At 54.7% G+C, this 57,494-nt stretch carries 52 protein-coding genes and 1 other RNA gene (2 of these 53 only partly in view); 37 read left to right on the top strand and 16 right to left on the bottom strand.

The window, feature by feature from the left end; genetic code table 11:
• The 4 genes in view from BJF95_RS10180 to BJF95_RS10165 are tightly spaced (at most 34 nt apart) and all read right to left on the bottom strand, a layout consistent with a single transcriptional unit that may run on beyond the window.
• A protein-coding gene (locus tag BJF95_RS10180; protein ID WP_075639313.1) for a glycosyltransferase family 2 protein crosses the window boundary here: on the bottom strand, positions 1-685 show its 5' portion. 341 nt of this gene lie to the left of the window's left edge; the window shows 685 of its 1,026 coding nt (coding positions 1-685); it begins with the start codon at positions 683-685; its stop codon lies off the left edge, out of view.
• Positions 675-1,931, bottom strand: coding sequence for a glycosyltransferase family protein (locus BJF95_RS10175; protein WP_075639312.1), 1,257 nt, complete (start codon positions 1,929-1,931; stop codon positions 675-677). Before BJF95_RS10175 ends, BJF95_RS10180 begins: the two co-directional genes overlap by 11 nt.
• Before the next feature lie 34 nt (positions 1,932-1,965).
• Positions 1,966-2,760 carry an endo-1,3-1,4-beta-glycanase ExoK gene (exoK, locus tag BJF95_RS10170; RefSeq protein ID WP_075639311.1) on the bottom strand — a complete coding sequence of 265 codons (795 nt, stop codon included), beginning with the start codon at positions 2,758-2,760 and terminating at the stop codon, positions 1,966-1,968.
• A 1-nt stretch (position 2,761) separates the two neighbouring features.
• Positions 2,762-3,889 carry an acyltransferase family protein gene (locus BJF95_RS10165; protein WP_245297281.1) on the bottom strand — a complete coding sequence of 376 codons (1,128 nt, stop codon included), beginning with the start codon at positions 3,887-3,889 and terminating at the stop codon, positions 2,762-2,764.
• Positions 3,890-4,545: 656 nt separating this feature from the next.
• Between BJF95_RS10165 and BJF95_RS10155 the strand changes: the two genes are divergently transcribed.
• The 4 genes from BJF95_RS10155 to BJF95_RS10140 all read left to right on the top strand — a co-directional run bounded on the left by BJF95_RS10155 (position 4,546) and on the right by BJF95_RS10140 (position 9,000).
• On the top strand, positions 4,546-6,024 hold the full coding sequence (locus tag BJF95_RS10155) for a lipopolysaccharide biosynthesis protein (protein ID WP_075639309.1): 1,479 nt from the start codon (positions 4,546-4,548) through the stop codon (positions 6,022-6,024).
• A 130-nt stretch (positions 6,025-6,154) separates the two neighbouring features.
• A complete protein-coding gene (locus BJF95_RS10150; RefSeq protein ID WP_075639388.1) occupies positions 6,155-6,988 on the top strand; it encodes a glycosyltransferase family 2 protein in 834 nt (277 codons plus the stop codon).
• A 35-nt stretch (positions 6,989-7,023) separates the two neighbouring features.
• Positions 7,024-7,983, top strand: a complete 960-nt coding sequence (locus tag BJF95_RS10145) for a glycosyltransferase family 2 protein (protein WP_075639308.1) — start codon at positions 7,024-7,026, stop codon at positions 7,981-7,983.
• Positions 7,984-8,040: 57 nt separating this feature from the next.
• On the top strand, positions 8,041-9,000 hold the full coding sequence (locus BJF95_RS10140; RefSeq protein ID WP_075639307.1) for a polysaccharide pyruvyl transferase family protein: 960 nt from the start codon (positions 8,041-8,043) through the stop codon (positions 8,998-9,000).
• Positions 9,001-9,069: 69 nt separating this feature from the next.
• Here BJF95_RS10140 and BJF95_RS10135 read toward each other — a convergent pair whose 3' ends face one another.
• On the bottom strand, positions 9,070-10,083 hold the full coding sequence (locus tag BJF95_RS10135) for a glycosyltransferase family 2 protein (protein ID WP_075639306.1): 1,014 nt from the start codon (positions 10,081-10,083) through the stop codon (positions 9,070-9,072).
• Between the two features lie 389 nt (positions 10,084-10,472).
• Positions 10,473-10,760 (bottom strand): exopolysaccharide production repressor protein, encoded by a 288-nt coding sequence (locus tag BJF95_RS10130; RefSeq protein ID WP_075639305.1) that lies wholly within the window; start codon positions 10,758-10,760, stop codon positions 10,473-10,475.
• A gap of 880 nt (positions 10,761-11,640) precedes the next feature.
• Between BJF95_RS10130 and BJF95_RS10125 the strand changes: the two genes are divergently transcribed.
• From BJF95_RS10125 to BJF95_RS10115, 3 genes are all read left to right on the top strand, one after another.
• Positions 11,641-12,318 (top strand): sugar transferase, encoded by a 678-nt coding sequence (locus BJF95_RS10125; protein WP_075639304.1) that lies wholly within the window; start codon positions 11,641-11,643, stop codon positions 12,316-12,318.
• 64 nt (positions 12,319-12,382) lie between these two features.
• Entirely contained in the window at positions 12,383-13,660 is a 1,278-nt protein-coding gene (locus tag BJF95_RS10120) for a polysaccharide biosynthesis/export family protein (protein WP_075639303.1), read from the top strand.
• Between the two features lie 7 nt (positions 13,661-13,667).
• Entirely contained in the window at positions 13,668-14,954 is a 1,287-nt protein-coding gene (locus BJF95_RS10115) for an O-antigen ligase family protein (RefSeq protein ID WP_075639302.1), read from the top strand.
• A gap of 79 nt (positions 14,955-15,033) precedes the next feature.
• Here BJF95_RS10115 and iolG read toward each other — a convergent pair whose 3' ends face one another.
• Positions 15,034-16,023, bottom strand: a complete 990-nt coding sequence (iolG, locus tag BJF95_RS10110; protein ID WP_075639301.1) for an inositol 2-dehydrogenase — start codon at positions 16,021-16,023, stop codon at positions 15,034-15,036.
• Between the two features lie 234 nt (positions 16,024-16,257).
• Here iolG and BJF95_RS10105 point away from each other — a divergent pair, with 234 nt between their 5' ends.
• The 6 genes from BJF95_RS10105 (at position 16,258) to iolB (ending at position 23,016) form a co-directional block, all read left to right on the top strand.
• Complete coding sequence (locus BJF95_RS10105; RefSeq protein WP_139317462.1) at positions 16,258-17,082, top strand: MurR/RpiR family transcriptional regulator; 825 nt, start codon at positions 16,258-16,260, stop codon at positions 17,080-17,082.
• 130 nt (positions 17,083-17,212) lie between these two features.
• Entirely contained in the window at positions 17,213-19,117 is a 1,905-nt protein-coding gene (locus tag BJF95_RS10100; protein WP_075639299.1) for a bifunctional 5-dehydro-2-deoxygluconokinase/5-dehydro-2-deoxyphosphogluconate aldolase, read from the top strand.
• Between the two features lie 27 nt (positions 19,118-19,144).
• Entirely contained in the window at positions 19,145-20,980 is a 1,836-nt protein-coding gene (iolD, locus tag BJF95_RS10095) for a 3D-(3,5/4)-trihydroxycyclohexane-1,2-dione acylhydrolase (decyclizing) (protein WP_075639298.1), read from the top strand.
• 1 nt (position 20,981) lies between these two features.
• Positions 20,982-21,884, top strand: coding sequence for a myo-inosose-2 dehydratase (iolE, locus tag BJF95_RS10090; protein ID WP_075639297.1), 903 nt, complete (start codon positions 20,982-20,984; stop codon positions 21,882-21,884).
• Between the two features lie 107 nt (positions 21,885-21,991).
• Entirely contained in the window at positions 21,992-22,210 is a 219-nt protein-coding gene (locus BJF95_RS10085; RefSeq protein ID WP_075639296.1) for a hypothetical protein, read from the top strand.
• Positions 22,207-23,016, top strand: coding sequence for a 5-deoxy-glucuronate isomerase (gene iolB, locus BJF95_RS10080; protein ID WP_075639295.1), 810 nt, complete (start codon positions 22,207-22,209; stop codon positions 23,014-23,016). The genes BJF95_RS10085 and iolB overlap by 4 nt, the downstream gene beginning before the upstream one ends.
• A gap of 5 nt (positions 23,017-23,021) precedes the next feature.
• Here iolB and BJF95_RS10075 read toward each other — a convergent pair whose 3' ends face one another.
• Positions 23,022-23,423: a hypothetical protein gene (locus tag BJF95_RS10075; RefSeq protein WP_075639294.1), complete on the bottom strand. Its 402-nt coding sequence runs from the start codon at positions 23,421-23,423 to the stop codon at positions 23,022-23,024.
• Between the two features lie 114 nt (positions 23,424-23,537).
• On the opposite strand from BJF95_RS10075, the gene BJF95_RS10070 reads away from it, so the two are divergent.
• The 3 genes from BJF95_RS10070 to BJF95_RS10060 all read left to right on the top strand — a co-directional run bounded on the left by BJF95_RS10070 (position 23,538) and on the right by BJF95_RS10060 (position 25,626).
• Entirely contained in the window at positions 23,538-24,245 is a 708-nt protein-coding gene (locus BJF95_RS10070; protein WP_139317455.1) for an SDR family oxidoreductase, read from the top strand.
• A 65-nt stretch (positions 24,246-24,310) separates the two neighbouring features.
• Complete coding sequence (locus BJF95_RS10065) at positions 24,311-24,859, top strand: DUF3833 family protein (protein WP_075639293.1); 549 nt, start codon at positions 24,311-24,313, stop codon at positions 24,857-24,859.
• Between the two features lie 5 nt (positions 24,860-24,864).
• A complete protein-coding gene (locus tag BJF95_RS10060) occupies positions 24,865-25,626 on the top strand; it encodes an SDR family NAD(P)-dependent oxidoreductase (RefSeq protein ID WP_342587944.1) in 762 nt (253 codons plus the stop codon).
• 44 nt (positions 25,627-25,670) lie between these two features.
• Here the strand turns inward: BJF95_RS10060 and BJF95_RS10055 are convergent, their stop codons facing one another.
• The 3 genes from BJF95_RS10055 to BJF95_RS10045 are packed head-to-tail and all read right to left on the bottom strand — an operon-like array spanning position 25,671 to position 29,028.
• On the bottom strand, positions 25,671-26,885 hold the full coding sequence (locus BJF95_RS10055) for an SAM-dependent methyltransferase (protein WP_075639291.1): 1,215 nt from the start codon (positions 26,883-26,885) through the stop codon (positions 25,671-25,673).
• A complete protein-coding gene (locus BJF95_RS10050) occupies positions 26,882-27,685 on the bottom strand; it encodes a DUF1365 domain-containing protein (RefSeq protein ID WP_075639290.1) in 804 nt (267 codons plus the stop codon). The genes BJF95_RS10055 and BJF95_RS10050 overlap by 4 nt, the downstream gene beginning before the upstream one ends.
• Positions 27,682-29,028 (bottom strand): NAD(P)/FAD-dependent oxidoreductase, encoded by a 1,347-nt coding sequence (locus BJF95_RS10045; protein ID WP_075639386.1) that lies wholly within the window; start codon positions 29,026-29,028, stop codon positions 27,682-27,684. Before BJF95_RS10045 ends, BJF95_RS10050 begins: the two co-directional genes overlap by 4 nt.
• Positions 29,029-29,298: 270 nt before the next feature.
• Between BJF95_RS10045 and BJF95_RS10040 the strand changes: the two genes are divergently transcribed.
• From BJF95_RS10040 to BJF95_RS09965, 16 genes are all read left to right on the top strand, one after another.
• A complete protein-coding gene (locus BJF95_RS10040) occupies positions 29,299-29,883 on the top strand; it encodes a sigma-70 family RNA polymerase sigma factor (protein ID WP_245297280.1) in 585 nt (194 codons plus the stop codon).
• Positions 29,880-30,566: a ChrR family anti-sigma-E factor gene (locus BJF95_RS10035; protein ID WP_075639289.1), complete on the top strand. Its 687-nt coding sequence runs from the start codon at positions 29,880-29,882 to the stop codon at positions 30,564-30,566. Before BJF95_RS10040 ends, BJF95_RS10035 begins: the two co-directional genes overlap by 4 nt.
• A 12-nt stretch (positions 30,567-30,578) precedes the next feature.
• Positions 30,579-30,983 (top strand): DUF2177 family protein, encoded by a 405-nt coding sequence (locus tag BJF95_RS10030; protein ID WP_083638766.1) that lies wholly within the window; start codon positions 30,579-30,581, stop codon positions 30,981-30,983.
• Positions 30,984-31,174: 191 nt separating this feature from the next.
• Entirely contained in the window at positions 31,175-32,707 is a 1,533-nt protein-coding gene (locus BJF95_RS10025; RefSeq protein ID WP_075639288.1) for an acyl-CoA carboxylase subunit beta, read from the top strand.
• A gap of 86 nt (positions 32,708-32,793) precedes the next feature.
• The gene (yghU, locus tag BJF95_RS10020) at positions 32,794-33,687 is read left to right on the top strand and encodes a glutathione-dependent disulfide-bond oxidoreductase (protein WP_075639287.1); all 894 of its coding nucleotides are present in this window, start codon (positions 32,794-32,796) and stop codon (positions 33,685-33,687) included.
• Between the two features lie 135 nt (positions 33,688-33,822).
• The gene (locus BJF95_RS10015; RefSeq protein WP_075639286.1) at positions 33,823-34,200 is read left to right on the top strand and encodes a hypothetical protein; all 378 of its coding nucleotides are present in this window, start codon (positions 33,823-33,825) and stop codon (positions 34,198-34,200) included.
• Positions 34,201-34,204: 4 nt separating this feature from the next.
• Entirely contained in the window at positions 34,205-36,202 is a 1,998-nt protein-coding gene (locus BJF95_RS10010) for an acetyl-CoA carboxylase biotin carboxylase subunit (RefSeq protein ID WP_075639285.1), read from the top strand.
• A 24-nt stretch (positions 36,203-36,226) separates the two neighbouring features.
• Positions 36,227-38,365 (top strand): methylmalonyl-CoA mutase, encoded by a 2,139-nt coding sequence (scpA, locus tag BJF95_RS10005; RefSeq protein WP_075639284.1) that lies wholly within the window; start codon positions 36,227-36,229, stop codon positions 38,363-38,365.
• Between the two features lie 90 nt (positions 38,366-38,455).
• Complete coding sequence (locus tag BJF95_RS10000) at positions 38,456-39,220, top strand: DeoR/GlpR family DNA-binding transcription regulator (protein WP_075639283.1); 765 nt, start codon at positions 38,456-38,458, stop codon at positions 39,218-39,220.
• 123 nt (positions 39,221-39,343) lie between these two features.
• Positions 39,344-40,855 carry a glycerol-3-phosphate dehydrogenase gene (locus BJF95_RS09995; RefSeq protein WP_075639282.1) on the top strand — a complete coding sequence of 504 codons (1,512 nt, stop codon included), beginning with the start codon at positions 39,344-39,346 and terminating at the stop codon, positions 40,853-40,855.
• 205 nt (positions 40,856-41,060) lie between these two features.
• On the top strand, positions 41,061-42,146 hold the full coding sequence (locus BJF95_RS09990) for an ABC transporter ATP-binding protein (protein WP_075639281.1): 1,086 nt from the start codon (positions 41,061-41,063) through the stop codon (positions 42,144-42,146).
• A 2-nt stretch (positions 42,147-42,148) separates the two neighbouring features.
• Positions 42,149-43,234 carry an ABC transporter ATP-binding protein gene (locus tag BJF95_RS09985; protein WP_075639280.1) on the top strand — a complete coding sequence of 362 codons (1,086 nt, stop codon included), beginning with the start codon at positions 42,149-42,151 and terminating at the stop codon, positions 43,232-43,234.
• A 4-nt stretch (positions 43,235-43,238) separates the two neighbouring features.
• A complete protein-coding gene (locus tag BJF95_RS09980; RefSeq protein WP_075639279.1) occupies positions 43,239-44,126 on the top strand; it encodes a carbohydrate ABC transporter permease in 888 nt (295 codons plus the stop codon).
• A complete protein-coding gene (locus BJF95_RS09975) occupies positions 44,123-44,941 on the top strand; it encodes a carbohydrate ABC transporter permease (protein WP_139317453.1) in 819 nt (272 codons plus the stop codon). Before BJF95_RS09980 ends, BJF95_RS09975 begins: the two co-directional genes overlap by 4 nt.
• Before the next feature lie 17 nt (positions 44,942-44,958).
• The gene (locus BJF95_RS09970; protein WP_075639383.1) at positions 44,959-45,240 is read left to right on the top strand and encodes a DUF2160 domain-containing protein; all 282 of its coding nucleotides are present in this window, start codon (positions 44,959-44,961) and stop codon (positions 45,238-45,240) included.
• Between the two features lie 51 nt (positions 45,241-45,291).
• Positions 45,292-47,016 carry an ABC transporter substrate-binding protein gene (locus tag BJF95_RS09965; protein ID WP_075639277.1) on the top strand — a complete coding sequence of 575 codons (1,725 nt, stop codon included), beginning with the start codon at positions 45,292-45,294 and terminating at the stop codon, positions 47,014-47,016.
• Positions 47,017-47,159: 143 nt separating this feature from the next.
• Here BJF95_RS09965 and BJF95_RS09960 read toward each other — a convergent pair whose 3' ends face one another.
• Positions 47,160-48,965: a GSCFA domain-containing protein gene (locus BJF95_RS09960; protein WP_075639276.1), complete on the bottom strand. Its 1,806-nt coding sequence runs from the start codon at positions 48,963-48,965 to the stop codon at positions 47,160-47,162.
• Between the two features lie 182 nt (positions 48,966-49,147).
• Entirely contained in the window at positions 49,148-49,699 is a 552-nt protein-coding gene (locus tag BJF95_RS09955; protein ID WP_075639275.1) for a c-type cytochrome, read from the bottom strand.
• Between the two features lie 157 nt (positions 49,700-49,856).
• On the opposite strand from BJF95_RS09955, the gene BJF95_RS09950 reads away from it, so the two are divergent.
• Both BJF95_RS09950 and BJF95_RS09945 read left to right on the top strand, forming a co-directional pair.
• The gene (locus BJF95_RS09950; protein ID WP_075639274.1) at positions 49,857-50,612 is read left to right on the top strand and encodes a 3-deoxy-manno-octulosonate cytidylyltransferase; all 756 of its coding nucleotides are present in this window, start codon (positions 49,857-49,859) and stop codon (positions 50,610-50,612) included.
• Positions 50,612-51,472, top strand: coding sequence for a prephenate dehydratase (locus BJF95_RS09945; protein ID WP_075639273.1), 861 nt, complete (start codon positions 50,612-50,614; stop codon positions 51,470-51,472). Before BJF95_RS09950 ends, BJF95_RS09945 begins: the two co-directional genes overlap by 1 nt.
• Positions 51,473-51,520: 48 nt before the next feature.
• On the opposite strand, the gene BJF95_RS09940 is transcribed toward BJF95_RS09945, so the two are convergent.
• The 3 genes from BJF95_RS09940 to BJF95_RS09930 all read right to left on the bottom strand — a co-directional run bounded on the left by BJF95_RS09940 (position 51,521) and on the right by BJF95_RS09930 (position 55,096).
• A complete protein-coding gene (locus BJF95_RS09940) occupies positions 51,521-53,491 on the bottom strand; it encodes a glycoside hydrolase family 3 protein (RefSeq protein WP_075639272.1) in 1,971 nt (656 codons plus the stop codon).
• Between the two features lie 235 nt (positions 53,492-53,726).
• Positions 53,727-54,692, bottom strand: coding sequence for an NAD(+) diphosphatase (gene nudC, locus BJF95_RS09935; RefSeq protein ID WP_075639271.1), 966 nt, complete (start codon positions 54,690-54,692; stop codon positions 53,727-53,729).
• A complete protein-coding gene (locus tag BJF95_RS09930) occupies positions 54,689-55,096 on the bottom strand; it encodes an HIT domain-containing protein (RefSeq protein ID WP_139317451.1) in 408 nt (135 codons plus the stop codon). Before BJF95_RS09930 ends, nudC begins: the two co-directional genes overlap by 4 nt.
• 96 nt (positions 55,097-55,192) lie before the next feature.
• Between BJF95_RS09930 and ffs the strand changes: the two genes are divergently transcribed.
• From ffs to BJF95_RS09915, 3 genes are all read left to right on the top strand, one after another.
• Positions 55,193-55,289: signal recognition particle sRNA small type (gene ffs / locus BJF95_RS09925), an RNA gene on the top strand.
• Positions 55,290-55,366: 77 nt separating this feature from the next.
• The gene (locus tag BJF95_RS09920; protein WP_075639381.1) at positions 55,367-57,235 is read left to right on the top strand and encodes a DNA polymerase III subunit gamma/tau; all 1,869 of its coding nucleotides are present in this window, start codon (positions 55,367-55,369) and stop codon (positions 57,233-57,235) included.
• A gap of 25 nt (positions 57,236-57,260) precedes the next feature.
• Positions 57,261-57,494: the 5' portion of a YbaB/EbfC family nucleoid-associated protein gene (locus BJF95_RS09915; protein WP_075639270.1), read on the top strand. Its footprint extends 90 nt past the window's final position; the window shows 234 of its 324 coding nt (coding positions 1-234); it begins with the start codon at positions 57,261-57,263; its stop codon lies off the right edge, out of view.

The raw sequence follows: 57,494 nt of genomic DNA, 5'->3' as shown, positions 1-57,494 counted from the left end.
ATTGCCGAAACAGCGGCAGGGGGCTGGAGCGCGGATAATAGGTCATCGAGGTTTCTGCCGTCATCCAGACGCGAAAGCCAGCCTTGTTCAACCGATAGTCAAACTCGGCGTCTTCATTGTGCCGAAAGGTTTCATCATAGCCATTGATGGCTTTGAAGGCCGAAATGCGCACCAGCGCATGGTGCCCATGGTCAGTCCAATGGCTTTTTGCACCAACGCGATGGCGTGAACCGCCATTGCCAAGCTTGGAGTTTTGCGCAAGGGCTGTGGCCTTCTGGAACGTGCCAAAGCCCACCGTCAACATGCCAACCACCACGGAGTCCGCATTGGTTTCCAGCGCTTCCATCACCAGTGTCTGGCAATAGTCTTGCGGGTAGGTGCCATGGGCATCAATGCGGATCATGTAATCATAGCCGTCACCAAATTGTGCAACAGCCAGATTGACGGCGGCGCTCTGGATTTTAGCCGGATTGTCGATCAGATGAACCTTGGGGTTTCGCGCCACGATATTTGAAACAATCGCTTGCGTGCCATCCTTGCTGCCGCCATCCGCCACAATGATGTCGGCGTCCAGATCAACAAGCGCTTTCTCAAGATTGGCAATCACGCCTTCTATATGCTTGGCTTCATTGAGGCATGGGATCACAATAAGGCATCGTACGGATTTAAGCTTGTCAGCCATCATGAACGTCCACCTTTGTTGCCGAGGTTTTCGGGGTTGGAACTGTTGCTGGTCCTGAAGAAGAGTGGGCGGGCTTTTGGCGCGCCATTGTCGCGCGTGAATGCGGAGCAGGGAGGGCCGAAAGCCGGGCGACGAAAGTCTCGCAATCGCCTTTGTTTAACGTGAAATTTCGCGGATCCTGCCCGTTAAGATGCTCGACTGCCTGGAGGCAGCGTTCTGTCGTCATGGTCTCAAACAAGGAGGTCAGGGCGGCAACGCTTGCATCGCCAATCTCGAAGCCAATGGCTTTTCGATTGAGATAATGTGCGGTTTCGGTGCCCTTCAGCGCGATGGGAATGCCGCCATGGCGGCAGCCTTCGTACAATCGGTTGGGCAACAGCCAGCTGGAATTCTGGCCCTCTTCATAGAAGTCAATCGCCCAGACAAAGTGGATCTGGCTGTAGATATCGGCCAAATCCTCAGGATTGCGATAGGCTCCATGAAAGGAAATGTAAGGCTCACGCGCAATCAGCGCGTCGAAATCGTCAAATTCACCATGAGCCGGGCGACCGCGCATATCAACAACGACGCGTCCCTCCATGGCGCGGGTAAAATCGGAGAGTAGCTTGAGCGATTTTGCACAGCGCAAGGCACCGAACCAGCCGATTTTCCAAGGCTGCTCAGGCGTTGGCGGCGATTGCGAAACCGATGCCGCACCATGATTGTCTTCAAGATCAAGCACTTTGTTTTCCAACAGCATGACCGGAAGATCCACATCGGACAAAGGCTTGAAATAATGCTCGACAAAGGCAGGTGAACTGGTGATCAGCAGGCTGGCATCGCGGCTAAACCGCCCCTCAAGGCTTCGAAGGGCGGAGCCGATCACATCCTTGCGCAGCATGAGCCGATGAATGTCGAGACATTCATAAACCATCGGAACAGGTGAGCCAAAAATATGGCGTGCCCGGTAAGCAACACTCAACATTTCCAGATTGCGGGCAATGATAACATCGGGTCTGGGCAGATGACCGAGCTTTGATTTAACCAACAGGCTGGCTTTGACCACGGAAACTGCGCGTTGCACAAATTGCCCGTCAGACGTGGTTCCCAATTCGATCGGTTGAATGCCTTCCACCGCAGCCAGTGCGTTTTCATCCCGGCGAAACCCGGCCAGCATGACCTCTGCACCACCGGCGCGCAGCATCAGAACCCGGCGGCGAATGGCCGGGTCTGCAAGGTCATGGGCTAGGTAAAGGACACGCAGGGTCATAAATCCTCTAGGTCAGTTTGGGAACCGGGACGGCTTATTGCAGCTTGCAGGCAACAGAGGTCGGGAACTGGCATTTGTCGCCCAATGCCGTGAATGCCACGCGCTCAACTGTCATGGTCTGGGGTGTTGTGTAGGAGAAAGGTCCCATCCAGTCGGTGAGGGTATCGGTGCCCCACAGGCTCAGGAAAATCTTCTGGCTATGGGAGGGAAGCTTGGCCGGATCGGTGACGTCCTGCACCATTTTGCCATTGACGTAAAAACGTAAACGGTCTTTTTCCCACACGAAGGCATAGTCATTGAATGCTTTGTTGGCACCACCCGGCACAGGCACCAGCTTCTCATTATCGCCCTTGGCGGAGATATATTGATTGACCTGCACCTCGTTGAGGTTCTTGCCCAAAATCTCAAAATCGATTTCATCGTGAGGCGATTTATCGACCGGGCCGATGAAGCTGAAAAAGGCAGAGTTCAAACCGGAAATATCGGCGGCTTTCATCCGCACTTCATAGGTGCCATAGCCAAACCGCTGCTTGGTCTGAATTTCGGCGCAGGAAAATTTGCGCTCTTTCAACGGTGTATTGTTGAAGGTCAGTTGCAGATGACCATTGTCAACTTTGATGTTGTTTTTGGTCCATGTGCAATTTTGATGCGCGCCATTGTTCCAGCCGTCGGAAATATACCAACGGGCCGAATCCAGCGTTTTGAAGGTGTCGATGAAAGACTGTCCGGTCGGCCCCTGCTGGGCATGCGCGACGGAGAAGCTCATCGTGGCGGCGAAGACGCCGAGAATTGAGCGCGAAATGCTCCGAAAATGTGGGGTGTAGGTCATATTAGTCTCCTTTTCCGAGAACTAAACGCGCACGCTCAGTCATTTGGGGGCTCGTTGCAGGTGATCGAGAACGCGTGCGCTGTCCTGTGGTTACGGCATAGAGGCGTGGGGCAAACTGTTGCGCGAGATAGTGCGAGGTCAGCGCCAGCAAGAAAGTGAACGGCACAACCGCGACATAGAACAACGGGTAAAAATCGATGTTGATCTTGCCCCACACCAACCAGGCCATCATCATGATCGGATAGTGGGTGCAAAATATCCAGAAACTCAGGCCGGAAGGGGCTTGTACCAAGACCTGTCCAAAGCGCGTATCCAGCAACAGCCGGGTCAAGGTCCAGGCACCCAAGCCGCCCATAACCGCCACCAGCTTTTCGAAAGATTGAAGCCAGACAGGCCTGTCATCCATGCCGTTGCTATAGAGGGCAATGAACAGCAGCAGCGCGCAAACCCCGATGACCGATATCATCGGCAGCGCAAATCGATCCAGTTTTTTGATATTGATGCCATGCAGCGCAATGGCGGCTCCAGAGGCAAAACCGAAGACAATGGATTTCTTCAGGAAAATCAAATTTGGAACCGGCAGAACCGCATAGATCAACAGCACCGACAACGTGATGATCGGATAACGCTTGACCAACAGGCCGATCAGGGGTGCCATGACAATGCACAGCAGCAAATCACGCAGGAAATACAAAGGCAGGTTTATCGGCATGGTTTCTGTGGCAAAAACCAGATTAACCAGCTCCCGCAGGGATGCATCAAACATGTCGGGAAAATAGCCGAGCCCGAAATCCCACATTTGCAACAGGGCGATACCGGCCAAAAACACGGCATTCCAAAGCAGAAAGGGCAAAAACAGGCTGCTGAACTTGGCTTTGAGGATTTTGCGATAGTCCAGCATCTCAAAGCCCTTGCGAAACAGCAAAAGGCCGGAAATGGCGCTGAGGCACGGCACACCAATGCGAAAGAGCACGTCGTGCAAGAAAACCCGCATGCCGTCAAACGCACCGTATTGCCCGAGGTAGGCATTGGAGTCCTGATCAAAAGGCACATGCACAAACACAATACCGGCAATCAGCAAGAGCCGTGCGATATTGATTCGGGCAGATAACTCTTGATCGATCTTCACGATGTGGGTCTCTCCTGTCCTGACAGTCTCAAGGTCGATCGTTGGGCCGATGCGAAGAAGAATGTTGCCATCGCCTCTTCGCATCGTGGATGACCTTCCCATCGTGGTAATGTGAACTAAAAAATGTGGCAGCGCAGCAAAAAAATCAACTTTGGCGGAGCAAGGCTGCATAAAAATCTGCACCTTCGGTTTTAACGCAAGGTGCGACACCGCGTCAGGCTTCTGCAAATATGTCGCTATTTCAATCGTTTAAAAGAAAACGGACGGACTGGGTCTGCTATGCAAATAAGAGGCAATATTTCTGCAAATTTTCGCAAAATGACCGCCGATCCATGCATTTAACGCGAGCCTCTGGCCCTGAATGACAAAATATCGCCCAATTGATGCCGCCGTTGGTGCAGGACGCTCGAAAAAAACGTCATTGTGAGCAGGTGCAACAATTTTGCTTGCCAATTGAGCGGCCATTCCCATAAGTTCACCCAAACATTACCATTATGGTAAACTGACGTGGGAAACTGAAAAGCGCCTCATTGTCTTATCAAGAGGCAGGCAGCTTTGGTGAAACCACAAGCGCTAAGAGCCGCTTTGAATGAGAGGTGCGTTGCTTTGGACAGGATTGATCTGTGAAAATCTGGCGACCTGATGAGCACAAGCAAATGTCCGATACCGATGAGATCGTGTTTGCCCATCTGACAGAAAACCGCTCCGGAGCTGCCGTACGCGGAGCGTTCTGGTCGGCGCTTGACACGTTGATTCCCAATGCCTTGAACAGTGCGGTGTTTATCATCACCTCGCGTTATCTGGCTCCTCATGATTTTGGTCTGGTGGCGCTGGCAATGAGCGTTGTCAGCTTTGTGGCCAACATCGGCCCCACGGCGTTTGGCGAAGCCTTGATCCAGCAGAAAACCATTCGCAAAAGCCATCTTGATACGGTTTTCTGGCTGGCGCTGCTGTCCGCTGCCATTCTGTATGCGGTACTGGCACTCACCGCTCCATTCATCTCAAATGCGCTGGGACAGGAATCAATTACCGCTCTGGTGATGGTTGTCGGATTGAAGATATTTTTCGACATGACCGCCATTGTGCCCAATGCCCTGATCGGGCGCACCATGTCCTTTCATCTGGCTGCGGTGCGGACTGCCATTGCCACGCTGATTTCTGGAACCATTTGCATCAGCTTGATTTTTGCAGGATTTGGTCTTTGGTCGCTGGCCATTGCCCAGGTCGCAGCGCCGATTGCCAGTTGCACGGCTGCCTTTTGGGGTGCTGGCTGGTTGCCGGGCTTTCGCATCAAGCTGGCGAGCTTGAAGGAGCTGCTCCACTACGGCCTTTTCGCCTCAGCCAATCGCTTTTTGACCGCTATGAGCATCGATCAGCTGATTATTGGCTCCTTGATCAGTCCGGCGGCTCTGGGTCTTTATAACTTCTCACGCCGTTTGTTCGAAATGATCAATGGTGTTGTGGCGGGTGGTCTTACGCCGGTCACCCATGTGCTGTTGTCGTCCTTGCAACATGATCGCTCGAAAGTGCGTGATGCATTCTTGATGGCCACATTTGGCTGCTCTCTGATTTCGTTTCCGGCCTTCATGGGCCTGGCGGCGGTGGCCGATGATGCCATTCCGCTGGTGTTTGGCGATCATTGGGCACCTGCCATCTGGCCGGTTCGCGCCTTCTGCGTGATTGGCCTGATGAGTGGTATCGGCGTTATTCAGGCATCGCTGATTACCAGCCAGGGCAAGTCAAACTGGTGGTTCTACTATCAGCTGCTGCGCAATGTCGTGACCATCGCAACGGTGCTCTGCCTCTACACCTACGGCATTACGGTGATCGCCATCGGCTTGATGCTGGGCACCCTGTGCCTGTGGCCCATCACATTGTGGATGGTGACACGCATTATCAATATGAGCATTGCCGTCTATTTTGGCCAGTTTCTGCGGCCGGCGGCGGCCTATGTTGTCATGCTGGCGGCAGTGCTCGGGGTTGGGCATCTGCTGCAAGACTGGTCAGTTGTGGCGCGGCTCTTGATCGAGATCGGCGTTGGAGCCGTGGTTTATCTGTCAATCATTGCCATATTGTGCGGCGACAGGATGATGTTTTTGGCCAGAACAATTCTACGTCGCCGCCAAAGCGCATGAACTATATCAACGGGCCAGCCTCTTTCGAGAAGGCTCAAATGTTGAGCGTTCTCGGGGCGCATGTCACGCCAAAAAACCACAGGGCTCTCAAGGAGCGTGATGGCAAAAAACAACCAATTTGGGTGAGATTATCATGTTGTTGACTTTTATCATTCCTGTTCGACACCCGGATAATGCCCGTGACTGGGGGGCTTTGTGCGCGCGCCTGTCGCAAACCATCGCCTCCATTGCCGCACAAACCCATGATGATTGGCGCTGCGTTATCGTGGCCAACGAAGGCGCCAGCCTGCCGCCCATGCCAGAGCGTTTTTTCGTGGAGCGGGTCACCTTTGCGCCCAATCCCAACTATGATCTGCAACGCGATAATCTGGAAGCGGGCTATGACGCCGTGCGGCTGGATAAAGGCCGACGCATTCTGTCGGGCATGCTGGCAGCATCCGATAGTGATTATTTCATGGTTGTCGATGATGACGACTTTGTCAGCGCGCGACTGGTGGACTATGTCGCACAACATCGCGGTGCAAATGGCTGGAAAATCAATCTCGGCTTTCTTTGGAATGAAGGCGGACAGTTGATGATGGGCTACGACAATTTTGCCCATTTTTGCGGAACATCCTTGATCATCCGCTCCGATCTTTACCAGCTTCCTTCCCGCTTTGAAGATTGTTCCGAGACGTTCATCAAAACCATGCTGGGAAGCCACAAGCGCATTGCCGATGCGCTGGCCGAGCGCGGCAATGCGCTTTTGTCGCTGCCCTTTCGTGGCGCGGTCTACCGCATTGGTCATGCCGGTGCCCACAGCAAATCCGGCAGCATTTTGGGCGCGCATATCTTTTGCCGCGAGACGCTGAAGGACGTGCGCAAGCTTGTGCACAACCTGCGGCGATTGCGCATGGTGGATAGCGCCATGCGTCAGGAATTTGGCTTGCCGGGGCGTAAACCGTCTACGGCAGACGCCGTATGAAAATTCAAACAAGTTCATAGAGGCCAGGAGCGGATATGGCGAAAATAACAGTTCTTATTCCCTTCTACCAAAAACAGCCGGGCATTTTGCGCCGGGCGCTTCAGTCTGTGTTCGCTCAAAGCTTTCAGGACTTTGACATCGTGGTGGTGGATGATGAATCCCCCTATGCGATTGATCTGGAACTGGAGCCGCTCGACGCTGAAAAGCGCGCGCGCATTCATGTGATCTGCCAGAAAAATGCGGGCCCGGGTGGCGCGAGAAATACTGGTCTCGATGCCGTGCCTGCCACCAGCGAATTTGCGGCCTTTCTGGATTCGGATGATGAGTGGACCCCGGATCACCTCAAAAATGCCTATGAGGCGATGACGCAGTTCGGTGCAGATTGCTATTGGGCGTCTATTCGCGGTGGAGATGATTTTTATTATCATTTCGGCATGGCTGAGCTGCAAAAGACTGAGCAAAACAATCGCTTGCAGGATGATCCGCTGGTGATTGAACTGCCCGAAATGTCCAGCGTGATGCTGAAGAACTGGAGCTTTTTGCATTTGTCTTGCATGGTGATCGGCAGATCGCTGTTTGAAAAAATCCGCTTTGAGGCCGAGCTGCGGCTGGCGGCAGAGGATGTTCTGTTTTTCTGTGATTGTGTTTTGGGCGCAAAGCGCGTCATCCTATGCGATGCTGCCGGTGCCGTGCGGGGTGAGGGGGTTAATATCTTCCACAGCATCGATGCCGCATCACCGCAATTTCTCCAGCAACAGTTCAACACCTGGGTGGCCCTCGACACATTGGAGCGTCGTTTTGCCAATAAACCCACCGAAATCGCCTCAATTCGAGATTATAAGACAGTTGCTCGAAAGCAGGCGCTGTGGAGCCAGGCCGGGCGCGCCAAAAGAGGTAAAATGCCGCAGTTTTCCGTGCTTTTTCGATGGTTCCGGCGTGATCCGGCCCTCATTCAAAGCGCTTTCTCTCTCGCCGTGGGTAAGTTTTCGCGCTGATACGCCAAGACTTTACCGTGCAGCCTTCTTTTGACCAATCGCCACAAAGGACCAATCATGCAGCCTTATTATTGGGAATCCGCCCATGGAAACTTCGGTGACGATTTGAATCTTTGGCTTTGGGATTTTCTCCTGCCGGGTTTGCGCGATGTTCATCCAGAGACCCTGCTGGTCGGCGTTGGCACTGTTTTAAACCGTGCTCTTTTGCCCGAGGGCCAGCATAAGTTGGTGATCGGCAGTGGCTTCGGATACGGCAGCCTGCCAGATATGAGCGTCCAGCAGGAATGGGATATACGCTGCGTGCGCGGCCCCTTGACGGCGCAAAAGCTTGGTCTTGAGCCGGATAAGGGTATTATTGACCCGGCCGTGATGCTGGCCGAGATGCCAGAATTTCAAAATCTTCCAAAACTCTACAAGAAGAGCTTTGTGCCCCATTGGGAATCGGCAATTGTCGGCATGTGGCCATCGGTTGCGGCACAGGCAGGCCTCACGTATATCGACCCTTGCGGTGAGGCCAAAGCGGTGATCCGCCAGATTGCCCAGTCCGAATTGATCGTGGCTGAATCGATGCACGGTGCCATTCTGGCCGATGCGTTTCGCGTGCCGTGGGTTGCGGTTAGCACCTCGGCCAGCATTAACAGCTTTAAATGGAATGATTGGGCATCGACCCTTGGCGTGCGCTATCAGCCTTTGCAGGTCCCCATTTCCAGCCGGGCTGAGGCGAAAATGAAGAATTCCAATTTTTGGGGCATGCGCTTTGAAGAGTATCCGCCAGCCCCGGAAAATCCCAATGATCGTGTGGTTGATGAGGCGGCTTTGCAAGAGGCGAGAGGCCCACGGCAAACGCCATTGCGCCGTCTGATCAAGCATTCTCTGGCGCTGCCTTCCATGCTTCGTCTTCGGCAGGCCAGTCAAACCGCCCCGCAACTGAGCCGCGATTCGGTGCTGTCTGAGCGCAAAGCCCGTTTCATGGATGTGATTGAAGGCGTGCGTCGCGATTACGGTCTCGCACAATAGAGCCTTTTGGCGTCAGGCTCGTTTTTGCAAAATGACGATCAAATATCCCGCTGTAACGGCGGGATATTTTTATGGCCGCTCTGTCTCGGGCGATGCAGGCAGAAGATAGCGTAACGCGGCACTGGTGCTGGTTTGTTTTGGTGCGGGCTTTGCCGTCAAGGCAGCGCTTTTATCAGCGGCAATGCCGCCCACGATGGCCGGAACCGCACCTGGATGCCGCAGGGCATAGGCCAACGCAGAAAGCGGGCCTCGTTGATTTTTCAAATCGAGAAAGTGGCGCAATTCATAGCGATCGCGCACATGTTTCTCATGGCGCTCCAGCAGCGAGCGCTGAGCTTTGGTCAAATTATCATTGGCCAGGATCGCCTGATCAGCTTCGTAAAGCCGTTTCAAATCATCTGTTCTATGCTTGCCGCTCAAGGAATCATGACGAACGACGGCACCATAGCCACAGCTATGGATGACTTTGTAGCGGGCACCGGCCACCAGTGCGCGGGCATAGAGGTCATAATCCTCACCCAAGCGCAGATCTTCCTTATAGCGCAACTGATGGCGATCCAGAAATTCGCGGCGCATCACCGGTTTGAGAAAACCGATCTCGCCGCGTTGCTTGCCGCGCTGGGAGATATTGCCGGTGATAAAGGCTTCGAGATCCAGAAGCCGAGCCTGACGCTGAAACTTTTGCACGCCATTGCGGATTTGGCCCACGCTTTCTTCTTTGACGAAAACAATGTTGTCGGCAATGAAATCCCACTGATCCTCCGCCAGAATATGGGTGAACCGGCCAGGAAGAAAGAAGTCGTCGGCATCGAGAATGGCGATGAGGGGGGCAGTCGAGGCTTCAATGGCATGGTTGCGCGCAGCCGCCGGGCCGCGGTTGCGCTCAAAGCCCGTGAGCTTGAGCCGGCCAGTGCCGTCATCCGCGGATAAAACTTCTGCACCTGTATTATCCGTTGAACCATCGTCAACAACGATAACCTCCGCTACCGCCTGTTCTGCCAGTGCCGAGCGAACGGCTCTCGAAATTGTCGCTGCCGCATTTTTTGCAGCAATAATAACGCATACGGTGGAATTCGGCGTCATCACGGTCTCCCGTATTCTGGTCTCCTGAGCTTTACGCTCCGTCGGTGACTTTTCAGCTGAGGGCGCATCAAGGCCCGCGAATGTCGTTTGATCGAGAAAACTAAATCCGAATTTTCAATTGCATCCTTGCTGTTTCCTCTCATCTGTCATCGCTTTTCATCGCGACCACTGCATCATTTTCAGCTGAAATCCCAATCGGTTTAAGCTGAAAATGATGCAGTAGATATAAAGTGCGACAGCCAACATTTGTGCGCCACATATGCCGAACAGTGCTGTTACCCATGAAATTCCAATGGACGACGCAGACACACACGAACACGTTGGTCAGAGCGCTCTAACGCCTATATCGCTATATTGGCTGAAAAGAGACAGCGTGCAAACAGATTATCTCAACCGTTGCGAATGACGGTGTGATTGGCCTCGGGAAGGCTGGGGGTTTTGCTTGCTTCCGGCTGCGATGCGCGCGCCTGCTCCTGCTTGCCAAGCGCTGCTTTTCTGGCCTTGGCTTCCCTGGCAACAAAATAAACAATCGCTCCAAAATATCCCACCTGCACAATAACGGCAGCAACGACAGTTTTGATGATTGTGTCAGAGAGGGAGCCAGACAGATAATAGGTTGTCGCCGCAAAAACCAGCAGCGCTCCAATCATACTGAAGAAGACTTTAGGCGCATGCATGGTTTAGAGCCTCCCCCAAAATGTTCGTCCGTACATCATTGTCTGCGCCTTCTCCTCAAGGCCACTTTACCATAGTGGTCTTGTCTGTTTCTTACAATATTGAAGCGTTCCCTTGAGCGGTTCTGCGCGTAGATTGCTTCTCATAGCGCAAGAGACTTTCGATACCGTTACACAGATGGTTCAATTTATCTTGAATTTGAACGGATGCGCCGAGGCTTTTACAGCGAACGACGCGTGTCCTGGGGCGAAAGGCAGATTGTAACACTTTCAATCTGCTATGTAATTTTCGCGCCCGGCGTTTTCGATGTTTGAATGGAGGGGATGGGTTTCACAGGTTCATCCTGCGCGCAACAGATCTGACCGGTTTTTGCAAATGCTGATTCCTGATGGCAATGGCATGGCTCTGAGGGGCTCTTGCCGCGCACAGGGGCTGTTTTTGGGCAGGTTCTGATCATCACGAATTGTTACAATATTAGATATAGCGAATTTTACATGTGCGCCGCAATATAATGATGCGATGCAACAGTGACGTGAACTTTTCCCTCAACCTGATATCCACATATGAGAATTCTATCAAAATGAGGTGAAGCCATGAATAAGATCGAAATTTCACAATAACAAAGGTTACCAATTGGGAAAGGTTAATGACTCTATGAATTCAAATTTACGATGACCGTAATTTAGAGAGAAAGAAATACTGAAATTACGATTTTTTTTACTACAATCTAAAACATATTGCAATTTCTATGATTCCTATCGTTGGAATGTTTTGTGAAGAGGGGATTGCGAAGGACAAATTCTCACCACACACTGTGGCAATGAATACGGACGCGCCCCGCCGGGGCCCGACCCAATCGCCCACGTAAATGGAGGCTCCTCTATGAAGTCCGCGACAAGATCGGCCAACTCGCCGTTTTTTAATCCTGCCATATCGGCTTCCCAACCGATTGGTGGGGCAGCAAAGCGAAGTCTCGATATTTTTATCGCTTGTGTTGCACTCGTTGTTTTCTGCCCGCTGTTTCTGATGATTGCAGCCATGGTGAAGTTCACCGATGGCGGCAGCGTGTTTTATGGTCATCGCCGTATTGGTCATAATGGCCAGGAATTCCGCTGCATGAAGTTTCGCACCATGGTGCAAAATGGCGAAAAAGTTCTGCAAGATTACTTGCGCAACAACCCCGAAGCCTATGAAGAATGGCGCACAACGCGCAAGCTGCAAAATGATCCGCGTGTGACAGCCGTCGGTGCTGTGCTGCGCAAACTCAGCCTTGATGAATTGCCCCAGCTTCTCAACATCATCAAGGGCGAGATGAGCATTGTCGGACCCCGCCCCGTGGTCGAAGACGAGTTGGAAATGTACGAGGCCTCGGCGTCCTACTATCTGCAAACGCGTCCGGGCCTGACAGGTCTTTGGCAGGTCAGCGGTCGTAATGATGTGTCTTACGAAACCCGCGTTGCCATGGATACCATGTATGTCAAGAATTGGTCGATCACCAAAGATCTTCTGATCATCATGCGGACCGTTCCAGCGGTGTGCATGTCTCGCGGCAGCTATTAACACTGCGGTATGGGCCGAGCATCAGCTCTGCTTTCTTCGACAAAAACAGTGCTTAGGATTTGCCATGAAGGCTGAAATGATTGCCGGAGGAGGAAAGTCCTCCAGGCTGAGATTGAATGTATCTTCTCTCGCTATCGCGGGATTTTTATCTGTCCTGTCGCCTGCGTTCGCGTTTGCGGATGCCTATCATCTTGGGGTTATGGACAAGATCCGCGTGCGGGTTGCAGAGTGGCAAACGGCAGAAGGTGCCGTGCGCGATTGGAGCGCTGTCAGCGGCGATTACGCCGTCAGCGCTTCTGGCACCGTGTCGTTGCCCTTTATTGGTGAATTGCCAGCATCGGGCAAAACCACGGCGGATGTGGCCAGCGAAATTGGCCTGAAGATGCAGCAGTTGTTTGGACTGAGCGACCGGCCATCGGCCTCGGTGGAAATTTCGCAATACCGCCCGGTCTATATGGCCGGTGCCGTTCAAAACCCCGGCGAGTTTCCCTATGCGCCGGGTATGACGGTACTGAAAGCCCTGAGTGTGGCTGGAGGATTGAAGCGCGCGGAAACCGGACAGTTCGCACGCAATTTCATTCAGGCACAGGGGGAAGGCTCTGTGCTGGTGTCCAACCGCAATCGCCTTTTGGTGCGGCGTGCACGCATTCTGGCCCAGATCAACAACAAGCCAGAAATCGAGATTACCGACGATCTTAAAAAAATCCCGGATATCAAGCAGTTGGTGGATTCCGAAATGGCGTTGATGAATTCTCAACGCACCAATCTCAAGGTGACGCTGTCGTCTCTTGCGGATTTGAAGACATTGTTGACGGCGCAAATCGATGCCTTGGGCAAGAAACTCGAAACCCAGACCCGCCAGCTTGCGATGGTGGAAGAAGACCGTGACAAGGTCAATAGCTTGAGCGAGCAGGGGCTGGCGCTGAGTTCACGCCGCTTGGCGGTCGAGCAACAGGTCTCCGATCTACAATCGGGTCTCTTGGATATTGATACGGCAACATTGAAGGCCAAGCAGGATCTCAATAAAGCCCAGCAGGATGAGACAACCACGCGCAATGCGTGGGATGCAAGGCTGGCGCAGGAGTTGCAAGACACCGAGGCGCAGCTTGAAGAGCGTGCACTCAAGCTGTCAACTCAGCAAAGTCTGATGAATGACGCCCTGCTGCAATCGGCAGAAAGTGCGGCTGCAAAAGATGGCGAGAGCGGCTCCAACGTCTCTTACTCCATCGTTCGCGACAAGGACGGCAAGCCAACCGAAATCGCAGCCACCGAAAACACGGTGGTATTACCCGGCGATGTGGTTAAAGTGACGGCAAAGCTGTCCCAATCGGCCATGCGATGAGGCATTGATGCGAATTGCCAAGGCGCAATTGATAGATCCGGTGCGCAATCAGATCTACGCGATAACGGCAGTGACCCTGTCGTTTTTCGTGTTTGCCTATTCGCCCCGGTTTGGGCAGGTGTCCATTCTGTTGTTCTATGGGCTGTGGTTGCCGCTGGTTGCGGTGGATTACCGGCGTGTGATTGGCAGTCCGCGTGTCTTTTTGCCGATTATGGCCTTCAGCCTGTTCGCCATGCTGTCCGTGTTCTGGTCGGCCGCGCCGTCTGTCACGGCGCGTGCATCCGTGCAGTTTTTTACCCACGTCGTGTGCAGCTTGATTGCGATGCGGGTGGTGAGCAATGATTCCTTTGTCAAAGGCGCGTTGCTGGGCACCATCCTGGTGATGATCTATTCGCTGATGTTTGGTTATTACCTTTTTGATCCGCTGGATGGAACGGTCAGCTTTGTCGGTGCCTTTTCCTCCAAGAATCAATTGGGGCTTTATGCATCGCTCGGCGTCTATTTTGTCTTCGCAGCGATTGTTATTCTCAAAATGCGGCGGCTATGGCTGATTGTTGCAGCACTGACCGCCATTCTCTCCGCCTATTGTTTGAAGCAATCTGAGTCGGCCACATCGGTGTTGACGGTGATTGTGGTGATTGGCGCGTCTCTGGTGTTGCGTGCCGTCAGACTTTTGTCGCCGCGCCATAGAATTGTGCTGTTTATTGCGGGCACCGTGCTTGGTAGCCTTTCCATCGGAGCCTTTGTCTATAGCGGCGGGATTGACCTTGTGCTGGGGGCTTTTGGCAAGGATTCAACGCTGACCGGACGCACCTATCTTTGGCAGCAAGGTTTTGCTGCAGCCCTTCAACATCCCATCATTGGGGTGGGCTATCAGGCCTATTGGGTGCAGGGTTTTTCCGAAGCGGAACGGCTTTGGGATGAGTTTTACATTCCAACCCGCGCAGGCTTTCACTTCCACAATACCTATATCGAAACGGCTGTGGAAACCGGCATCATTGGCCTGTTTCTGATGGCGGGCATGCTGTTTACAGCGCTGCTGGGCAGCTTGAAACGGTTGCTTGTCAATGTGAACGATCCCGAAGCGGGCGTGCTGTTTGGCTTGGCCATGCTGCTGGTCGAGCGTTCATTCGTCGAAATCGACGTGTTGTTTGCCTATCAGATCGGCTCGTTCTTGCTCTTCTTCATTCTTGGAAAACTGGGCCAGCGTCAAAGCGCAGTGTCTGCGTCTGCTCCGCGCGTGGTGCGCTATTATGGCAGCGGCTCGATACAGAATGTCGGCAACGGATATTAAACCCTGTTTCTCATCCCATAAAAAAGGCCGGGCATTGCCTGCCCGACCTTTCTATCTTTTGTGTTAACTGGTGTTTTCGTTACAGCGTCACGACTGTCTTTTCCTTAGCAGCCTTCATAGCGGCATCGGCCAGTTTCAGCGCAATCAGGCCGTCTTCAATCGATGGCGAAGGTGCCTTGCCGCTCTCGATGCAATCGAGGAAAGCCGAGATTTCAGCCGCATAGGCCGCTGTGTAGCGGGTCATGAAGAAATCATGCAGCGGTGGACGGGTGTAGCCGTCCTTGGTGGCGATTTCGATGGAGACTGGACGCTGGTTTTCAGCGGCCACCGAGCCTTCCGAGCCGTGCACTTCAATGCGCTGGTCATAGCCATAGGTGGCGCGGCGCGAGTTGGAAATGATCGCCTGACGACCAGAGGCCGTGGTCAGCACCAGGCTGGCGCTGTCAAAGTCGCCCAGTTCGCCAATTTTTGGATCGACCAGCACGGAAGCCGATGCCATGACAGAGGTGATTTCTTCACCGAGCAAAAAGCGGGCAATGTCGAAATCATGAATGGTCATATCGCGGAAAATGCCGCCGGAAACCTTGATATATTCTGGCGGTGGTGCGCCGGGGTCGCGGCTGGTGATGGTGACCATTTCAACCTTGCCGATCTTGCCATCATCAATTGCCTTGCGAACCGCCTGGAAATGCGGATCAAATCGGCGGTTGAAGCCCAGCATGACCTTGCCGCCATTGCCGCGCACCACATCGGCGCAGGCTTGCGCACGCGCAACATCCAGATCAATCGGCTTTTCGCAAAACACAGCCTTGCCGGCGTTGGTAAAGCGCTCGATCAGATCGGAATGGGTGTTGGTTGGCGTGCAGATCAACACAGCATCAATCGAGGCATCGGCCTCAATCTCTTCGATTGTCTTCACGCTCGCGCCGTAAGCATCGGCAATTGCCTTTGCAGCCTCAGGGAAAGCATCGGCGACGGCGACCAGTTGGGCGCGCTTTTCTTCACCAATTGCTTTTGCATGCACTTTGCCAATGCGGCCTGCGCCCAAAAGGGCCAGTTTTATCACCATGATGTTTTCCTCCCGGCTTTGCCCCTGCGGGGCGAAAAGCACATGACACGTTAAAACACTCAAACCGAACGTTGCCGGGGCATTTGTCGGCCCTTGCACCGTTCTCATTTGGAATATACGTTCCATTTTGCTAGAATGGGATCGTGGTGATGTCAAGGCAGGCTTTGCGCTGTGTCAGGCAGGTTTCACCCTCACACCAAGAGTTAAGGCCCTATACCCACTATGTCAGACACAATGTCGCAGGAAATTGCCGCCGCACCGGACAGTATCAAGGCTTTCGATGAGCGTTTGGTGCAGGTCTCGGACAATCTGCCCAAGCGGTTGAAGCAATGCGCTGATTATGTGGCCAATAACAAGGATCGCATCGCCGTCTCGACCGTTGCTGAAATGGCAGAAGGTGCGGGCGTGCAGCCCTCAGCCTTTATGCGCTTTTGTCAAATCCTTGGATTTTCTGGGTTTTCCGAGATGCAAAGGCTGTTTCGCGACTCATTTGTCGGCGGCTGGCCGGACTATTCCACCCGCCTGCATCATTTGCGCGAAACCGCATCCGGCAGCCCATCCGCGCTTTTGGCAGAATTTGTCGATGCCGGGCGGGTGTCATTGGAAGGTCTTTTGCAAACGGTGGATGCACAACTGCTGGAACAAGCGGTGCAACAGCTGGCAGCGGCGCGGATGATCCATATCGTTGGTATGCGCCGCTCCTTTCCTGTCGCCAGCTATATTGCCTATGCCTTTGAAAAAATGGCGGTTCCCGCCATGTTGCATAGTGCCGTTGGCAAGCTGGAAAGCCATCACGCCATCCGCGAGGGGGATGTGATGCTGGCCATTACCTTTTCGCCCTATTCGGCGGAAACACTCGATCTTGTCGAGCAAGTGGCCGTCCGTGGCATTCCCGTTGTGGCGATCACCGACAAGAGCGTCAGTCCCTTGCATAAATTTGGTGCGCTGACGCTCACCGTGTCCGAGGTGGATTTTGGCGCGTTTCGCTCGCTCTCGGCCACGCTCTGTCTGGCGATCGCGCTGTCAGTGGCAGTGGGAACAATGCGACAAGATGACTGAACATTTGTGTTGAAGTCTAAAAAATAGAATATATAGTCCATTTTAATGCAAATTTAGAACGGCCCTCCGGGAGAGGGGCCGGTGTGGTGAAAGGCAAATCTGCGCTTTCGCGACATCCAAGGAGGGTGCTGTGCCGAAACTTGATCTGATTACCATCGGCCGTTCGTCTGTTGATCTTTACGGCGCGCAAGTCGGTGGCCGCTTGGAAGACATGGCTTCTTTCAACAAATATATCGGCGGCTCCCCCACCAATATCGCCGCAGGAACCGCACGTTTGGGTCTGAAATCGGCGCTGATTACCCGCGTGGGCGACGAGCATATGGGCCGCTTTATCCGCGAACAACTGGTGCGCGAAGGCGTGGATGTCCGCGGCGTCAAGACAGACCCGAAGCGTCTGACAGCGCTGGTTTTGCTCGGCATTCGCGACGAGCACCAGTTTCCGCTGATTTTCTACCGCGAAAACTGCGCCGATATGGCGCTGTGCGAAGATGACATTGATCCAGCTTTTGTGGCTGAATCCGGCTGTGTATGCGTCACGGGTACGCATTTGTCGCATCCCAATACCGAAGCAGCTGTGCTGAAGGCGCTGCGATTGGCGCGCGAGAACGGTGCAAAAACAGCTCTTGATATTGATTATCGTCCTAATCTTTGGGGCTTGGCGGGCCATGGTGATGGCGAAAGTCGGTTTATTGAATCACAGGCCGTAACCACGAAGCTGCAATCCACCCTGCATTGGTTTGATCTGATTGTCGGCACCGAAGAAGAATTCCACATTGCGGGCGGTTCTACCAACACTGTGGAAGCGCTGCGGGCGGTGCGGAATGCTTCCAAAGCCACCTTGGTGTGCAAGCGCGGTGCCTTGGGTGCCGTGGTTTTTGATGGCGATATTCCTGACAGTCTTGACGATGGTCAGACCGGCGAAGGCTTCCCGATTGAGGTCTTCAATGTGCTGGGGGCTGGCGATGGCTTTATGTCTGGTCTGCTGAAAGGCTGGCTGACGGGCAAGGATTGGCCAACGGCCTTGAAATTTGCCAATGCCTGCGGTGCCTTTGCCGTATCACGCCACGGCTGCACGCCAGCCTATCCAAGTCTTGAAGAGCTGGATTATTTCTTCAAAACCGGCATTCGCAACAAGGCTTTGCGCAAGGATGCAGCACTGGAGCAGGTGCATTGGTCCACCAACCGCGATGGGGAATGGCCGCAAATGCGGGTGTTTGCCTTCGACCACCGCATGCAACTGGAAGCCATGTGTGATGAGGCCGGTGTTTCCCATGAGCGGATCGGTGCTTTCAAGCAACTTTGCCTCAAAGCAGCCCAGCAGGTGGCCAATGGTCAGCCCGGTTATGGCATTTTGTGTGATAGCCGTCTGGGTCGTGATGCGCTGTATCAGGCCTCCGGCTCTGGCCTGTGGATTGGCCGCCCGGTGGAATGGCCGGGTTCTCGTCCGCTGACACTGGAGCCGGAACTGGGCGAGGACTTTGGTGGCCTCACCGAATGGCCAGTGGAAAATGTGGTCAAGGTTCTGTGCTTCTATCACCCCGATGACGATGCGGCCCTGAAAGAAGCGCAGGAAAATACGGTAAAACGTCTTTTCACGGCGGCTCGCCGTAACCGGCTTGAAATGCTGTTGGAGATTATTCCCTCCAAGGTCGGCCCAACCGATGACGATACGGCAGCCACGATTATTCAGCGTTTCTACGATATTGGCGTCTACCCCGACTGGTGGAAGCTGGAGCCGATGAAGACGAAAGCCGCCTGGGCGAATGCGTGTGATGCCATTTCCCGGAACGATCCCTACACGCGGGGCATTGTTGTGCTGGGTCTGGATGCGCCCGCCACTGAGCTGGAAGAGAGTTTCAAAACGGCAGCCAGCTTTGATCTGGTCAAGGGTTTTGCGGTTGGCCGCACCATTTTTGGCGATGCTGCGCGCAAATGGTTGGCTGGCACACTGTCAGATGAAGATGCGATTGCTGACATGGTGAGTAAATACACATCGCTGTGTCAAGTTTGGGATAAAGCGCGGGCAAGCGTTTAAGTCTTCAGGAATTCAGGGAGAGAGACAATGACGACCGCTGGGAAAACGGTGCGATTGACAGCCGCTCAGGCCTTAGTGCGCTACCTTGCCAATCAGATGACACCGGAAGGTGTGCCATTTATTGCTGGCGTCTGGGCCATTTTCGGCCACGGCAATGTGGCCGGTCTTGGCGAGGCCTTGCAGGGTGCAAAAGACAGCGTCACCACATGGCGCGGGCAGAATGAGCAATCCATGGCGCATGCCGCCATTGCCTATGCCAAACAGCTTGGCCGCCGCCGCGCCATGGCGGTGACATCCTCGATTGGCCCCGGCGCGCTGAATATGGTCACGGCTGCGGCCTTGGCGCATGTCAACCGTCTGCCGGTTTTGCTGCTGCCCGGTGATGTGTTTGCCAATCGCGGACCCGACCCGGTGTTGCAGCAGGTGGAAGATTTCAATGATGGGGTGATGTCCGCCAATGATTGTTTCCGTCCCGTCAGTCGCTATTTTGACCGCATTTCAAGGCCCGAACATCTGCTCACGGCGCTGCCGCGCGCGTTTCGCACCATGACCGATCCTGCCGATTGCGGCCCCGTCACGCTGGCTTTTTGTCAGGATACGCAGGCCGAAGCCTATGATTATCCTGAGAGTTTCTTTGCACCAAAAGTCTGGCACATCCGCCGTCCTCAGCCCGATGCATTTGAGCTGGAAAGTGCGATTGCCGCGATTAAAGCCGCCAAAAGCCCGGTGATTGTCGCAGGCGGCGGCGTGCATTTTTCCGGTGCCACGCAAACTTTGCGGGATTTTGCGCAAAAGCACCAGATTCCGGTGGTGGAAACACAGGCCGGAAAATCAGCTCTGCCTTGGGATGATGCCCTGAATTTCGGACCCGTTGGTGTTACGGGGGCGGCCAGTGCCAACACGGTTTGCGAGGCAGCTGATCTCGTGATCGGTGTTGGCACCCGCTTTCAGGATTTTACCACCGGATCGTGGGCGCTGTTCAAGAACCCGAACCGCAAGATTTTGGCGCTCAATGTTCAAGCCTATGACAGCGCCAAGCATGATGCACTTCCCTTGGTCGCGGATGCCAAAATCGGTCTGGAATTGATCTCATCCGCTTTGGGTGAACATCGGTTTGCCACGCCGGATGCGGGCCTGAAGGCTGACTGGTTTACGAAGGCCGATGCCGTTACCGCAGCTCCTAAGGATGGCAACAGCCTGCCCACCGACATGCAGGTGATTGGAGCCGTACAACGCGCCTCGCGCGACAATACTGTGGTGATGTGCGCGGCAGGCACCATGCCTGGCGAATTGCATCAGCTTTGGAAATCCAAACTGCCGCTGTCCTACCATATGGAATATGGCTTCTCCTGCATGGGCTATGAGATTGCTGGAGGCATGGGCATCAAGATGGCCGAGCCGGAGCGTGACGTGATTGTCATGGTCGGCGATGGCTCCTACATGATGATGAATTCCGAACTGGTCACGGCCTGCGCCTTGGGTGTGAAAATCACCGTGGTGATCACCGATAACCGGGGTTATGGCTGCATCAACCGCCTGCAAATGGGCACCGGCGGGGCCGAGTTTAACAACCTCTACGCCCACACCTCGCACGTCTACGCGCCACAGATTGATTTTGCCGCCCACGCAGCCTCCATGGGGGCGGATTCCAGCAAGGTGACAACCATTGCAGAGTTGGAAACGGCGCTTGCGAGCGCTCGCAACGCGACAAGACCGACCGTTGTCGTCATCGACACCGATCCATACCCAACGCCGGAGGCTGGCGGCTATTGGTGGGATGTGGCGGTGCCGGAAGTATCGAACCGTAATGAAGTGCAACAGGCTCGCGCCCGCTACGAGGCAGCGCTCAAGGAAAGACATTAAGATGATTCTCTACGGAACCAACCCGATTGCCTGGTCCAATGACGATGACCGCACGCTGGGTGCCCATATCAGCCTCGACCAATGCCTCGATGAAACATCGAAAATCGGTTTCGACGGCATTGAAAAGGGCCACAAATTCCCGCAGGAACCAGCAGCCTTGAAGGCTGTGTTGGAGCCGCGCGGCCTTCGCTACGTCTCCGGCTGGCATTCGCTGAACCTGCTGACCAATAGCATTGAAGACGAAAAGGCGGCCATGCAGCCAGCACTGGACCTGCTGAAGGCCATGGGCAGCAAGGTGATTATCGTTTGCGAAACATCGAATGCGATCCATGGCGATGACGATAAGCCGGTGAATGATCGCCCGAAACTGGCCGATTCGGAGTGGGCCAGCTTTGGCGCAGGCGTGGAAGCATTGGCCGAATTTGCGGCAGCTCAGGGCATTGCCTTGGTTTACCACCACCACATGGGCACGATTGTCGAGAGCGAAGAAGAGATTGACAAGCTGATGGCCAACACCGGCCCCCACGCCAAGCTGTTGCTGGATACCGGCCATTGCCTGTTTGGCGGCGGCGATCCGGAGCGGGTTGCGAAAAACCATATGGGCCGCGTGGGCCATATCCATGCCAAGAACATCCGCCCGGTGATTACCAAACAGGTGCGTGATGAAAAGCTCTCCTTCCTTGAAGGCGTGCGCCGTGGCGCATTTACCGTGCCGGGCGACAGCGAAGGCGGCGTGAATTTTCTGCCGGTTTTGAAAATCGCTGGCGAGCATGGCTATGAAGGCTGGCTGGTGATTGAGGCCGAGCAGGACCCCGATGTGCGCAATCCTTATGATTACCAGAGCTTGGGCCTTGCCTCGTTGAAGGCCATGGCCAAGGCTGCGGGGTTGGATAAGGCGGCTTAATCGGTCGGAGCAAGGGGTTAAGCAAGCGCCGAGCTGTGCTATATCCCTCCCACCACAGCCTCTTTGGAACGGCACCCACTCCGCTCCGCTCACCATAAGGTCAGTCCATGCAATTTCTCGATCCCCACCACCCGTTTTTCAAACCGCTCTGGGTGCGCATTCTCGTCACCCTTGTGCCGCTGGTTTGGGCGGGGATTGAGCTTTACAATGGCTCGCAAACCTGGGCGATGATTTCGCTGGCGCTTGGTTTTTATGCCGCCCTGCAACTGTTCTGGGTGTTTTACAAAACACCCAGAAAGGGCGATGAAAAGGGAGATGAACAATGACCAATCTTCTACGCAAACCTGTGGCCACAACTGGCAAGGTGCATGATATCACCCCGCAAAGCGCCAACTGGGGCTATGTCGGCTTTGGTCTTTATAAGCTGAAGGCGGGCGAAAAGGCGGCTGAACAGACGGGTGAAACAGAAGTGATTCTGGTTCTCGTTGAGGGCAAGGCCGAAATTTCGGGCGCTGGTAAAAGCTTCGGCGAGCTTGGCGACCGCATGAACGTGTTTGAGAAAAAGCCGCCCCATTGCGTCTATATCCCGGCAGGAAGCGATTGGAGCGCCACCGCCACCACGGATATGACGCTGGCCGTTTGCACCGCGCCCGCAAAGCCCGGCCGCGAAGCGCAGGTGATTGGCCCGCAAGGCATTGCTCTGACGGAGCGCGGTAAAGGTGCCAACACCCGCTATATCTTCCCCATCGCCATGGAAGAGCGCGATGTGGCCGAGAGCCTGCTGGTGACAGAAGTGTTTACCCCGCAGGGCAATTGGTCATCCTATCCGCCCCATCGCCATGATGAGGATAATTTCCCGGCCATGACCTATCTGGAAGAGACCTATTATCACCGTCTCAATCCGGCGCAGGGTTTTGGCTTCCAGCGCGTCTTTACCGAAGATGGCAGTCTCGATGAAACCATGGCTGTATCGGACGGCGATGTGGTGCTGGTGCCCAAGGGCCACCATCCCTGCGGTGCTCCTTATGGCTATGAGATGTATTATCTCAATGTCATGGCCGGGCCCATGCGCAAATGGCGCTTCCAGAACCACCCCGACCACGACTGGATTTATAAGCGCGATAATCCCTAAAACTATTACAGGGATTGCCCGATCCGGGCAGTCCCTTTCTGGCCGTTGTTGCGGATCCAGTTCAGGCTTTTATCGCCGTTTTTATACAGCTCAAAACACATCGGCGTGCCTTTGTACCAGGTGGTAAAGCGCTGGCAGAGCTGATCATCCTTGATCCACCATTTGCCGGTGTCATTGGGTTTGACAAAGCGGCCAAGGCCCAGCGCCTCGCCATCTCCATCCACCACGCCGTTTTTACGGTAGTTGAGCGGAAATTCACCGCCCATCGGGGTTGCGAGGTAAATGCGCTTTCCCACAATGCTTTGGCGAATGTCTTGCGATGTATAGCGGCTTTCACCCGCGGCTTGCGCTGCTCCCGCGCCGAATGCTGCTGCAACTATTCCTGAAATTACCAAACGCAATATCATCGTGGCGGCCCTCCTGTGATCCATCGCCTCTGTTTCTGTCGTAGTAACGTTACGACATGCACAATGGTTCAGATTACCAGCGATGGAATTTTTCGGGAAAACAGGGGGGAGAAAATGACAGTGATAACCTCTTTGGGCGGCGAATACCGCGCTTTGGTGATTGGGGTCTCGGGAGGCATTGGCTCCGCGTTTGTCGAGGTTCTGCGCACAGATCCGTCATGTGCTGCCGTTGTCACCCTCTCGCGCAGTTTGGATGGTTTTGATGTCACCAACGAAGACAGCGTGGCGGCGGCGACCGCGCGTCTCTCGCAGCAGCAGGCCGTTTTCGATGTGGTGATTTGTGCAACGGGGGCTTTGACGATTAACGGCATTGGTCCGGAAAAATCGCTCAAAGCCGTAACTGCCGAGAGCATGGCGGCGCAGTTTGCGCTCAATGCCATTGGTCCGGCTCTGGTGCTCAAATATGTCTCACCGCTTCTGCGCAAAGATAGCCGCGCCATGATGGCGTTTTTGTCGGCGCGGGTTGGCTCTATTGGCGATAACCGGTTGGGCGGCTGGATATCCTATCGCGCCTCAAAGGCGGCCTTGAACCAGATTGTGCGCACCGCAGCTGTTGAGCTTGCCCGCACGCGGCCAAACGCGGTGGTGGCCGCTTTGCATCCCGGCAGCGTTGCCACATCGCTGTCCGCCAATTTCGCGCCAAACCATGAGCGATTCACGCCGCAAGAGAGTGCAGGGCTGCTTTTGAATGTGCTGGATCATCTCTCGCCAGCGCAATCCGGTGGTTTCTTTGCCTATGATGGGTCAACCATTGAATGGTAGCCCACCAATCCAGCCGGGCCTTTGCTGCGTAGTGATGTTGAGAAATCAATCGAGCGGAGAGCGCCATGCATGTGTTGAAATCAGCCTTTGCCAGCCTGACCATGGGTCTTTTATCGACCGTCGGCACGGCAAAGGCCGCAGATTTTGCTTTTGAGACTTATTTTGTCGGAAAAACCGTGGCGGAGGGGCATTTCGCGGCCATCAACGGTGTCAGCCGCTCATTCACCGTTGATCTCACGGGCAAGTGGGATGGCCATGTGCTGACGCTGCGCGAGGATTTTCGCTTCGATGATGGCACCAAAGACCGCAAAACCTGGCGCTTTGTCAAAACCGGCCCCACCTCCTACACCGGCACCCGCGAAGATGTGATTGGCGATGCCAAGGTGCGTGTTGATGGCGATACCGCGCATTTCAACTATCTGGTCTATTTTGATCCGCAAAAACAGGCGAACAAGGTCCGTTTTTATGACAAGATGGTTTTGAACAAGGATGGAACGGTGTTGAACACGGCGCTGGTGACCAAGTTTGGTTTTCCGGTGGCGAAAACCACGGTGAAGTTCAAAAAACCAGCTCTGCACCATACAGGCCATAACCATGAAAAGGCGCTTCAGTGATGGTCATGTCATCGTCAAACTCGCGTGTTGCGTGGATCACCGGGGCCAGTTCCGGCATTGGCCGTGCGCTGGCGCTAAAACTCGCCCGTGATGGTTATCGGGTGGCTGTCAGCGCCCGCAATGCGGATGAATTGCAGGCCTTGGCGCTGGAGAGCGGTGGTGTCATTCAAGCCTTTCCGCTGGATGTCACGGATCGCGATGCCGTGCATCGGGTGATGTCGGAGATTGAGGCAGCACTTGGCCCCATCGACATGGCGGTATTTTCGGCAGGCACCTATGTGCGGGAATCGATCAGCAATTTCAACGCCGATCAATTCCGCACGATGATCGAGTTGAACCTGATGGGCACGGCCTATTGCTTAGAGACCATCATGCCGCTGATGGTTGCGCGCGGCAAAGGCCGCATTGGGCTTTTGGGGTCGGTCTCGGGCTACACGGGTCTTCCCGGCGGCGGTGTTTATGGTGCCACCAAATCCGCCTTGATTACCCTTGCCGAGGCGCTCCATCCCGGCCTTGCCAAAAAGGGTGTCACGCTCAGCATCATCAATCCGGGCTTTGTCAAAACGCCGCTGACCGATAAAAATGACTTTCCCATGCCGTTTATCGTCACAGCGGAAGAGGCCGCCGACCATATTGCCAAGGGCATGGCGGCGGGCAAATTCGAAATCGCCTTTTCCTGGAAAATGGTGTTGCTATTGAAGAGTTTGCGGCTTTTGCCCTATCCGCTGTATTTCAGGCTGACAGAGAAAATGCTGCGAAAATCGTGAGCGGCAAATATTGAATGTGAAAAAGGAGGCTTTCGCCTCCTTTTTTATGCGCTCAGCTCAAATTGCACCACATCCAGCCGCTTGGTGCGAAAACCAGCGGCACAGTAATGCAGGTAATAGCGCCACATGCGAAAGAAGCGCTCGTCAAAGCCAAGCTGTGCAATGCGCGACCAGCGGGCGGTAAAGCTCTTGTCCCACAAAAGCAACGTGCGTTCATAATCGAGGCCAAAGCGGAAGGTATCGAGCACGTTCAGGCCAGATTGTCTGGCCGATGCTTCAAACCGTTCCACCGAGGGCAGCATTCCGCCGGGGAAGATATAGGTCTGAATAAAATCAGCATGGCTTTTGTAGTGTTCAAACCGTGCTTCATCGATGGTGATCACCTGCACAATCGCTTTGCCCTTGGGAGCCAGTAGGCTGCGCACACGCTCAAAATAGGTGCGCCAGTTTTCCTCGCCCACCGCCTCGAACATTTCAATCGAGACGATTTTTGTGAACTTGCCCGCAACATCGCGGTAGTCTTCCAGGCGAATATCAGCCTTATCCGCCAAACTCGCCTTGGACAATCGTTCCCGTGCAAAAGCCGCCTGTTCCTTGGAAAGTGTCAGCCCCGTGACTTTGCAGCCGGTTGCGCGAATGGCGTGTTCGGCAAAGCCACCCCAGCCACAGCCGATTTCCAACACGTGGTCATCGGCACTCAAGCCCAACTCATCCACAATCCGTTGATATTTGGCGGCCTGTGCGTGTGCCAACGGCTGATGGGGCTGCGCAAACAGGGCGGATGAATAGGTCATGGTTTCATCCAGCCAATGCCGGTAGAACTCATTGCCGAGATCATAGTGAAAGGCGATGTTGCGCCTGCTTCCGGCTTTGGAGTTGCGCCGCAGCTTGTGGCGGAGCCACGCCAGCTTGCCCATCAGGCTGGATGGCGCCATCAGCTTTTGCCAGCTTGGTTCATTGGCAATCACCAACTCCAGAAAGGCAGCAATATCGGGGCTATCCCAATCGCCATCCATATAAGACTGGGCAAAGCCAAGGCTTCCTCCGCCCATCACACGCCGCACCGGCCTTGCATTTTTAAACCGCAACACAGCGGAAGGACCGGGATTGTCACCTTGAATATGGTGTTCACGCCCGCCGGGGAAAATCACCGTCAGATGTCCATGGGTCAAGCGGTTCGCCCAGCCCGATAAAATACGCTGCCACAGCGGCACGGACCGGTAAGAAGGTGCAACGGTTTGCTGTTCGGCATGACTCATAATGGGGCCTTTGCGCTTATAGCTTCGGAAGAAATGATGGAGCTTGCAATGGGCTTTTCAGCCTTGCGGTGACGGTACAGGGGCACACCTTTGGCCCAGAGCTTGAGGGCCTCCCAGTGAATGGCACCCATCACTTTCAAGGTCATCAAAGGGTAGGTCATCAGCGTCTTTAACAGGGCTTTGTCGCTTAACGCCTGCCTCCGTCCGCTGAAGGCGGCATAGAGCAAAGCCCCGTCCTCGTCGGTTTCGTTAATCGCCACCAAAATCTTGTCGGTGGGCGGCAGGATTTTGAAATGATACTGGCACTCCATGGGCACAAACGGCGAGACATACATTTCTTTCGCGCAGGAATGGCTCAGGCTGCCGTCCGCATTTGGCGTAGCGGGAATGATATAGGTGTGCCGCTCGTGAAAAGTGTTTTCCACCTCATAGAGAATGGCTTCAAGATCGCCATTGCCGCTGTGACAGAAATAAACGGTCAGAGGATTGAAAACATAGCCAAAAATACGCGGATAGCACAGCATGGTCACGCGCAGGTCAGCGATCGTGAGGCCCGCATCCGTCAAATGCCGCGCCACCCAGTTTTTCAGCTCTCCCGTTTCGCCAAGGCCATGATCTTTGTCGTGGACGCTTAAGAATGCCGCGCGATTGTGGCCAAACAGCCGCAATTTCTGATCCAACAAAGGGAGTTCATCCAGATCGATCAGCAGCGTGAACACTTTATATCGCAAACTATGTTTTTTAGGGCGATGGCGATGATGCACCACCTCTCCCGTGAAAAGGGCAGATGTCCAGCTCATATTGCCGCCGTCAGCGGAGTTTTCAGAAAAATCCGTCCCGATTCGTCTTTGACCGTCCAAGGGCGGCGAAGCCCGGAAAGGCTTTCTGCGCAGGCAAGGCCCGCTTGCAGACCATCCTCATGAAAACCGCTGCCAAAATAGGCCCCGCAGAACCACGTGTTGCGCTGTCCCTGCAACTGGCAAAGCTGCTGTTGGGCTGCCATGGCCTTGGTGTCAAACAGCGGATGTTTATAGTCGAAAACCTGATGAACCTTGTTCGGATTAACCTCGCGCGACGGGTTGAGCGTGACAAACAGCGGCAGGCTGTTGTCGAGGCCTTGCAGCTTGTTCATCCAATAGCTGACACACAATGCACCTTCGCCCGCTTCCCGCGCTTCGCCAATATAATTCCAGCTGGCCCAAACACGCTGGCGCTTGGGCATGAGATTGACGTCGGAATGCAGCACGGCGACATTGTTGGTATAGTCGAAAGCACCGAGAATACTGCGCTCCTGGCTGCTCGGATTGTTCAGCAGTTTCAAGGCCTGATCAGCGTGGGTGGCCAGAACCACATCGTCAAACCGGTCCTGATGGCCGCTTGCGGTGATGATTTTAACGCCGAATTCGTCGCGCTTGATGGTAACAACCGGATCATTGCTGCGAAAATCTGCCTTGGTTGCCGCCCGCAACCGGCTGACATATTCGCGGCTGCCGCCCGTCACGGTGCGCCATTGGGGGCGATCTTTCAAAGACACCAGCCCATGATTGATAAAGAAGCGGATAAAGGCATGCAGCGGATAGGCCCGCATATCGGCAGCCGTTGTCGACCAGATGGCCGCCCCCATGGGCAACAAGTGGTCTTCAATAAAGGCCGTTCTGTAGGCCTCAAGATCAAGATAATCGCCAAGAGTGGTGGTGGCCAGATCCTGACGACTCAGCAGCGCCGGTGCTTCGCGATAAAACCGCATGATATCTGCCACCATGCGCCAGAAGCGGGGGCGAAGCGCATTGCGGCGCTGGCCGAGCAGGCCAGACAGACCCGATCCCGAATATTCAAAGCTGCCAGCATTCAACGATGCAGCAAACGACATGTTGGATGGCTGGTTTGGCACCTGAAGATGCTCAAACAGGGCGACCAGATTGGGGTAATTGCGATCATTATAGACAATGAAGCCGGTATCAACGGCAATGCTGCCCTTTGGCCCGTCAACGGTGACCGTATTGGCGTGTCCTCCAAGCCGGGGCTCTGCTTCATACACCGACACGATACACTCTGATGACAAGAGCCAGGCGGCGGAGAGGCCGGAAATTCCGGCGCCGACAACGGCGACACGGCGTTTATTGCCACTAAAAGGGGTCTGCATGCTCATATCCATCCTGTCCCCGCCTCTTTTGCTGGTTTTCTAAAAGCTATTACGCATGCATTGACCCATTGGATTGGTGCGGGGATGCGTAAGACACTATTTTTTCAATCTGTGATCCACGCGGACCGACGCTGCGTAGTGGAGCGCATGACAATAATCATTTCCCAACCGGCTCCAGAGTGCCACAATAGTCGAACGCAGCGCCTGCGGCCTTTGCCGCGCAGCGTTGTTAATCGAAAATCTGTGCCCTTGGGCGCGAACGGGATGATTATGGACGTTGAAATTGAAGATATGCCTCGTTTGCTGGCGGCTGTTGGCCGTGATCGGGACGTGGAGGCATTCGAAACATTATTCCGCCATTACGGCCCGCGCGTCAAAGCCTATATGGCCAGACAATCGCGTGACACCCAGGCGGCAGAGGAACTGATGCAGGAAACCATGATGGTGGTCTGGAACAAGGCCGCTTTATTCGATCCGGCACGGGGCAATGTCTCCGCGTGGATTTTTACAATTGCCCGAAATTTGCGTGTTTCAGCCTATCGTAAAGAAAAGCGGCCGGAGTTTGATCCCACAGACCCCGCTTTTGTTCCCGATGATGTGGCACCCGCAGATCAGGAACTGGAAAGCCGTGAAGACGCCGATCGCCTTCACAAAGCCATGCGTGAATTGCCCAAGGAGCAGATGGAGTTGTTGCAGCGCTCATTTTTCCACGAAATACCGCACAGTGCTTTGGCCAAGGAATTCAATCTGCCGCTCGGAACGATCAAGTCTCGCATCCGCCTGGCATTTGCCAAATTGCGGGCCGCCCTCGACGATACTGCGGTCAATGATCGCAGCGGGGAGGGCCGATCATGAGCGTGCAGCATCATGTGAGTGACGCGCTTTTGCTGGATTACGCCTCTGGCAGCCTGGCAGAAGGCTGGAGCCTTGCGGTTGCGACCCATTTGGCGCTCAGCCCGGAAAGCCGCAAACGTCTCGCCTGTCTTGAGGCTGCAGCCGGCACCTTGATGGATATGGATGAGGTGGAAACACCCGTCAATCTCGATCAATCCTGGCAGTCGATGCGTGAACGCCTTGCCGCTTCCAGCGATCTTCTGGTGGCCAAAAGGCCTGTGGCCTCGCCCGTTGCCGCCAAAGTGCAGGCTATGGATGTGCCCGTTTTGCCGGAGCCGTTGCGCTCTTATCTGGGGCGCGATGCCGCTCAATTGCAGTGGAAATCTCTGGGGCGGGGTGCTTATCACATTCCCATCAAGACCAATGATGGCGAAACCAGCGTGCGGTTGCTGCGTATTCCAGCTGGAAAGCCGGTGCCGGAGCACAGCCATGGCGGCCGTGAGCTGACCTTGGTGTTGAAGGGCAGCTATCATGATGGCTACGCGCGCTTTGCCCGTGGCGATCTGGAAGAGGCCGATGAAACGCTGGAACATCAACCGATCGCTGATGTGGGCGAAGATTGCATTTGTCTGGCGGTAACAGACGCACCGCTGCGCTTTAAAAGCAAATTCCTGCGTCTGGTTCAGCCCTTGCTTGGCATTTAAAGGAAGTCGCCCATGCTGCGCTATGTTATTGCCTATTGTGCAACCGCGACGGTGTTTTTTGCGCTGGATTATCTCTGGCTCAGCCGGGTTGCGATTGGCTTTTACAAATCGCAGATGGGCGAGATTATGCGGCCCCAGCCCAATTTTACCGCAGCGGGGGTGTTTTACCTGTTTTACATAGCGGGCATTGTTTATTTCGCGGTCTCGCCATCCTTGCAAAATGGCAGCGTCTGGACCGTTTTGCTCAGCGGCGCACTTTTGGGCCTGTTTGCCTATGGCACCTATGACATGACCAATCTGGCAACGCTGAAAGCGTGGACCTTGTCGCTCAGTGCGGTTGATATGCTCTGGGGCATGTTTTTGACATCGATTTCAGCGGCAGCCGGCTATATCGCCGTGACTCGTTTTTTTGCGTGACATGCGCATTTCCTGCATGATTCACGTGAAAAACCTGCATAAAATTGGGCTGTTACGGCGCTTTTGGCAGGGGCGTGGATAATAAAATGGCTTGGATGTGCCTCTAACGTCTAACAGGCCCCGTTGTTATTTTTCCTTGCATAATCCACCATTTGGCGCAAGTCTCGCATCCGCAACGACTGGGAGGCCTCATGCTCACAATATTGGATCAGCTGGAAAACCGGCGTGCTGAGGCGCGTCTGGGCGGTGGAACCAAGCGAATCGAAGCCCAGCATGCCAAGGGCAAGCTGACTGCGCGCGAACGCATTGATGTGCTGTTGGATGAAGGCTCGTTTGAAGAATACGACATGTATGTCACCCATCGCTGTACCGATTTTGGCATGGAAGGCCAAAAGGTAGCGGGTGATGGCGTGGTCACCGGCTGGGGCACCATCAATGGCCGTCAGGTCTATGTGTTCAGCCAGGATTTTACCGTGCTCGGCGGCTCATTGTCTGAAACCCACGCCCAGAAAATCTGCAAGGTCATGGATATGGCCGCCCGCGTTGGCGCACCCGTTATTGGCATCAATGATTCAGGCGGTGCGCGCATTCAGGAGGGCGTGGCATCGCTGGCAGGCTATGCCGAAGTATTTCGTCGCAATGCCGAAGTGTCTGGCGTTATCCCTCAGATCTCGGTGATTATGGGGCCTTGCGCAGGCGGTGCGGTCTATTCGCCTGCCATGACCGACTTTATCTTCATGGTGCGCGATTCATCCTACATGTTCGTCACCGGCCCGGATGTGGTGAAAACCGTGACCAACGAAATCGTCACCGCCGAAGAACTGGGCGGGGCTGGCACGCACACCAAAAAATCATCGGTTGCCGATGGTGCCTATGATAATGATGTCGAGGCGCTGGAAAATGTGCGCCTGCTGTTTGATTTTCTGCCGCTGAACAATCGTGAAAAGCCACCGGTGCGGCCTTTCTTCGATGATCCGACCCGCTTGGATATGCGGCTGGATACGCTGATACCCGACAGCTCCAACAAGCCCTATGACATGAAAGAGCTGATCTTTGCTTTGGCTGATGAGGGTGATTTCTTCGAGCTGCAAGAGGCCTTTGCCAAGAACATCATCACCGGCTTTATTCGGCTGGAAGGTCAAACCGTGGGTGTGGTGGCCAATCAGCCAATGGTGCTGGCCGGATGTCTGGATATTGATAGTTCGCGAAAGGCAGCCCGCTTTGTGCGCTTTTGCGATGCCTTTTCCATTCCGATTCTGACGCTCGTGGACGTGCCGGGCTTTTTGCCCGGTGTGGCGCAAGAATATGGCGGCGTGATCAAGCATGGGGCCAAGCTGCTGTTTGCCTACAGCCAAGCCACCGTGCCGATGGTGACGCTGATCACCCGCAAAGCCTATGGCGGGGCCTATGATGTGATGGCCTCGAAACACATTGGGGCCGATGTCAATTACGCATGGCCCACCGCCGAAATTGCGGTTATGGGAGCCAAGGGCGCGACTGAAATTCTCTATCGCTCCGAGCTTGGCGATGCGGAAAAAATTACCGCCCGCACGAAAGAATATGAAGAGCGTTTTGCCAATCCGTTCGTGGCTGCCGAGCGTGGTTTTATCGATGAAGTGATCATGCCGCATTCGTCTAGACGGCGCATTGCGCGCGCCTTTGCCGCTCTGCGCAATAAGCAGGTGACGACGCATTGGAAAAAGCACGACACGATACCACTTTAAACGGGCCCAGGTTTGCACGGGCCCACTTTAACGCAACTGCGCAACGACACTCCCAACGTCGGCGCAGCATTGCTCAGGAGATACTTATGAGTGATCCAAAATTTCCACCGGAAAACAATTTGCCCGCAGGTTATGAGCCACCCAAGGTCTGGACATGGGAGCAGGGCAATGGCGGCGCTTTTGCCTCCATCAACCGGCCGATCGCCGGTCCGACCAGCGAGAAGGAATTGCCCGTTGGCAAGCATCCGCTTCAGCTTTACTCGCTGGCAACACCCAATGGCCAGAAAGTGACCATTCTTCTGGAAGAGCTGCTGGCCGCAGGTCATGCGGATGCCGACTATGACGCATGGCTGATCACCATCGGCAAGGGCGAGCAATTTGGCTCTGGCTTTGTCGATGTGAACCCGAATTCAAAAATTCCAGCCTTGATGGACCATAAGCCATCAGACGGCAGCGCTCCGGTGCGGCTGTTCGAATCCGGCTCGATCCTCGTTTATCTCGCCGACAAGTTCGGTGCGTTTCTGCCCAAAGATGCCCGCGCGCGCGCCGAAGCCTTGAACTGGCTGTTTTGGCAAATGGGCTCTGCGCCGTTTCTGGGCGGCGGTTTTGGCCATTTCTTCGCCTATGCACCGATCAAGATCCAATATGCCATTGATCGTTTTGCCATGGAAGTGAAGCGCCAGATGGACGTGCTCAATCGCCAACTGGGCAACAACGAGTTTGTCGCGGGCAGTGAATACACCATTGCCGATATGGCGATATGGCCCTGGTATGGCCGCCTTGTGCTCGACCAATCCTACCCCGATGCTGGCACCTTCCTGTCCGTTCATGAATACGAACATGTTGCCCGTTGGGCCAAGCAGCTTGCCGAGCGTCCTGCCCTCAAGCGCGGTATTATCGTCAACAAGGCTTCTGGTGATCCGGGCACCTTCCTGCCAGAGCGCCACGATGCCGCGGATCTGGATGCCTTGCTGAAATAAACAGAAAAGGTTCTGTATCCGAGGGAAAACAGGTACAGGACTTTGCTTTGCGTTGGATCAACCATTCTCTTTCAAAATCGAAAGAGAATGGCTCCAAGGCAGCAGAAACCAAAAGACACGATTCTGGAGACGACTATGGCCAAACTGCCCGACATGACCAAACACCGGGGTTTCCCCTCCGGCCTGACCGGAACGGGCTGGCAATTCACCATCCGCCGCGCCAACCCCAATGGCGTTGCCCCGATTACCGAGCGCCCACGCCACCGCACCAGCGACAATAAAGAAGGTCTGGCCGACGCCGCTTTCATGCACGCGCTCTGGCACCATTTTGGCACCGAGCCGTTTGAGCGTGGCAATCTTGATGCTGGTCGCCTGTCGCGCCTGTTTAACCGCGAAGTGGTGCCTGCCGAGCGCCCGTTTGATAACGCCTCCTATGATGCGATGCTGCAGATCAATGAAACTGTGGCCCGCAAGAGCTTTCCGCAATCCTTCGATGATATAATGGAAGTCTGATGCCATGATCACCAAAATCCTCATCGCCAATCGTGGAGAAATCGCCTGCCGGGTGATCAAAACCGCGAAAAAGCTCGGCATTGCCACGGTTGCGGTTTATTCCGATGCTGATGCCAATGCCTTGCATGTGAAAATGGCAGATGAGGCGGTGCATATTGGGCCGTCGCCTTCCAATCAGTCTTATATCGTTATTGAGAAAATTCTCGATGCGATCAAGCAGACGGGTGCGGATGCGGTACATCCCGGCTACGGCTTTTTGTCGGAAAATGCCGCATTTGCCGAGGCGCTGGACAAGGCGGGTGTGATTTTCATAGGCCCGCCGGTTGGGGCCATTCAGGCGATGGGTGATAAGATCACCTCCAAGAAACTGGCTGCGGAAGCGGGTGTTTCTACGGTACCCGGCCATATGGGGTTGATTGCGGATGCCGATGAAGCGGTGAAAATTGCTGGCGAAATCGGCTATCCGGTGATGATCAAGGCGTCAGCGGGCGGTGGTGGCAAGGGCATGCGCATTGCCTGGAATGAGGCAGAAGCGCGCGAAGGGTTTCAATCGTCGAAAAACGAAGCGATGAATTCCTTTGGTGATGATCGGATTTTTATCGAAAAATTCGTCACCGAGCCACGCCATATCGAAATTCAGGTGCTGGGCGACAAGCATGGCACGGTGCTATATTTGGGAGAGCGCGAATGCTCGATCCAGCGACGCAATCAAAAGGTTATCGAGGAAGCGCCATCGCCGTTTCTGGATGAGGCGACCCGCAAAGCCATGGGCGAGCAGGCCGTGGCACTGTCCAAGGCTGTTGGCTATCACTCTGCAGGCACGGTGGAATTCATCGTTGATGGCAATCGCAATTTCTATTTTCTGGAAATGAACACCCGTTTGCAGGTGGAACATCCGGTGACGGAGCTGATCACCGGGCTGGATCTGGTGGAGCAGATGATCCGCGTGGCGGCAGGCGAAGAGCTGGCGTTTGCGCAGGATGATGTGGTGCTCAACGGCTGGGCGATTGAGAGCCGCCTTTATGCCGAAGACCCCTATCGCAATTTTCTGCCCTCGATTGGTCGGCTCACCCGCTATCGTCCGCCGGTGGAAGGTGTGGCGGCCAGCGGCACGCTGGTGCGCAATGACACCGGCGTGTTTGAAGGCGGCGAAATCTCGATGTATTACGACCCCATGGTTGCCAAGCTTTGCACCTGGGGTCCAGATCGCTTGACCGCCATTGATGCCATGAGTGCAGCGCTGGACGGGTTTGAGGTCGAAGGTATTGGCCACAACCTGCCGTTTCTCTCCACTGTTATGCAGCATCCGCGCTTTCGATCGGGGAAAATCACCACGGCTTTCATTGCCGAAGAATTCCCGGAAGGCTTCACGGGCGTGGAACCAACGGCTGCAGACGCGAAAGTGCTGGCCGCCATTGCAGCTCTTGTGCATCAAAAGCGTGAGCGCCGCGCCGCGCAAATTTCTGGTGCGATGGGCAATCATGCCCGCAAAGTCGGCAGGGATTGGGTGGTGATGCTGGGTCGCAAAAACTATCCGCTGGTGGTGTCCGATGAAGCCACGGCGGTGATGTTTGGTGAAGGCGATGTTTTCCCGATTTCCGGTGATTGGAACCCCGGCGAAACGCTGGGGAAATTCATCATCGGGGGGCAGGCGATCAACATCAAGATTGATCTGAAAGGTCCCTCCATTCGCCTGCGTTGGCGCGGCATGGAAGTGATTGCCCATGTGCGAAGCCTCCGCGTGGCCCAATTGGCCGCCCTGATGCCGGAAAAACTGCCGCCCGATACCTCGAAAATGCTGCTCTGCCCCATGCCCGGCGTGGTCACCGGCATTGCCGTGGCGGAGGGGGAGACCGTGGAGGCAGGCCAACCCTTGGCCACCGTGGAAGCGATGAAGATGGAAAACATCCTCAAAGCCGAGCGCAAGGGCGTGGTGAAAAAGCTGGTGGCTACGGCAGGTCAAAGTCTGGCTGTGGACGAGCTGATTATGGAATTTGAGTGAGAGAACTTGGGTGGAGGCCAATCAATGACCAAGAAAACCATGCAGGATTGGCAGGCTCTGGCCGAAAAAGAGCTGAAAGCCTCACCCGATACACTGACCTGGCAAACGCCGGAAGGCATTGCCGTCAAGCCGTTCTACACGCAAGAAGATCTGCGAGGGGTGGAGCATCTCGACACGCTCCCCGGTTTCGCACCCTTCACCCGTGGCCCTCGCGCCACCATGTATGCGGGGCGGCCTTGGACCATTCGGCAATATGCCGGTTTCTCCACCGCTGAAGCCTCGAATGCCTTTTACAAGCGCAATCTCGCTGCTGGCCAAAAGGGCCTGTCGGTGGCCTTCGATCTCGCCACCCACCGCGGCTATGATAGCGATCATCCGCGTGTTGAAGGCGATGTCGGCAAGGCGGGTGTGGCGATTGACAGCGTTGAGGATATGAAAATCCTGTTCGACGGCATTCCACTCGATCAGATGTCAGTATCGATGACCATGAACGGGGCTGTCATTCCAATTCTGGCCAATTTCATTGTCGCGGGCGAAGAGCAGGGCGTGTCGCGCAATAAACTGTCTGGCACCATTCAGAACGATATTCTCAAAGAATTCATGGTGCGCAACACCTATATCTATCCGCCAGAACCTTCGATGCGGATCGTTGCCGATATTATCGAATACACGGCCAAGGACATGCCGAAGTTCAATTCGATTTCCATATCCGGCTATCATATGCAGGAAGCCGGTGCCACCTTGGTGCAGGAGTTGGCGTTTACGCTGGCCGATGGGCGCGAATATGTGCGTGCAGCGCTTGCCAAGGGGCTGGATGTCGATGAGTTTGCAGGAAGACTGTCATTCTTCTTTGCCATTGGCATGAATTTCTTCATGGAAGCCGCAAAGCTGCGGGCCGCGCGTCTGTTGTGGACGCGGATCATGCAGGAGTTTGCGCCGAAAAAGCCCGCAAGCCTGATGCTGCGCACGCACTGTCAGACCTCGGGTGTGTCACTGCAAGAGCAAGACCCCTATAACAATATCATCCGCACCGCCTTTGAGGCGATGTCGGCAGTGCTGGGTGGCACGCAATCGCTGCACACCAATTCCTTTGATGAGGCGATTGCGCTTCCCACGGAGTTTTCGGCCCGCATTGCCCGCAACACCCAGCTGATCTTGCAGCATGAAACCGGCGTGACCAAAGTGGTCGATCCCTTGGCGGGCTCCTACTATGTCGAGAGCTTGACGAGCGAGCTGGCAGACGCCGCCTGGGCCTTGATTGAAGAGGTGGAAAGCCTCGGCGGCATGACAAAGGCCGTCGATGATGGCCTGCCCAAACGCCTGATCGAGGAAGCTGCCACCCGCCGCCAGGCAGCCGTTGACCGTGGCGAAGAGGTGATCGTTGGCGTCAACAAATACCGGCTGGAAACCGAGGATGAAATTGACATTCTCGATATTGATAATGCCGCAGTTAGGCTTGGCCAGATCAAGCGGTTGGAAGACACCAAGCGCCGTCGCGACGCCAAGCTAGTCGCTGACACCTTGGCAGAACTGACGCGCGTGGCCCAAACCGGCGAGGGCAACCTGCTGGCAGCAGCCGTTGAGGCCGCCCGCGCCCGTGCAACGGTTGGCGAAATATCGGATGCCATGCGGGCTGTGTTTGGCGACCATTCAGCCGTGCCAAAGGTGGTATCGAAGGTTTACGGCGACAGTTATCACGATGATCCTGAATATCAGATGATTGTCAGTCGGCTATCCGATTTTGCCAGCGCGCTGGGTGCCAAGCCAAAAATCATGGTGGCCAAGCTGGGGCAGGATGGTCATGATCGCGGTGCCAAGGTGATTTCGTCGGCCTTTGGCGATCTGGGTTTTGAGGTGATTGCCGGACCGCTGTTCCAGACGCCCAACGAGGCGGCAGATCTTGCCATTGAGCAAAAGGTGCATGTGGTGGGCATGTCATCGCTGGCGGCTGGCCATAAAACCCTTGCTCCCCAATTGGTGGAAGCGCTGAAAGCCAAGGGTGCCGAAAACATCATCGTTGTCGTGGGTGGCGTTATACCGCGGCAGGATTATCAATTCCTGCTCGATCATGGCGTGGCCGCCGTCTTTGGCCCCGGCACCAACGTGCTGGAAGCTGCCCGCGCCGTGATGGATCTCATGCAGGGACGCTTGCGTAATGCTTGAATAACGCTGGAGGGTGGGGTGCTCGCAATCCCATTGCTCCCCTTTCGTTTTTCGTTATGATGAAAGAAAAACGAAAACAGGGAGGGTGCCATGCTTCTGTCGGCCCGGCAGTCGGAGATTTTGGACATTGCCAAGGCCGAGGGCCGAGTGCAAGTCGAGGATCTGGCGCTGCGTTTTACGGTGACGCCGCAAACCATTCGCAAGGATCTCAATGATCTCTGCGAGGCGCGGCAATTGACCCGTGTGCATGGCGGTGCGATTTTTCCAAGCGGTGCCGAGAATGTCCATTACGAGGCGCGGCGCTCAATCGCCGCACCGGAAAAGCAGGCCATTGGCCGGGCTGCGGCTGAGCTTATTCCCAACAATGCATCCTTGTTTATCAATATCGGCACCACCACAGAAGCCGTTGGCGAGGCACTTCTGGACCATAAAGACCTGATGGTCATTACCAATAATATCAATGTTGCCAATCGCTTGCGGGTTTTTCCAGCCATTGAGGTGGTGATTGCCGGTGGCGTGGTGCGGGGTGCAGATGGCGGTATTGTCGGGGAAGCGGCCGTCGATTTCATTCGCCAGTTCAAGGTCGATTATGCGGTGATTGGCGTTTCTGCCATCGACCATGATGGGGCACTGCTGGACTATGATTATCGCGAGGTGAAAGTGGCACAAGCCATCATCGCCAATGCCCGCCATGTGATTTTGGTGGCAGATTCCTCCAAATTTGAGCGCACAGCACCTGTGCGCATTGGTCATTTGAGCCAGGTTCACACGTTTATCACCGATAAATGCCATATTGCAGCGATCTCGCAGACCTGTCGTGAGCATGATGTTCGCTTGATCGAAACATTTGTGTGAGCGGCGCGTCTCGGCTTTTCACTTTCCTGTGAACTTTCGTTTGACATTCGCTTTGATTTCGTTTTACTCTTATATAGGTTCGCAACTGCAATAATTTGCTGCATTGCGAAGGGAGAGGAAAGCGTGTCCGACAATTCTGTATTCGATATTTTCGTAATCGGTGGCGGCATCAATGGCTGCGGCATTGCCCGCGACGCCGTGGGGCGTGGCTACAAGGTTGCGCTTGCGGAAATGAACGATTTCGCATCGGGCACGTCCTCCGGCGCGACCAAGCTGATCCACGGCGGTCTGCGCTATCTGGAGCATTACGAATTTCGTTTGGTGCGCGAAGCGCTGATGGAGCGCGAAACGCTCTGGGCCATGTCTCCGCACATCATTTGGCCGATGCGCTTTGTTTTGCCCTTCCATAAGGGCGGCATTCGCCCTGCCTGGATGATCCGCCTTGGCCTGTTTCTTTACGATCACTTGGGTGGTCGCAAACTTTTGCCTGCCACCAAAACGCTGGATATGCGCAAAGACAAGGCCGGCAAGCCGCTGAAACCCCTGTTTACCCGCGCCTTCGAATATTCCGATGGCTGGGTGGATGATGCGCGCTTTGTGGTGCTCAATGCCCGTGATGCTGCTGATCGCGGCGCAAAAATCCTGAGCCGCACCCGTGTGATTGGTGCCCGCCGTGATGGTGGCCTCTGGAATATCGAAGTTGAAGACCGCGCAACCCGCAGCCGCACCACCTATCAGGCGCGGATGCTGGTCAATGCCGCGGGTCCGTGGGTGGACAATGTGCTGTCCAATGCGGTTGGCAAGAACAATGCCCATAATGTGCGCCTTGTGCAGGGCAGCCATATTATTGTGAAAAAGAAGTTTGACGATCCGCGCGCCTACTTCTTTCAAAACCCAGACAACCGCATCATTTTTGCCATTCCCTATGAGACGGATTTCACGCTGATTGGCACCACTGATCAGGATTACAAGGGTGACCCGAAGGATGTGAAAATTTCTGAGGGCGAGATTTCGTATCTTTGCAACGCGGCCAGCGAATATTTCGCAGAGCCTGTGAAGCCAGAGGATATTGTCTGGTCTTATTCTGCTGTGCGCCCATTGTTTGATGATGGCGCATCCAAGGCGCAGGAAGCGACGCGTGATTACGTGTTGAAGCTGGAAGCGCAAGACGGTTCGGCACCGCTGCTGAACGTGTTTGGCGGCAAATTGACCACCTATCGCCGCCTTGGCGAACATGCCTTGGAAAAAATCGGCGAAGCCATTGGTGTCAAGGGTAAGCCATGGACTGCCACAAGCCGTTTGCCCGGTGGAGACTTTCCGGCAACAGGCTATGACGCCGAAGTGGCAAAATTGAAAACAGCCTTTCCGTTTTTGGATGATCGCTGCGCAAAGCGTTTGATCCGCTGTTACGGCACTTTGGCGCATACATTGCTGAATGGCGCGAAAAGCTTTGATGGGCTTGGGCGGCATTTTGGCGGCACGCTCTATCAGACGGAAGTAGACTGGCTGATTGCGCGTGAATGGGCGACAACCGCAGAAGACATTCTGTGGCGTCGCACAAAGCAAGGCCTGTTCCTGAGCCGCGAGGAGGCGAAGGGACTGGAAGACTATATTGAGGGAGCACGCGCCGCCTGACGTGTATGTTGAAGGAAGGGCATCTGCTTGCAGGTTTGCCTTCCGGCGCACGGGGGACGGCGCATAGAGTGACATGCTGCATCATTGCTGAATCTGATTCGGGTTCAGGTGAAATGATGCAGCACCATAAAGCGATACAGTCTCGCGCATCATGACATGATGCATGAGGCTGTAAGTGTCGCCGGGTTGGGAGGCCTGACGTACAATGCTGGAATTGCAAAACCTGTCCAAAGTGGTTGCGGGGGATGTTCACATCCACCCCACCAACCTGACATTACAGCGCGGCACGCTGAATGTTCTGCTGGGACCAACGCTGTCTGGCAAAACATCCTTGATGCGGCTGATGGCCGGGCTGGATAAGCCCGCATCTGGCAAATTGCTGTTTGATGGAAAGGATGTGACGGGCGTGCGGGTGCAGGACCGCTCGGTTGCCATGGTCTATCAGCAATTTATCAATTATCCGGCCCTGACGGTCTATGAAAACATTGCCTCGCCCATGCGCGTGCGCAAAGTCGATAATGCCACTATTGACCGTGAGGTCAAAAAAGCGGCTGATCTTTTGAAGCTGACGCCTTATCTGGATCGTACACCTTTGAACCTCTCTGGCGGTCAGCAACAGCGCACGGCGCTGGCCCGCGCCATTGTAAAACAGGCAAGTCTGGTGCTGCTGGATGAGCCGCTGGCCAATCTGGATTACAAGCTGCGGGAAGAATTGCGCGAGGAACTGCCGAAAATCTTTGCAGAACTTGGGGCAATTTTCGTCTACGCCACCACCGAGCCATCAGAAGCGCTGCTTTTGGGCGGATATACTGCAACGTTATCACAAGGGCGCATCACCCAATATGGCCCGACCATTGATGTCTACCGCAAGCCTGCCGATCTCAAGACCGCCAGAACCTTTGCCGATCCGCCGTTGAACACGGTGAAAGCCGTGCGACAAGGCGGGCATTTCATGATTGGTGATCAGCCGGTGATTGCTGTGCCTCCTCATTTGCAACAGGTGCCGCAGGCACCCATCACGCTTGGCTTTCATCCGCATCACCTGTCTTTCAAACCCAAGGGTGAAAATGCCGATGCGTTGGTTGCCCGGTCGATGATTTCGGAAATCTCCGGCTCGGAAAGCTATATTCATCTCGATTATGCCGGTGAGCGCTGGGTGATGCTGGCCCATGGCATTCACGATATTGAGCCGGGTAAGGATGTGCAGGTCTTTCTCGATCATCGCCATTTGATGGCTTTTGATCGTGAAGGCCGCGCAATTGCCAACTCTCGCGAACGTTTGGGGGCATAATCATGGCACGTATTTCGCTCGACCATATCCGCCACGCCTACGGCCCCAAAGGGCAGGCCAATCCGCTTTATGCGCTGAAGGAAGTGCATCACGACTTTGATGATGGCGGTGCCTATGCGCTGCTGGGGCCTTCCGGCTGCGGCAAGACCACGCTTTTGAATATTATGTCAGGCCTGTTGCAGGCCTCCGATGGGCGCATCCTGTTCGATGGCAAGGATGTCACCAACCTCTCTACCGAGGCGCGCAATATCGCCCAGGTGTTTCAGTTTCCAGTCGTTTACGACACCATGAGTGTTTACGATAATCTGGCCTTTCCGCTCAGAAACCGCCGTGTGCCGGAAGCGGAGATCGATAAGCGCGTCCGCGATATTCTGAAAATGATTGATCTGGAAAGCTGGGCCAGACGAAAAGCCCAAGGCCTGACGGCAGACCAGAAACAGAAAATCTCGCTCGGCCGCGGGCTGGTGCGCTCGGATGTGAACGCCATCTTGTTTGACGAGCCGCTGACGGTGATTGATCCCCATATGAAATGGGAGCTGCGCACCCAGCTCAAGCAATTGCATCGGCAATTTGGCTTCACCATGGTCTATGTCACCCATGACCAGACCGAAGCGCTGACCTTCGCCGATAAGGTGGTGGTGATGTATGACGGCGAGATCGTGCAGATCGGCACGCCCGCCGAGCTGTTTGACACGCCAAAACACACGTTTGTCGGTTATTTTATCGGATCACCAGGCATGAATGTTTTGGCGGCGGGCATTGATGGCGCAATTGCCATTGTGGGGGGTGAGCGCGTGGCCCTACCGGGACGCCCGATTATTCCCGGTGAAGCAAGAACAGAACTGGGCATCCGCCCGGAATTCATTACGCTTGGCCGCGAGGGCACGCCCACGCAAATCACCAAGGTGGAAGATATTGGTCGGCAAAAAATTGTCCGGGCCAATTTTGCCGGTCAGCCGATTGCTGTGGTGATGGACGAGGATATGGAAATTCCTTCGGAGCCAAAACTGCAGTTCGATCCCAAGGGCATCAACATCTACGCAAATTCCTGGCGGGTTGATTTTGCGCCAACGGGCATGGGGGGCTGAGGCCATGGATAGACCATTTAACAACAAAGCCTGGTTTCTGGTCCTGCCTGTGCTGCTTCTGGTGGCGTTTTCAGCCGTTATCCCGCTGATGACCGTGGTGAATTATTCGGTGCAGGACACGTTCGGAAACAATGAATTCTTCTGGGCTGGCACCGATTGGTTCACCCAAACGCTGCATTCCGAGCGCTTTTGGGATGCGCTTTGGCGCAATCTGGTGTTCTCGCTGGTGATTTTGGCCATTGAAGTGCCGCTGGGCATTTTGATTGCGCTCAACATGCCCAAGACCGGGCTGGGTGTGCCGGTGTGTTTGGTGCTGATGGCCCTGCCGCTTTTGATTCCGTGGAATGTGGTGGGCACGATCTGGCAGGTGTTTGGCCGCGGCGATATTGGTCTGTTGGGCCACACATTAGAGGCAATGGGCATCAACTATAACTACGTGCAAAGTGCACGCGATGCCTGGATCACCGTGATTGTCATGGATGTCTGGCATTGGACCAGCCTTGTGGTGTTGCTGTGCTATGCCGGTCTGGTGTCGATCCCCGATGCCTATTATCAGGCAGCCCGCATTGATGGCGCGTCTCGCCTGTCGGTGTTTCGCTACATCCAATTGCCAAAAATGAAGCGCGTGTTGCTGATTGCCGTTCTGCTGCGCTTTATGGACAGTTTCATGATCTATACCGAGCCTTTTGTGGTCACAGGCGGCGGGCCGGGTAATTCCACCACCTTTCTCTCCATTGACCTGGTCAAGATGGCGGTGGGCCAGTTCGATCTGGGGCCTGCGGCGGCGATGTCGCTGATTTACTTCCTGATTATCCTGGCTCTGTCCTGGGTGTTCTACACCGTCATGACCATTGGCGATGCCGCCGCAACATCCGCACCGAAGGGAGAATGACCATGAACCAGACCCGCTCTCTTCGATCAGTGCTGATTGTCACACTCTATATCGTGTTTCTGCTTTTGCCGATTTATTGGCTGGTCAATATGAGTTTTAAGGAAAATTCCGAGATCCTCGGTGCCTTTTCGCTCTGGCCTAAAAATCCGACACTTGCCAATTACGCGGTGATTTTCACCGATCCGGCCTGGTATAATGGCTATATCAACTCCATCACCTATGTGGTGATGAACACGGTCATCTCGGTGCTGGCGGCACTGCCTGCAGCCTATGCCTTCTCGCGTTACCGGTTTTTGGGCGACAAGCATCTGTTTTTCTGGCTGCTGACCAACCGCATGGCACCGCCTGCCGTGTTTGCCCTGCCATTCTTTCAGCTCTATTCGGCTTTTGGCCTGATCGACACCCATATTGCCGTTGCCATCGCCCATTGCCTGTTCAATGTGCCGCTTGCGGTGTGGATTCTTGAAGGCTTTATGTCGGGCATCCCCAAAGAGATCGATGAAACCGCTTATATCGACGGCTATTCATTCCCACGCTTCTTCGTGAAAATCTTTGTGCCCTTGATTGCCAGCGGCATCGGGGTCGCGGCCTTCTTCTGCTTCATGTTCTCATGGGTGGAACTGTTGATTGCCCGCACACTGACCACCACGGATGCCAAACCCATTGCCGCCACCATGACCCGCACGGTCTCGGCCTCAGGCATGGATTGGGGTGTTTTGGCCGCCGCCGGTGTGCTGACCATCATTCCGGGTGCCTTGGTGATCTATTTTGTTCGCAACTACATTGCCAAGGGCTTTGCCCTGGGCCGTGTGTAACGGGAGGGCTTATGCACATGACCCTGTCCTGGATGGCCTGGACTGGCCCAACGGCATTGTTTTTCATCACGATTTTCGCACTTTTGGCGGCCATGGCCGTGTGGGAATATTTCGCACCGGGGGGCAATCCGCGCGTGGGGCTTTTACGGTTTGAGACGACGCGGGGCGACCGCCTGTTTTTGTCGCTGCTCGGCTCTGCCTTTATTCATCTTGCCTGGCTGGGCTTTGGAGGCCCTAGCCTGTGGTGGGCTCTGGCTCTGTCTGTCGTTTATGCAATCGGAGTGTTCCGGTTCGTTTAACCAGCGACAGGCTGATCTTTTCTATGCAATCGCAAACTCTGGGAGGACATAATGCGAAAGCAATTTCTGACAACAACGGCAGTCCTGCTGCTGGCAATGGCGGGGGCAGCCCATGCCGGTATGGATGAGGCCAAACAGTTTCTTGATAAGGAAATCGGGCCACTCTCGACGCTGACACGCGCCGATCAGGAAAAGGAAATGCAATGGTTCATTGATGCCGCCAAGCCTTTCAAAGGCATGGAAATCAAGGTGGTATCGGAAACCCTCACCACCCATGAATATGAATCCAAGGTGTTGGCACCGGCTTTTACCGCCATCACCGGCATTAAAATCACCCATGATCTTATTGGCGAAGGCGATGTGATCGAAAAACTGCAAACGCAAATGCAGTCGAAAGAGAATATCTATGACGCCTATGTCAACGACTCGGATCTGATCGGCACCCATTGGCGCTACAAGCAGGCCCGCAACCTGACCGATTGGATGGCAGGCGAAGGCAAGGATGTGACCAACCCCGGCCTTGATATCAAGGACTTTATCGGCACATCCTTCACCACAGCGCCGGATGGCAAGCTCTACCAGCTGCCCGACCAGCAATTCGCCAACCTTTACTGGTTCCGTTATGACTGGTTCAATGATGCCAAGAACAAGGCCGATTTTAAAGCCAAATATGGTTATGAACTTGGTGTTCCTGTGAATTGGTCGGCCTATGAGGATATCGCCGAATTCTTCACCGGCCGCGATGTCGATGGCAAAAAGGTCTTTGGCCATATGGATTATGGCAAAAAAGACCCATCACTCGGCTGGCGCTTTACCGATGCCTGGCTCTCCATGGCTGGCAATGGCGACAAGGGCCTGCCAAACGGTCTGCCCGTGGATGAGTGGGGCATCAAGGTTGACAAGGACTCCCGTCCTGTTGGCTCCTGCGTTGCCCGCGGGGGTGACACCAATGGACCGGCTGCGGTCTATTCCATTGAAAAATATCTGAAATGGCTGAAGGACTATGCCCCGCCAGAAGCGCAAGGCATGACCTTCTCTGAATCCGGCCCTGTGCCGAGCCAGGGCAATGTGGCGCAGCAGATCTTCTGGTACACCGCCTTTACCGCCGATATGGTGAAAGACGGCCTGCCCGTTGTGAATGCGGATGGCACGCCCAAATGGCGCATGGCTCCAAGCCCACATGGTGTCTACTGGAAAGAGGGCATGAAGCTTGGTTATCAGGACGTTGGCTCCTGGACCTTGATGAAATCCACTCCGGTGGATCGCGCCAAGGCAGCATGGCTCTATTCGCAGTTCGTCACCTCGAAAACCGTGGACGTCAAAAAGAGCCATGTCGGTCTGACGTTTACGCGCGAATCGACCATTCAGGACAAGAGCTTCACCGAGCGCGCGCCCAAGCTGGGTGGTTTGATCGAGTTCTATCGCTCACCAGCCCGCGTGCAATGGTCGCCAACCGGCACCAACGTGCCGGATTATCCAAAGCTGGCACAGCTGTGGTGGCAGGCGATTGGCGATGCCGCATCGGGTGCAAAAACCCCACAGCAGGCTATGGATTCGCTGTGCGGCGAGCAGGAAAAGGTCATGCAGCGTCTGGAACGCGCCAAGGTGCAGGGCGATATTGGCCCGAAACTGGCCGAGGAGCATGACATCAACTATTGGAACGCTGATGCTGTGAAAAACGGCCACCTTGCGCCGCAGTTGAAGATTGCCAATGAAAAAGAAAAGCCAGTCACCGTCAATTACGATGAGTTGGTGAAGAGCTGGCAGAAAAAGTAAATCAACAGCATAATTGCCGATATCGGAACCGGTTAAGGTAAATTGTGCTAAAGATTTAGAATGTTACGATGCCATACAAAAGCGGCATCTGGAACCATCCAGATGCCGCTTTAGATCATAACAATGATCGAAGACAGGTGAGATCAAAAGGGCGTAAATTTTTGCTCTACGATTGACACCGCATGACGGTAAAAATCATGGTCAGGATGGATATCCCAAAGATTGGGCCTCGAAAAATCGTCCTTCACAAAGCCGCTTTTGCTGTAGAGCGTGTCGTCGTCATGAAATACAAATTCAATATCGTGGATGTCTTTCACAATCTCGTCAAATACCTCGCGGTAAGCAGTTTTATAGGCATGATAGGCACCGCTATCAACGAAGTCGTCACCTAGTCTGAAACGCGCCGTGCGCTCGGGAAGATCGGGAGAGACAACCCAAACGACCGTCTTAAAATACTCCCCTTCGACAATGGGCTTTACCAAGCCAAGGCGATCGTTGATTTCTTTTGCAAATGCTTGCCGCGTGGATCGCGGTATCGTGTGCGTTATCGGCAGGTGCGGCGAGATTTCTTTGCCATCACATCCCTCAAATCCTCGGCTTAAGGGGCCGATTGTGCGCAGAATTCCGTCACCGAAAAGCCCGAACCCAAGAATACACAGGTATTGGGCATTGTCGGCGACCAGATTTGCAAATGGGCTGTCGTCTGTAAACTCGAACACTCTGAACTTGTGTTTATCCAAATCGACAAATGGATCGTTTGTTAAAAAATTTGCGGCGGCAAAACTCGAACGATCGAAAATTGAGCTGCGTGAAAGTGCATTTTTGAAAAAGCCAAGGTGGCTGTTGCCAAAGAACAGGAACGGGTTTTGTGAGTTGCTGTTGCAAAGCTTGGCAATTGTCGCCGGCATAGGCGAAAAACTGTCAAGAAGTGCTTCTTCACAATCAACATCGTCCATTTCCTCCAGCTGCGTCATAGACGTGACAGGTTGATGCACAGCCTCGGCCTGATCAGAGAATGGCTTGAAGTATGCCTCTTCAAAATGACGCATCACGATCGGAATGGCATCTGGACGAACCGTCCTCAGATTGTCGTTGAAGTATTTCAGCTGCGATTTCGGATTGATGATGATTTCATAGGACGGAAAATAATCAAAAAGCGCATTTCGTTGAACAAAGTCTCCGGCTGCCGCGCGCAAAACGGCTTTGGAATAGGCGGCGGATTGCAAAATATGCCGATCTTCTGCTGTTGCAGTGAGATGCCCAGGCGTGAGCGTGAGCAAAACTCTCAGATCTCGTCCACCGCGCAGGGTGGAAATCGCCGATATGAGCGCTTCCAGGTCTGCCATGACGTCCATATAATTGAAGTTCTTGAAACTATAGCGCTCAGGATCGTAGGAGCCGCCTAAAACGCCCGGAGCGACGGGCAAAACAGTGCCACATTCGCGGATGAGCCAGGCTTCGGTCAGGCCGAGTGTAAAAATAAAAACATCTGCTGAAAGCAGCGCATCTCTTACGCATTGTAGGTGATTTTGACGCAGGATGGATATCTGCTCAGGCGTTTCAACGGGCTCTACAAAAATGTTTGGCCGCAAAGGGTCAATGTAGCCACCTTCAGTCTCCCAATAGGGCTCTGAGCAACTGCGCTCGCCCATTGCTTCCTGCACAAGTTGCAAGGCTTGCCTGACGGTGTAAATGTTTCCGTAATTGGCTGAAAAGTGCCTCGATTTGATGTTTCTATCTGTATCAAAAAGCGGCGCGTTGAAGTTTTCTGCTCGTAACCATTTTCCGATATGCTGAGCAAAGCAACTGCCCATGGTGACGAACACATCGTCGCGCGATATGCTCCACTTTGGCTTATGCAAATCGGCTATTTTCTCAGAATTGCCATATTGAACGGCATTTCGCCATATGCGCTTTTCCGGCAAATTTGCATAAGGATTTTGTGCCATGATATTACCTTGGCTGCTTTATTTCGGCAATTTTTATCGAAAAATGCGCATAAAATTGCTCTGCAGTGCCTTGTTTCAACAGCACTGCAGAGAGTTTGCAATATCACCAAAACCGATCAATTGGCGGGCGCGAGCCTTTGTACGTCCGATACGACGCAGACGTCGCGTTTGCGTGCTAACCATTATTTCCCGGGCAGTGGCACCGGGCTGTCAGCCTGATTGTGCAAATAGACGATAAGGTTGGCGCGGTCTTCTTCCTTTGGCAGTCCTGCAAACCCCATGGCCGTCCCAGCCACAAGCTTCTTCGGTGCCTTCAGGAAGTGGTTGAGGTTTTCAAAGGTCCAATGCTCTGTGCTGCCTTTGGAAAAATCCTTCATGCCTGCGGAATAAGCAAAGCCTTCATGGCTGGCGATGGGTCGATCCACAACACCCCAAAGATTTGGACCCACTTTGTTGGCTCCATCCTTGGTGTCGTTATGACAGGCGGCACATTTCTTAAAGATTGTTGCCCCCGCTTTGGGATCAGCAGACGCCAGCAATTCCGCAATTGGCTTGTCTGCGGCTGGTGCTTCTGCAGCTCCACCACTTGGTGCCGCTTCTGCAGCAGTAATCATATAGCCTTCTTTCTCCGGTGCCGGAGAATGAAATATGCCCTCAGACGCGATTGACACTGACATCAGCACGAAAACCGTACCCAGCAGCGCTCCTGCCCCCATATTAACGTATGAACTCATTCTTGACTGCTCCCCATGCGGTCCGGCTCACTGAAAACCGGACGAGCCTCCATGATGGAAAAGGCTAAGACTTTTACTTGACAGTTGCAACCTGATTGTGCACCCCGACCCTGAGACCTTTTGCCACTTATATCACTTGTTCAAAGGCTAGTCCTCCATGGCTGATCCGCATGTCGCAAAAACGCTGGTTCTAATCCCGGCCCGCATGGCCTCCACCCGCCTTCCGGGCAAGCCGCTGGCTGATATTGCTGGCCTGCCCATGATTGTTCAGGTGGCCAAACGCGCCACGGAAGCCAATGTTGGCCGCGTGGTGGTGGCCGTGGATGATCAGCAGGTGTTTGATGCGGTCAAGGCTGCTGGTTTTGAAGTGGTGATGACCGGCGATCATCATCAATCCGGCTCCGACCGCATTTATGAAGCACTGACAAAGGTGGACCCGAAAGGGGAAATCGAGGTTATCGTCAATGTGCAGGGTGATTTGCCCACCATTGATGCCGATACGATTCGCGCCGCTTTGCGCCCCCTTGCTGATCCCGCCGTCGACATCGCCACGCTGACGGTTGAGATCGAGGATGAAGAGGACAAGACCAAGCCCAGCGTGGTCAAGGTCATTGGTTCTCCGCTGAGTGAAACGCGCTTGCGGGCGCTTTATTTCACCCGTGTCACCGCTCCCTATGGCAACGGCCCGCTCTACCACCACATCGGGCTCTATACCTATCGCCGCGCCTCGCTGGAGCGTTTCGTCTCGCTGGCTCCGTCCACCTTGGAAAAACGCGAAGCGCTGGAGCAATTGCGGGCGCTGGAAGCGGGCATGCGGATTGATGTCGAGATTGTCAAAACCGTGCCGCTGGGTGTTGATACGCCTGCCGATCTGGAAAAAGCCCGCGCCATTCTCAGCGCACAACAAGGATAATGCTCGTGGTTACGCTCACCAACAAAATCTCGTTCCAAGGTGATTTCGGTGCCAATTCGGATATGGCCTGCCGCGATATGTTTCCATCCATGGAACCCTTGCCATGTCCGACATTTGAAGATGCCTTTGTGGCATTGGAAAACGGCGATGTTGATCTGGCGATGATTCCGATTGAAAACACGCTGGCTGGCCGCGTGGCCGATATTCACCATCTGCTGCCTTTGTCAGGTCTGCATATCATTGGCGAATATTTCATGCCGATCCGTTTCCAGTTGATGGTGCTGCCCGGTGTCACGCGCGACGAGATCCGCACCGTGCACAGCCATATCCACGCGCTTGGCCAGTGCCGCAAGATCATTCGCAACAATGGCTGGAAGGCTGTGGTGGCGGGCGACACCGCCGGTGCAGCCAAGCTGGTGGCGGAAAAAGGCGATCGCTCGATGGCGGCCCTTGCGCCGCGCTTGGCCGCCCCGCTGTATGGTTTGGATATTATTGCCGAAAATGTCGAGGATTCGGAAAACAACGTCACCCGCTTTGTGGTCTTGTCGCGCGATGCCGTGGCGTTGAAACGCAAAAGCGATGACGAGGCTTTCATCACCACCTTTGTGTTCAATGTCCGCAATATCCCGGCAGCACTCTACAAGGCCATGGGCGGCTTTGCCACCAATGGCGTCAACATGACCAAGCTGGAGAGCTACCAGATCGGCGGCAAATTCATTGCCACCCAGTTTTATGCCGATATTGAAGGCCATCCCGATGATGCGCCGGTGAAGCGGGCGCTGGAAGAGCTGCGGTTCTTCTCCGAGAAGGTCAATATTCTCGGCGTTTATAAAGCCCACGCCATGCGCGGTAAGTTTTAAGCTCGCTTTGATGATGAATGGCGGCGTTGGCCGCCGCCATTGTCATTCTCAATATTTCAAAGAGTAGCCGATCTTGTAGAGCGGATTTTTCGAATCATGCGGTGTGCTGGGCGATTGCGTTTCCACGGCTTGCATGGAGGAGGGGAGTTCAAACGGCAACTTGCCCTTGGCCTTTTGCTTGCCTTCAATCACATTGAACAAAGCCTCGTCATCTGCCCCAAAATTGCCAATCAACGCTTTGGTCTTATCCTTCACATTGGTCAGAATGGCCGGACGCGACAGAAAGATAGTGGCAATGGTCGGGGTCTTGGCGGCAATGGCCGTCAGCGTATCAAAATCGGCATTGCCGGGCTTGAACGAAAGGTCGCCCTCTTCGTGGCGTGCGCCGAAGAAGTAGTTGGGGTGCAGGCGCTCAAAGGGGGCCATCAGGCGCACAAGCGCAAAATCGGCTTCTTCTGGCTTTGCCACGATCTGATAGCCGCGCTTTTGCGCAATCGCTGCATCGACATTGAGAAGGTAAATTTTTCTGCCCGGTTTTACGGGCAGGATTTTGCCCTCATTTTGCAAGAGAACCATGGCGCGCGCCTGAGCGGCTTCACCTTCCCGTACAAACTCTGCATTGCCAACAACAGCCTTGGCCTTTTGCGGATCAGCATAGGGATTTTCAAACAGACCTTGCTGGAATTTTTGAATCAGCAAACGGCGGGCCGATTGGTTGATCCGCTCTTCGCTGATCTTCTTTTCCTCAACCGCCTTCACCAGCAGATCGGAATTGGAGACGCCGCCAAACTGATCAATACCCGCATTCACCGCTTTGGCGAAGCGCTCCACCCGGCTCAAATCTTCCACGCCCCAGGGCATGCCGAAGGTCTCGGGGCGAATGATGGGTTTGTCACCGGGCTTTTCACCATCGACGCATTCATTCTTGCAGTCATTGGTAATCAACCAGTCGCTCACCACCACGCCATCAAATTTGTAGCGCTTGCGCAAAAGATCGGTCAGCAATTGCTTGCTATAGCCAGCGGCTACCGGCTCCAGCGGCTTGCCGTTCAGTTTCACGCCATCCACAATCGAATAGGTTGGCATGATCCCGGCAACCTTGGCATCAAAGGCTCCCTCAAACGGGATGATGTGCTTTTGAAAATCCTTGCCCTTGAAAACCACATGTTTGCCATAGGAATTATGGCCGTCAAATCCGTTGGGCGTTGCGCCATAGCCTACCCAATGTTTGGCAACCGCGCTGACGCTGCCGGGCTTCAGCCCCTTGGTGCCGTTTTGAAATCCGGCCACATAGGCCTCAGCCATACGCTTGGAAATCTGCGGATCTTCGCCGAACGTGCCGGTTGAACGCGGCCAACGCGGCTCGCTGGCCAGATCGATTTGTGGCGAGAGCGCCTGCTGAATGCCAACCGCCAGATATTCCTGCCGGGCAACATCGCCAAAGCGACGCATCAGCTTGGCATCATCTAAAGCGCCAAAGCCGAGACTTTCCGGCCATTTGGAAAAGCCACCGCTCTGGGCCGATGCGCCAAGAACATATTGAAAATGGTTGCGCGGATCGGTGCTGATGGTCAGCGGAATGCCAAGCCGTGTTGCCTCGGCAATCTCTTGCAGCTTGTTGTTTTCTTCCGCCAACACTTCCGGCGGCAACGATAGCCGGGTAATATAGGTTGCCACCTTGGGATTGTTGATCAAGGGCTTCATCCGCTCGAGATCATATCCGCTGCCGCGTCCTTGATTTCCCTCCGGCGACGATGACAAAGCAGGTGCCGTGCCATGCATCATCAAACCGGCCTTTTCGATCAATGTCATCTGCTTGACGAGATCATCGGCACGCGTCGACGCGGGTTTGCGCCAATCCTCATAGGGATCAAGGCGACCATTGTGATTGAGATCCTTGAACGTCAGTCCATCGATCTTGAGCACTGCAGCAGTGCGGGCCACAATCGGCGGCTGGCTCTGTGCAAAGGCAAAAGATGCCGTGAGAATGGCGCAAGACGCCAAGCTGAATAATTTCATGGATGTATTCCTGCTAAATTTGATTTTGCAAGCCTGTGCGAAGGCACAGATAACGATGGCCGTGTTTTAACTGGTCGGCGGCTTCGTTTTCACGTCAAATCAATATTATCAATAATCAAATCTCTATCCTCCCTCAAAGAAGCAGAATCGTCCGGGGTTCCTCCCATCAGACGATCTGCCTATACGAAGGACAGCATAGCGGCACACGCTGGCCGCGTAAACAGGTTGCAGTTGCTTACGTTTTGTTGCCCCAATCCAGCCAATCGCTCATCAGCCGATGGGCGATGGTGCCGGGTGCAGGAGCCTTGATCTCTTCTGTCTCAAGGTTGATCATGGCCTGCACCTCTGTGCGGCTAAACCAGCGGCAATCGGCGAGCTCATCCTCATCACGGGTGATGTCAAGGTTTAGCGCCTCGGCGTAGCAGCCAATCATCAACTGATGGGGCATCGGCCATGGCTGGGAGGCGTGATAGCGCACCCGGCCAATGCTGATGCCGGATTCCTCAAAAGTTTCGCGGCGCACGGCATTTTCAATGGTTTCTGCCGGTTCAATAAAGCCCGCGAGGCAGGAATACATGCCCTCTGGAAAATGCGTGCCGCGCCCCAAAAGGCAGCGGTCATTGGTCTCGTCAATGGTCATCATGATTGCCACCGGATCGGTGCGCGGAAAGCTGATACGGCCACAGCCCGGACATTCACGCTTATAGCCGCCAATGCGGGCTTCCATCCTGACGCCACAGGTGCCGCAAAAGCGGTTTTCACCATTCCAGTGCAGCAGGCTGAAGCCTTGGGCGGCTTCGCCGACCAGCTCCGGATCAACAGCGGCATCGCGAAACAGTTCTCGCGCTGTCAGTGCCTTGTAACCCTCAATCAACTGCTCATCACTCAGCAGCACCGGCACGGCAATGCGCGGCTCGCCATTTGGTTTGTGGCCCAGCAGCACTGCATTGTCGAAATCGGGATCAAGGCCTGCCAATTCATAAGCGGCAAACAGCGGGTCCAACACTTGGCCTTCATGCTTGAACACCAGCCGGTTGCCGCTAAACGGCAGGCAATGCGCCCCTTCGGTTTTCAAGGCGTTGCTGAGGCTGTCTTCATTGCGGTGCTCGGCATCGCGGTTGATGGCATTGCCGGAAAAGGCGGTGAGGGCGCTGGCTTCCGGGTGGGGAGCGAGCGTGTCAAAGAGAGATGATTTGGTCATGCAATAACACCCAGAATTTTTGTTTTCATCGCATCAAAATCCGCAATCGCATAAGGCTCTGCCGTGCCAAAACCCCAAATCGGTGCTGGCCAATTGGCATCACCCTCAAAGCGGGCAACAACATGAACATGGAGCTGACGCACCACATTGCCAATAGCCGCGATGTTGATCTTGGTGGCTTGGGTGACGGATTGAAGCGCTTGCGCCACCATCACCTGCTCAGCCCACAGCAATTGCTGATCTTCCAAAGACAGATCAAACACTTCGCTCACATTGGCGCGTCTGGGCACCAGAATAAGCCAGGGCCAGCGGCTGTCTTTTGAGAGCCGCACATCGCACAGTGACAGCTCTAAAATGGACTGGCTATCACGCGCCAGCCGTTCATCCAGCAAAAATGGGTTCAAGTTTCTGGTCTCCACCCGATTGTTTTTTGAAAGCTCTAACAGTTTTTTTTGGGTTTGGCTTGCAATTGCCGTAAGAATTGCCGATATGTCGCCTCGGGAGGTTGGTGGTGGACGATCCACTCGCCAACCGGGTCAGGTCCGGAAGGAAGCAGCCCTAACGAGCTCGGCGCGGGTCACTGTTCCAGCCTCCCACCTTCAATTTTTGCGGCCGGCATTTTAGCATGGCCGCCCTATGCCCAAAGCCGGGCAAGCGGGAAAGCTGGCAGCGCGATGAGCGATTTGGAGCCGACAGCAAAAACCAGTGATACACCCGGCGGTTACCGGGTTCTGGCGCGCAAATACCGCCCCAAGGATTTCTCAGACCTCATGGTCGGCCAGGAGCCGATGGTGCGCACGCTGACCAATGCGTTCGAGACCGGCCGCATCGCCCAGGCCTATATGCTGACGGGCGTGCGCGGGGTGGGCAAGACCACAACGGCACGCATTCTGGCCCGTGCTCTCAATTACAAAACCGATGAGATAGACCGGCCCACCATTGATTTGAAAATCCCCGGTGAGCATTGTCAGGCGATCATGGAAGGCCGCCATGTCGATGTGATCGAGATGGACGCCGCCTCGCACACCGGCATTGACGACATCCGCGAGATCATCGAGCAGGTGCGCTATCGCCCGGTCTCGGCCCGCTACAAAGTCTATATCATCGACGAAGTGCATATGCTCTCCACCGCTGCCTTCAACGGTCTGTTGAAGACGCTGGAAGAGCCGCCGGAACACGTCAAATTCATCTTTGCCACCACTGAAATCCGTAAAGTGCCGATCACGGTGCTGTCGCGCTGTCAGCGGTTTGACCTGCGTCGCATCAGCGCCGGTGATCTGGTTGGCCTGTTTACCGCCATTCTCTCGAAAGAAGGCATTGAAGCCGAGGATGAGGCGCTGTCCATGGTGGCGCGTGCTGCCGAAGGCTCAGCCCGCGATGGCCTATCCTTGCTGGATCAGGCCATTGCCCATGGTGCAGGCCGGGTTGAGGCCAATGCCGTGCGCTCCATGCTGGGCTTGGCCGACCGCGCTCGCGTGGTGGATCTGTTTGGCCATATCGTGTTGGGTGATGTGGCGGCAGCTTTGTCCGAGTTCAACAGCCAGTATGAGGCCGGTGCCAACCCGACTGTTGTGCTAAATGACCTTGCCGATTTCACCCATCTGGTGACACGCCTGAAATATGTGCCCAATGGCGCAAGCGATCCCTCGCTCAGCGAGGTCGAGCGGGTGCGTGGATCGGAATATGCTGAGAGTGTTGCCGTGACCACGCTGTCGCGCATGTGGCAAATGCTTTTAAAGGGCATTCCCGAGGTGGAAAATGCCTCGCGCCAAGCCGGTGCCGCTGAAATGGTGCTGATCAGGCTGGCCCATGCCGCCCATTTGCCCTCGCCGGAAGATGCGGCCAGACGGCTTTTGGAAATGGCGCAGGATGGCGGCAGCGCCCCGCAAGGCAGCAGCCCAAGGGGCGGCGGCAATGGAGGTGCATCGGCCAGCTACAACACTCAGGCCGTGGCACGTGCATCCAGCGATCCCGCTCCACGGGCGATGGGTCAGCCGCAACCAACATCGCATTTGCAGGTCGTTCCCAGCGTTGCGCGTTCACCGGAAATGGCTCCCAAGCCTGAGGTGCAGGCTGACGTGCCAGAACCAAAAGTTCCGGTGCGCTCCATCAATGATATTGTTGAGCTCTGCGCCAAAAACCGCGATTTGAAGCTGCGCACACTCACCCGTGCCTATGTGCGGCTGGTGAAGCTGGAAAACGGACGGCTGGAGATCAATCTACCGCCGGATGCGCCCAAGACTCTGGTTGGCGATCTGCAAACCCGGCTGGAAGAATGGACCGGCATTCGCTGGATGGTTATTCTCAGCCGCGAAGAAGGCAGCAAAACGCTGGTCGAGCAGGAAGCCAGCGAACGGCAGGCCAATTTTACCGATGCGGCGGCTGATCCCGATATTGTCGCGATCCTGTCGCGTTTTCCCGGGGCCAAAATCACCGACGTGCGCATTCGGGCAGCTGTGGAAGAAGATGAAACCCTGCCGCCACCAGCGGCTGCCGAATCATCCGAGGGTGATATTTTGCCCGGTGATGATATTGAATTTTAACGATTATACAGTTTAGGAGACGGTAATGCGCGACATCATGGGCATGATGGGCAAGGTCAAGGAAATGCAGGCCAAGATGGAAAAGATGCAGGAAGAAATTGCTGCATTGGAAGTCGAAGGCAAATCCGGCGGCGGCCTCGTGACTGTCACCATGACCGGCAAGGGCGAGCTGAAGGGCGTGAAAATCGACCCATCGCTGTTCAAGGAAGACGACGTCGAAATCCTCGAAGACCTGATCGTCGCCGCCCACAAGGACGCC

The sequence above is a fragment of the Rhizobium oryziradicis genome (genome assembly GCF_001939045.1).
GTDB classification, from domain to species: domain Bacteria; phylum Pseudomonadota; class Alphaproteobacteria; order Rhizobiales; family Rhizobiaceae; genus Allorhizobium; species Allorhizobium oryziradicis.
This window is presented reverse-complemented; position numbering and strand designations above follow the sequence as displayed.

Bases quoted from the DNA above. Each gene is read 5' to 3' on its own strand.
- BJF95_RS09945 (WP_075639273.1), top strand. From the start codon at position 50,612: ATGCTCGTGGTTACGCTCACCAACAAAATCTCGTTCCAAGGTGATTTC.
- BJF95_RS10125 (WP_075639304.1), top strand. From the start codon at position 11,641: ATGAAGTCCGCGACAAGATCGGCCAACTCGCCGTTTTTTAATCCTGCC.
- BJF95_RS10025 (WP_075639288.1), top strand. From the start codon at position 31,175: ATGCTCACAATATTGGATCAGCTGGAAAACCGGCGTGCTGAGGCGCGT.
- BJF95_RS09985 (WP_075639280.1), top strand. From the start codon at position 42,149: ATGGCACGTATTTCGCTCGACCATATCCGCCACGCCTACGGCCCCAAA.
- BJF95_RS10075 (WP_075639294.1), bottom strand. From the start codon at position 23,423: ATGATATTGCGTTTGGTAATTTCAGGAATAGTTGCAGCAGCATTCGGC.
- BJF95_RS09970 (WP_075639383.1), top strand. From the start codon at position 44,959: ATGACCCTGTCCTGGATGGCCTGGACTGGCCCAACGGCATTGTTTTTC.
- BJF95_RS09960 (WP_075639276.1), bottom strand. From the start codon at position 48,965: ATGGCACAAAATCCTTATGCAAATTTGCCGGAAAAGCGCATATGGCGA.
- BJF95_RS10040 (WP_245297280.1), top strand. From the start codon at position 29,299: ATGGACGTTGAAATTGAAGATATGCCTCGTTTGCTGGCGGCTGTTGGC.
- BJF95_RS10085 (WP_075639296.1), top strand. From the start codon at position 21,992: ATGCAATTTCTCGATCCCCACCACCCGTTTTTCAAACCGCTCTGGGTG.
- BJF95_RS10065 (WP_075639293.1), top strand. From the start codon at position 24,311: ATGCATGTGTTGAAATCAGCCTTTGCCAGCCTGACCATGGGTCTTTTA.
- iolD (WP_075639298.1), top strand. From the start codon at position 19,145: ATGACGACCGCTGGGAAAACGGTGCGATTGACAGCCGCTCAGGCCTTA.
- BJF95_RS09975 (WP_139317453.1), top strand. From the start codon at position 44,123: ATGACCATGAACCAGACCCGCTCTCTTCGATCAGTGCTGATTGTCACA.
- BJF95_RS10115 (WP_075639302.1), top strand. From the start codon at position 13,668: ATGCGAATTGCCAAGGCGCAATTGATAGATCCGGTGCGCAATCAGATC.
- iolG (WP_075639301.1), bottom strand. From the start codon at position 16,023: ATGGTGATAAAACTGGCCCTTTTGGGCGCAGGCCGCATTGGCAAAGTG.
- BJF95_RS10145 (WP_075639308.1), top strand. From the start codon at position 7,024: ATGGCGAAAATAACAGTTCTTATTCCCTTCTACCAAAAACAGCCGGGC.
- BJF95_RS10000 (WP_075639283.1), top strand. From the start codon at position 38,456: ATGCTTCTGTCGGCCCGGCAGTCGGAGATTTTGGACATTGCCAAGGCC.
- BJF95_RS10015 (WP_075639286.1), top strand. From the start codon at position 33,823: ATGGCCAAACTGCCCGACATGACCAAACACCGGGGTTTCCCCTCCGGC.
- BJF95_RS10055 (WP_075639291.1), bottom strand. From the start codon at position 26,885: ATGAGTCATGCCGAACAGCAAACCGTTGCACCTTCTTACCGGTCCGTG.
- iolB (WP_075639295.1), top strand. From the start codon at position 22,207: ATGACCAATCTTCTACGCAAACCTGTGGCCACAACTGGCAAGGTGCAT.
- BJF95_RS10060 (WP_342587944.1), top strand. From the start codon at position 24,865: ATGTCATCGTCAAACTCGCGTGTTGCGTGGATCACCGGGGCCAGTTCC.
- BJF95_RS10035 (WP_075639289.1), top strand. From the start codon at position 29,880: ATGAGCGTGCAGCATCATGTGAGTGACGCGCTTTTGCTGGATTACGCC.
- BJF95_RS10030 (WP_083638766.1), top strand. From the start codon at position 30,579: ATGCTGCGCTATGTTATTGCCTATTGTGCAACCGCGACGGTGTTTTTT.
- BJF95_RS10105 (WP_139317462.1), top strand. From the start codon at position 16,258: ATGTCGCAGGAAATTGCCGCCGCACCGGACAGTATCAAGGCTTTCGAT.
- nudC (WP_075639271.1), bottom strand. From the start codon at position 54,692: ATGACCAAATCATCTCTCTTTGACACGCTCGCTCCCCACCCGGAAGCC.
- exoK (WP_075639311.1), bottom strand. From the start codon at position 2,760: ATGACCTACACCCCACATTTTCGGAGCATTTCGCGCTCAATTCTCGGC.
- yghU (WP_075639287.1), top strand. From the start codon at position 32,794: ATGAGTGATCCAAAATTTCCACCGGAAAACAATTTGCCCGCAGGTTAT.
- BJF95_RS09955 (WP_075639275.1), bottom strand. From the start codon at position 49,699: ATGAGTTCATACGTTAATATGGGGGCAGGAGCGCTGCTGGGTACGGTT.
- BJF95_RS10155 (WP_075639309.1), top strand. From the start codon at position 4,546: ATGTCCGATACCGATGAGATCGTGTTTGCCCATCTGACAGAAAACCGC.
- BJF95_RS09990 (WP_075639281.1), top strand. From the start codon at position 41,061: ATGCTGGAATTGCAAAACCTGTCCAAAGTGGTTGCGGGGGATGTTCAC.
- BJF95_RS10130 (WP_075639305.1), bottom strand. From the start codon at position 10,760: ATGCATGCGCCTAAAGTCTTCTTCAGTATGATTGGAGCGCTGCTGGTT.
- BJF95_RS10140 (WP_075639307.1), top strand. From the start codon at position 8,041: ATGCAGCCTTATTATTGGGAATCCGCCCATGGAAACTTCGGTGACGAT.
- BJF95_RS10050 (WP_075639290.1), bottom strand. From the start codon at position 27,685: ATGAGCTGGACATCTGCCCTTTTCACGGGAGAGGTGGTGCATCATCGC.
- BJF95_RS10120 (WP_075639303.1), top strand. From the start codon at position 12,383: ATGAAGGCTGAAATGATTGCCGGAGGAGGAAAGTCCTCCAGGCTGAGA.
- BJF95_RS09950 (WP_075639274.1), top strand. From the start codon at position 49,857: ATGGCTGATCCGCATGTCGCAAAAACGCTGGTTCTAATCCCGGCCCGC.
- BJF95_RS10045 (WP_075639386.1), bottom strand. From the start codon at position 29,028: ATGCAGACCCCTTTTAGTGGCAATAAACGCCGTGTCGCCGTTGTCGGC.
- BJF95_RS10070 (WP_139317455.1), top strand. From the start codon at position 23,538: ATGACAGTGATAACCTCTTTGGGCGGCGAATACCGCGCTTTGGTGATT.
- BJF95_RS09940 (WP_075639272.1), bottom strand. From the start codon at position 53,491: ATGAAATTATTCAGCTTGGCGTCTTGCGCCATTCTCACGGCATCTTTT.
- BJF95_RS10175 (WP_075639312.1), bottom strand. From the start codon at position 1,931: ATGACCCTGCGTGTCCTTTACCTAGCCCATGACCTTGCAGACCCGGCC.
- BJF95_RS10135 (WP_075639306.1), bottom strand. From the start codon at position 10,083: ATGACGCCGAATTCCACCGTATGCGTTATTATTGCTGCAAAAAATGCG.
- BJF95_RS10010 (WP_075639285.1), top strand. From the start codon at position 34,205: ATGATCACCAAAATCCTCATCGCCAATCGTGGAGAAATCGCCTGCCGG.
- BJF95_RS09980 (WP_075639279.1), top strand. From the start codon at position 43,239: ATGGATAGACCATTTAACAACAAAGCCTGGTTTCTGGTCCTGCCTGTG.
- BJF95_RS09920 (WP_075639381.1), top strand. From the start codon at position 55,367: ATGAGCGATTTGGAGCCGACAGCAAAAACCAGTGATACACCCGGCGGT.
- iolE (WP_075639297.1), top strand. From the start codon at position 20,982: ATGATTCTCTACGGAACCAACCCGATTGCCTGGTCCAATGACGATGAC.
- scpA (WP_075639284.1), top strand. From the start codon at position 36,227: ATGACCAAGAAAACCATGCAGGATTGGCAGGCTCTGGCCGAAAAAGAG.
- BJF95_RS09965 (WP_075639277.1), top strand. From the start codon at position 45,292: ATGCGAAAGCAATTTCTGACAACAACGGCAGTCCTGCTGCTGGCAATG.